The sequence below is a fragment of the Paenibacillus sp. VTT E-133291 genome (assembly GCF_002264395.1).
GTDB classification, from domain to species: Bacteria; Bacillota; Bacilli; order Paenibacillales; family Paenibacillaceae; genus Paenibacillus_AQ; species Paenibacillus_AQ nitricinens.
In genome coordinates, this window is the sequence record NZ_NFVA01000005.1 from 1 (window position 1) to 57671 (window position 57671).

The window sequence follows — 57671 nt, forward strand, 5'->3', positions numbered from 1 at the left end:
TTTGCGTCCCTACCTTTCGATAGGTTTGCCTTTTCAATTTAAGAGAAATAATCTCTCTTACCGTAAGTATCGACGACAATTAATGATATATTTAGTGTTTTTATGACTTTTTTTGATAATTGAGTCAATTTACCTGTTTAAAGAAATTTCAGATTGGTTAAATAGATAGGTTAGACCTATGAAATGAATTGTTGTAGTTCTATATCATTCCAGTCTAAAGTAATACGAATATTATCTTCTTCTACTAACTCAGAACCCGTCTGTACCTCTATAAACTCAACATCCGTCAAAGCAAGGATCGCGTGCTTCGTTCCTTCCGGGATACGTACCACGTCCCCAGCCTTCACATTATGTTTCTTCTCATTCAGCACAATACTTGCTTCGCCGCTGACGATTGTCCAAATTTCACTACGCTTGCGATGTAATTGATAGCTGATATTATTCCCCTCGGATATAAAAATCCGTTTGGTCAGCACTTCATTACCCTCGTCGTATTTCACATAATCAATAACTTTGTAATGACCCCAGCGGCGTTCCTCATACATCGGTCTCTGTTCAAAGGTCTTCAGCACTTCTTTAATCCGTGGGCTCTCCGCTTTATGGGTAACCAGAATACCATCCGGGCTAGCCGCGATGATCAGATCCTTCGCACCAATTACCGTAATCGGAATATCCAGCTCATTAATCAAGCAAGTCCCCTCAGAATCCGCCGTCACAAAACCTTTTCCTACATGCTTGCTGCTCATTTCCTCTGTCAGCGTATTCCAAGTTCCAAGATCCTTCCAGAATCCATCATAAGGCTGCACCACAATATGTTCTTCTTTCTCCACCACTTCATAATCAAAGCTGATGGAAGACAATAGCTTATACTGCTTCTGCAATTCTTCATATCCTAAAGGCAACCCTTTACGCTGCAAAATATCTAACAAGTAGCCTAAACGGAAGGCAAACACTCCGCAATTCCACAATGCATTTTGTTCGATGAGCTGTTCTGCTTGTATGCGGTCTGGTTTCTCTTGAAAGTGACTCACCTTCATAAAACCATTCCCCCCCGCCTCTTCAGTGGTAGGAATGATATATCCGTATTTCTCTGAGGCATGTTCAGGAACAACACCCATTAGTGCCAGATTTGCTCCGCTTTCCAGCATGGTCCCCTCAAGCATAGCTATGGTATCGAAAAAGGATGCTTCTACATAAGGATCAACAGGCAAAATGGCTATCGTCTCCGCTGGAGAAACACCTGCAACCGAATAAAGATAGGTAGCTGTTAAGGCGATGGCCGGAAAAGTATCCCTACGCTCCGGTTCAACGATAATCGGCACATGACTTCCCAGTTGGCTTTGTATCATTTCTACTTGGCCGCGGCCGGTGGCCAGATAAGATGATTCTGCCATCCCTGCTTCCTCCAGCTGTCTCCAGACACGTTGTACCATGGATTCCGGTTCACCTTGAGGGCTTTCAAGTACCTTTAGAAATTGCTTTGAACGTGAGTCGTTGGACAACGGCCATAACCGTTTACCTGAGCCGCCTGATAGAAGTACCATTTTCATAGAATGAACCCTCCTTGAATTATGGAAATCGAGCATAATTGAATTGTTATCAAAACGTCAGCTTCCGCTTAGCCTTATTTCGAGCGGATGCATTAAAAAAATTTATTAGGTATGAACCACTCCAAGGGATTTTGGACTTCCGATCGCTGTTATCCTCAGATTTCCTGATTTGAACCGCCGCCAGCGGTAGAAATCCGAGGATAGCATATGCTTTCGAAGCTAGCTTTCCTACGGAAATCTTTCGGGCGAACACTCCGTTTCTACAGTTCCAAATTCCCTTTCCGTTCTTAACCTAACCCACTACTTTTTAATACTGATCCGTGCGCACCGGGCTGTACCAGCCGGAAGCGAGCACGTTTTTCTAAAGATTTGCTTCTGCTCCGGGGGAGGCAGCAACAGCAACTGCAAGAAGAACTGCAACTAAAAGAGCAAGACTAGTTGCCACCACGGAGACAATGACAATGACAATGACAACTACAAGTACCACTGCGAAATACAATCAGAGTACTCTAACTTTATAAATTGCTTAGAAACTTAAGATAAGGGAACGAAGTGGCGAAGGAGAATTTTGGAACTGGAGGAGCGATAGCGTCCGCCTTTGTCTGCGGATTTCTACCGCTATTAGCGGTTAAAATCAGGAAATCTGCAGACAACAGCGGCCGGAAGTCCAAACATTCTATGGAGTCACGCCTCATCCCTAAATAGAAAAATCACAAGTTCAATCTATATAACTTAGATTAAACCGCTCCAGCCACACTAGCAGAATAACCGCTCAATCCACCCATCTGCGGGCGGCCGACAGAATGATAAACGAGGCCGGTACCCTCGATTTGCTCCTTGGAATACACATTCCGCCCATCGATCAGCACCCCATTACGCATGCTTTTCGCCAGCTGATGCAGATCAATGTCCTTGAGCAGGCTCCAATCGGTCAAAAGACATACGGCATCGCTGCCCTCGGCCGCTTCCTCTGGCAGATGGCACCAGCGAAGCTGTGGATGATCATATTGCTGCCTGAAATTAGGAGCTGCGATTGGATCATATAGTTTGACTGTTGCCCCTTCAGCCACCAGTGCCTCAACAATCTCTCTGGCTGGAGCTTCGCGGACATCATCAGTATTAGGCTTAAAGGCAAGCCCCCATATCCCAATCGTCGAACCGTGCAGGCTGCCAAGTGATTCATGCAGCTTGGAGATGATCATAAATCGTTGTCCCTTGTTCACTTCGACTACAGATTTCAATAATTTGAATTCGTAATCGACGTTGCCCGCGATTTGAATGAGCGCATTAGTGTCTTTCGGGAAACAGGAGCCTCCATAACCGATACCAGCCTGCAGGAAGGATGACCCGATTCTTTGGTCCATACCCATTCCTTCAGCTACCTCGGTTACATCAGCTCCCACTTTTTCACAAATATTGGCGATCTCATTAATAAAGGAGATCTTTGTGGCCAAAAATGCATTCGAAGCATATTTGATCATTTCAGCACTGCGTATATCTGTTACAAATACATTTTCTGTGAAACCCTTATGAAGCTCGCGCATGGTTTGTTCCAGCTCTGGATTATCAAGGCCAATAACAATTCTATCGGGATGGAGGGTATCGCGAATCGCTGACCCTTCACGTAAAAACTCAGGTGCTGACACGATATCAAAAGAATGATGGGTATACTTAGAGAGCATTTGGGAGATTTTTTCATTTGTCCCTACGGGTACTGTAGATTTAGTCATTATAATTTTGTACCCCTCCATCGCTTTAGCGATTTCAGCAGCTGCACCCTCAATGTAGGTTAAGTCTGCTTCACCATTAGGCAGCGATGGCGTACCTACAGCAAGAATGATGATATCTGACCGCCGCACCGAGTCCTGAAGATCCGCAGAAAAAGATAACCGTTCCTCTCGAAGATTCAGTTCAATCATTTCCTCAATTCCCGGCTCATAAATGGGCGATTCCATCTGTTTCAGCTTCTTTATCTTTTCCTCGTCCTTATCCACACAGATGACATGATGTCCGCTCAGTGCAAAGCATACGCCAGATACAAGACCCACATACCCAGTCCCGATTACTGTCAGCTTCATACAATCATCCTCCTTTTAGAAAATTGACGTAGGCCTGCTCAACATACTGCTTGAACTTAACCATGAACGCCTGCTCATCGAATTTACGTGCATGCTCCATAATTTGATCAATATCCCAAGCGTAGGACTCTACCTCATAAATAGCCTTAAGCAGATCCTCCACTTCTTGATGCTGAAAGAACACACCATTTACATAAGGAATAATAGTATCTAGTGCCCCGCCTGCTTGATAAGCGATTACTGGTCTTCCGGCCGCGTTCGCTTCCAGCGGTGTAATTCCAAAGTCCTCTTCTCCTGGAAAAATAAATGCCCGACACTGTGCCATCATTCCAGTCACTTGCTCATCTTCTAGCCGGCCCAGAAACGATACATTATCCTTAGCCATGCCTTCGAGACGCTTGCGATCCGGTCCATCTCCCACGATATAAAGCTTAAGACCGTTGCGGTTAAAAGCCTCCACTGCCAGATCAATCCGCTTGTAGGAAACAAGCCGAGATACTATTAAATAATAGTCACCAATGGTAGAAGAGCTTGTAAACCGGGCAGTATTAATCGGTGGAAATATGACATCGGCATCCCGGTGATAATAATTCTGAATCCTCGTCTTCACAACTGAAGAATTGGCTACGAACTGATTCACATTTTTGGAAGTCCGCTGGTCCCACGTTTTGAGCTGCTGCATGTATACCTTAAGCATTTTTTTGAATAGCCCGGAATTCGACTGACGTTCCATGTAGGTGTCATAATCCCATGCGAAGCGCATAGGCGTATGGCAGTAACAAAGATGAAACGTGTGTTTAGGAACTTGAATACTTTTCATAAAAGCACTGCTGGAACTCAGGACGATATCGAAACCGCGAAAGTCCAAATCACGGATGGCCATTGGATAAAGTGGCAGCACCCCTTTAAAATTGGTCTTTACCCCCGGAATCTTTTGCAGCCAGGAGGCACGGATATCCGCATCTTTGAGATTGTCAGTAAGGCGGCTTCCGTTAAAAACCGTTGTGTAGATTGGAGCCTCGGGATACATGTGATGAAAGACTTCCACCACTCTTTCCGCGCCGCCCATTTGGATTAAGTAATCGTGCGCTATCGCAATTTTCATGTGAATCATCCTCAAAGTTTTATGGAGCATCATCTTCAGAATTACCGCGTCATCTCATCTGTCAGGTGCCCGCCAACAAACCTTTATAGTAGTCAACGATGTCCTTGACCGTATTCTCGATAACAAAATGCTCTTTCACTCGTTTCATCCCATTGTCCGCCATCCGCCGTCTTTCCTCTGGGTGATCTAGCATCCATTTAATGGAGTCTGCTAGTATCACCGCGTCACCAGGCTCTATCAGTAGTCCCGTCTCACCTTGAACTACAATTTCTACCGGCCCGCCTTCATTGGAGGCGATCACCGGTAATCCCGCTGCCATTCCTTCAACGATAACTTGGCCAAAAGGCTCAGGAGTTACCGAAGTGTGAATCAGTAAATCAGCAGTATTCATAAGGCCTTGAATATCATCTACATGCCCTAGCATGCTTACATTCGTAAGCTCGTCGTTTTTTATCTTTTGAAGCAATTCCTGCTTATAAGCCTCTTCTCCAAACAGCGCGTCTCCGGCTAGCCAGAACTTTACACGAGGTTCGTTCTTAAAGCTTTTTGCGGCTTCCAGCACAATATGCTGACCTTTCCAATGCGCTAATCGGCCAACTAGCAATACGTTAAAAGCTTTCTGGTCCCGTATGCCGATCCCATTACCAATCGCTTTAGCGAAAGCAGAGTATACGACCAGCGTTTTTTTCGAACGTGGCAGCTCCAAAGCATTCAGCGTAGAATGTGAATTCGCAATGACTCCATTGGGGAGCAGACGCGACAGCAAACGAATTCCTTTGGCAACGATCGGCTTTAAATAAGGGGCACCAATATGATCCCGGATGTGCCATATCAATGGAACGCCCGCTATTTTTGCAGCGATGGCCCCGTATAATGCAGATTTCAGAGAATTGGTGTGCACGCAATCTACCTTCTCCGCTTTTAAGAGCGGCGCAAGCTTTCGACCATAAGCCAATAGCTTAAAGGCTGCAGCAGGTGCTCCCAAGTTGACGGCATTTCTACCACGACTTCTGATGCTCTCATCCAGCGGAATAATACGGACATCCATCCCCTTTTCACGCAGCCGTTCAGCCAGTGCACCATCCTCAGCCAGGATTACAAGTGGATCAATCTGTTCTCCAATATGAGTAAGGATGTTAAACAGGGCAACTTCTCCACCACTCCATTTAGCAGTGTGATCTATATAGGCCACTCTAAGCATTACGTGGTCACCTCCTCTCCTAAAGCTTGCAGGAACACAGATTCTATTTGATCCGTAACTTGCTCCCAGGTATATCTCTTCAGTACATGCTCTCTACATTCATCCCGGCTCGGAAGCAGCTTTCGATTGCTAAGCATATGGATCATGCCTTCGGCCATGTGATCACTACTTGAGCTCTTAAATAGCAATTCCGGCCGGAAGCCTTGCAAAATTTCCCTATTGCCGCCAATCGGCGTAGCCATCACTGGCAATCCTGAAGATAAGGCTTCAACAGTAATTAAACCAAAGCCCTCCAATGCCTGTGAGGGAACCACGAACAGGTCCGCTGCCTGATAATAAGAGGCTAGTTCATGATCGGGAATGTAGCCTAGCAGTCTTACCTTGTTGCTTAAGCCATAGTCGGCGATCTTTTCTTCCAATTCCCCTCGCAGCGGCCCTTTACCACCAATCAGCAGAATCGCATTCGGGAAACGCTCCGCAACTTGCTTCCAGGCTTCGAGCAGCTGGAGTAGTCCCATCCGATTGACCAACCGCCGGACAGTCAATACGGTTGTTGCTCCCTCAGGTAAATTCAAGGTTCGACGAATCGCCAAGCGATTCGTAGCGGGAATAAAACGTTCCACATTAGCTGCTCCTGGAATCACTATAATTTTGTGTAGTGGCACTCCGTGAAGCTTATGGAGAATATCGCGGAACGTCTCACTAAGCACGATGAATTTATCCGCTAGTTTATAGGCTCTATGTTCAATGGATTTGGCGATGGTTGTTTTGACCCGGTGCTTAATGCCTTGGCCTTCGATTTTCATTTCTTCATTCCATGGGCCATGAAAAGTCATCACTACAGGAATCCCGCGTTTCTTTGCTTCCAGGGCTGGACCAATACCATAAGGAGCAAAGTGAGTGTATAAAATATCTATACGGCCACTGCCCTCCCCCATCAGATCGGCCGCCTTACGCTGGAAGGCATCCTTACGTTTCCAGATCCCATCTTTTGGATCTCCTGCATTGTGAATAATCAATTCCTCAGGGGTAGCAGGCGTTTCTTGACTACAAATCAGCGCATGCACCCGATTACGTGAGGAGAGCTGCTCGCAAACGGATTTGAAATACGTGTTAAGCCCACCCGGCTGTAGCGACGGCCAGCTAAGGCCTGTCGTCATAATGTTCAATCCGTCACTGTACGGCATAGCTTCTCTCTCCTTTATTCTCTTTCTCGGTCTGACTCGTCTTCGCATTGTGCAGAGTCAGCTTTCCCGATCTAATTAATTCGTAATGCTTGAAGCCGACCATGAATTCATACATGACCCAGAATACGGATACACCGAAACCTGACATTCCCTTCTTGAACAACCCGTGTAAGAAATACTTTTGCAGGAAACGGGCTGGTGGCCTTAACAGCAGATGACTGACCCGAAATCGTTTGCCCTTGGCATACGCACTTTCAGCTTCCAAGTCAGTGTACTTATTGAAACGTGCCACATGATCGTTAATACTGCGGTAACCATAATGCCAGAGGGTTCCTGTCAAACGTATGGTTCGCTCTTCAGAGACCTCGGGCATCTCGTGCACCAAGCTATTTCGAATTCCATACGCTTTGCGGTTGTAAAGTCGCACTAGATATTCGCCACGATCCAGCCATCGGCCCATAAAATCACCGATCCTGTAGATAGAATAGGCAACCGATTGATCCATAAGCCCCGGTTTCAGTTCAAGAATACTTGCGGCCAATTCGTCGCTGACCACTTCGTCAGTATCAATAAGGAAGACCCAATCATGAACCGCGCGTTCTACTCCGAACTCCCTCTGTTTCGCATATCCGGGCCAAGGGTTGACGTACACACGACAATTCAAGCTTTCAGAAAGCTGTACTGTCCCGTCTTTGCTGCCTCCGTCAATCACAACCACCTCGTCGGCGAATAACCTGCAGGATTGTATGGCCTTAGATATTCGAACTTCGTCATCCTGAGCGATGATGACAGCCGATATTGGATAATTGCCTTGGCCGCCTACCACGCTTTTTACTGAATCCATGAAGGTTTCCTCCTTTATCTTTCGCATTATCCATTCATATCCATAGGTTTCTTGCGAATGTAAGAATTCATCGTCGTCTTCATCCACTGAATGTCCTCCCGGGTAATGAGCAGCCGGGGAAGTTTAACTTTTAAGGTGTACTTTATATTGAGAACAATGAAGAAGAATCGCAGGATTGCTGATGACAACATCGCTATCCCTGCTCCGAGCAAGCCAAATTTAGGGATGAGCAGGAACAACATCGGGATAACCAAGAGTAAGCCGAAACCTTGAAGCATCGAAACAACTTTTGGCTTGCCTAGCGCCATAAAGGCCTGCGCCAGAATGATCGTCCCTCCGCTAATGGTCACTTCAAGAAGCAATAAGCGAAACACAGTTAATGCCGCGTTGAAATCTTTGCCGTACATCAGCGGAATCACTAAAGGGGCTAAGAGCATCAGGACTACTCCGCCAAGCATGGTGAAGGTCGTGCTAATTCGAAAGGCTTTGAATGTTAGCTCTACCGCCTGTTCTTTTGACAACTCAGAAGCCTTGGGAAAGAGTACGATGGTAATCGAGCTTGAGAAAAAATTAACCATCCGTGACAGACTCACTGCCACTACATACAGCCCCAAATCAGCAGGTCTTAACAGGCCGGCAATCACAATCTGATCGATATAGTAAGAGAAATTACCAAGCAAATCATTGCCGTAAGAACCTAGCCCATAAGTGAACAATCTTTTTAAATTCTGAAAGGCTCCTTTCATCTTCACCTTATAGGTGCGCAGCAAGGAAATCATCATTCCAATAAACACCGGGGCTCCTGGAAGGAGATAGGCTACTGCAGTTGTAAAAGGATTCATCTGATCCAGTGCGATCAATATTCCGATTATCGTCAGTGTAAGCAACGGGACTAGATAACGAATCCAATTAAACCTCTTGTATTCTCCTCTGAATTGAAAGGCTGCATTGTTAATTTGAGAGATTACTATAATTGGACACAGAATCATTGACCACTGGGCAAAGCTCACAACCTCCGGACTGAAGGATTTCAGCCAATAGGGCAAGACCACGATACCTATAATCATGGCTATGACCCCGAAAATAATACCGAGCAGCAAGGCCATTCGATAAAGCACTCCGGCATCCTCCGGATTTTTCTTAGCGTTATAGATCAGAGCTGACGGAATACCAAAGCTCATGCTGAACGCCAGAAACTGTGACCAGTTAATCATTGCCGTCTGTTCCCCACGTCCTGCCGGTCCAAGATAACGGGCAGTCAGTACACCCGTTAACATGTTAATCAGTAAGATCATTACACTGACAAACATAGTTTTTACGGCTGCCGAGCTGTTGTCCTTACTTTTGGCGAACAGTCTAAAGGATGACCAGATTGTTCTAGTGGGGAGAGATTTTGCATTCAACTGCTGCATACGGTGTTCCCTTCCTTCTACTTTGAGTAATCTCCCTTGCGCTGAGGCCAAGACCGATCAGCATCCAGATTAAGTATCCCTTGAGTCCGGGAAACCCATTATCTGAAACCAGACTGACAATCGCACCAGTCCAAGTAGCTAACGCAAGTCGGGCGTATGGCTGCAATTTGTCCTTGCTGATTACTCTAGCAAATATCTGTTTGACAACTGCGCCTAAAGCTCCGAAGAAGAAAACAGCACCCAGAACACCAAAGGTAAGCAGTAAAGCGATAACTCCGTTATCCATAATTCCGTATTCTCCAAGCTCGCCGCCGTTGCCAAGCTTAGTCCCTTGGCCGACACTGCCAATTCCCTGACCTACTGGATTGGCGGCGACCATCGGCAGCATGTTTTGCCATAAGCTTAGCCGTTCATTATAAGAGTGATCTTCCTGAACAGAAGAAAGCGTCTCTACCCGAGCAACCAGTCCTTCGGCGCCAGGCAATTTCGGCACAACCCAGAACAACGCCGCAGCCACAAAAACTAATTGGATCAAGGTTTTCCACTTTCCCTTAGAGGGAGAGGTTCCAATGTACATGAGCAGCATCACCAGTAGAATCAGCCATGCCGCTCGTACTAAAGTAGTCAGCAGGCAGATTACAACTAGCAGAACGCCGATCCAACGCAATGTTCCCCGCCATTTTTTCTCCAGTATCATCGGAACTAAAGCAAACGCTAAGAATGTTGCAGCTGGTCCGGGCGAATTCAGCGTAGAGAACACTCGGATTTCCAATGGATATGGATTTCCGATGGACATCATATCCGCATGTTTCATCCAGAACACATCCCAAGGTGGCACTGTCAAATACTGAACAATCCCATAAATGGCAACCAGGACCGCAATATTGGCAAAAGCGGTAAGCAGCCGGTCGATATCCTTCGGCTTGAACTTTGTAACGGCAAAGTACGGCAATAGCAGCAGGGGCACAATATAATTCGCTAAGTCATAAACTGAGCCCATGCCGTTCTTGGCCAAGCCAATTAAAGCTCCATAACCTAGCGCAACTGCGAACAGCAGCATGATCCGCGTAGAGGCTTTTTGAATATTGTGAATCTCCCTCAGCAGCGGAATAATTAAGGTTACGCCGGTTAACAAGGGGGCTAAACTTAGCAGTGATACAGAGTGATAGACTCCTTCTGACCAGTCAGCAATGCGGCGCAGCTCTGGAGCGACAGCCCAGATTAACAAGGTATAAGCAACCAGCATTTTCGGTCTAAGTATGGCTAGCAAGAAAGCTGGAAATAGGATAGCTGAGAGAATGGCTCCCTGCAGACTGTTCGATGAACTCAGCATCGCACTGGAGAAGCCGATGATCAGCGGAAGAGAGACACCTATAGCCGCAGCTCCCCCTAGTACTCCAGCTGTCTTGATAAACCTAAGTGATGGGGGCGTAAATACACTCATTCCAAGCCTCCTTCCTTCACCTTATCCCGCTTACGCAGTTCCTTAAGTAATAAAAGTAGAAATTGTGCATCGTCCACAAGATACCTTTTCCAGAGCCGGCCCGGCTCCTGGCTAAGCCGCCAGAACCATTCGAACCCTGTTTTTTGCATGAAGCTAGGCGCTCGTTTCACTGAGCCTGACAGAAAATCAAAGGTCGCTCCCACTCCGATCGATATCGGAGCTTGATAAGAGGTATAGTGGCGGTAAATCCACTTTTCTTGCTTAGGAGCTCCTACACCAACAAACACGATATCTGGCTGGCACTCTGTCAGCATTTCTATAATGCGTTCATTCTCTTCCTCATTGTGCTCGAATCCATAGGATGGAGAATAACAGCCAACTACATTTATTCCGGGATGCGCTGTTTTCAAATTCATCGCTGCCCGTTCCGCCACGCCTTCAGCTGAGCCTAAGAAGAACAGCCGGTACTTCCTTTGCTCAAAGGCGTTGCCCAATCGATTAAATAGATCCGCACCGGATACCTTCTGCTTAAGCGGCTTGCCTAGCATTTTGGATGCCCAGATCAGTGGCATTCCATCAGCAACAACTGCGCCTGCCTTCGAATATACCGTTTGAAATTCTTTATCCTTACGAAGCTTGATCACATGATCTACATTGCAAGTGAGGATATATGACTGATTCCTCTCCTGAATGGTTTTATCAATGTAATCAAGCAAATCCATAAAATCATAGTTATCAAAATTGACATCGAACATATTCACTTGATTCATCGTATCACTTCTTTTTGTGGGGAATCGGTTGGCTGTGAAGATCGATACAGGCAGTTCAGGTACCAACAGAACGGAATAATAAATTGGACCGTCGACAGCGTGTTATCGGAGAATGAGTAGATTAAAAACGCTGCAATAAATAACAGATAATAAGGTTTGATCGGCGGAGCCAATGCTCTGTACACCAGAATAAATACAGCCAATAAAGAGAACATCAACAGAATAGAGCCAATATATCCCCCATCGAAGTAAAAGCGGATATACTCGTTATGCGGAACTACAAAACCCTTATACAATGATCCATCATTTGCTACCGTCACTGCTCCAAGCCCTCTACCAGACCAAGGAGAGTCCGCAGCCTTGTTTAAGAAATACTCCCATGCCTCTGACCTTCCTGATAAATCAACAGCCGTATCTGTCTGTCTCTCAAAGGAACGTTTCTCAAAATTATCGAGCTGCCAGAAGACGGCGACCATAATCAGGAAAAATGCACCCATTAACGGAATTAGCAGATAGGTTCTGCCCTTCAAATATTGGCGAAGAATATCATAGAAGTAATAGAGTACGGTAAGTCCAAGTGCCAATATAGGTCCTCTTGTTCCTGTTCCAATCAAGATAAAGAAATTTAGAACTAACATGATATAGAAAAAGCGTGCATGCTGCGGATTCCGCTTCACCTCTATAAATGGAATCGCGACTCCCATAAAGGCCAGCATCGCTAGATGCGAAGGAATATTAGCTCCCTGAATCCGTACAGCGCCTGTATACTCGATGTTGAGAAAATTATGAACATGCGCAAGCTGCAGCAACAAACCAACCACTACACTAACAAAGGGAAGCATACAGATAATCTTGATTTGCAGCTCGGCTACATCCTTTTTCCAGTTGATAAGTAAAAATACGAATGGAATTGATAGACCGATAAAAGCTTTAACTGCAATGGATGAGGTCATTTCCGGCAGCCAGATCGAAGATCCAAAGGTAATCACCAGCAGTGCTACCATTGCCCACAGGGGGTGACTCAGACGAAACCGCAAACCATTGACCAGAATACAAGGAACAAGCAGCATCACGATTACCAATTTATAAAGTGACAATATCTCCATTCCGAACATGCTGCCATCATATAAAAAGTTAATCGATATTGCCGTCGTGATGAGAACGAAATAACTGATCAGTTCAGGCCGTGAAATCGAGATTCCCAGCAATATAATCAGAAGCACGGCAGCTATCGCAATCATCGGCTGGTAGATGACCGCCGTTCCAAAGAACAGGGCCGACATGAGATAGAGCATCCCGTATGGCAAAACATTTAATTTGGAGCCCCACTCAAAATTAGTCATGTTAATCCCTCACCCCGCTGCGGAATGCCTCTCCCGATTAAGAATCATATGAAGCGTTCCACGAATACTCTCCAGCCTGCATTTGTTCAAAAGCCTTCTTCCTTTGCTTCTTGAGAGAATAGAATCAGCCAGGATATACACGAGCTTAGCAGCTGTCTTTCCCACTAGAATTAGCTTGCCTTTTAACCCTTCGCTTTTCATAGCGTTAGAGATACCTTGGCTATAATAGCGCCTCATAATCCAGTCTTCCGTCAACCGAGCTGCCGGAACGAAATGGTCAACCGCCATTTCCGGATGATAGAGGATGGAATGTCCCTCTTTTTGAATCTGTCCGAATAACCAGGTCTCTTCACCTGAGAGTAGAGAATCACCCTTTCTTCCCAGATCTAGGGGAAAAAGACTGATGTCGAATACGAGCTTCCGCATCGCCATATTGGCCCCACAAGGATGAAGCTGCTTGGGATATTCCTTAATCCGGTTACCTAAATCAACAATGGTGTACGGAAGCTCAAAGGGTTTAATCAACCAGTCCGGACGTTTACTTTCGAATATAGGCGCGATTTTGCCTCCCATAGCCATGACCTCCGGTTTACTCTCGAAAGTACTGACAATCGTTGTAATCCATCGCTGGCAAGGTATCGCATCATCATCGAGAAAGGCAATCAGCGGTGATTTGGAGGCCAGAATCCCTGTATTTCTAGCCGCTGAAAGCCCCTGCATAGGCTCCATCATGTAGCGGATATCCACATCAGCTCCATGCTTTCCTATAAACTTTTTGACGCACGCTTCTGTATCATCCTTGGAACAGTTATCCACAACAATGATCTCCGCCTGTTCTAAGTGATCCAGCTTTAAAAGTGACTGAAGCGTCTTGATCAATAAAGGTGCTCTGTTGTAGGTACAGATGATAATGGAAAGCTTAGGAACGTCTCCGTATTCACGCATCGGCATTCACCTAATTTCCACATTATTAATAAGCATCTTTTGAACCGAGTAACATCAGTCCGGTTTTAGCAATGATTTTTAGATCCAGCATGGTGCTCCGAATATGGATGTAGGTTAAATCCAGCTGTACCATTTCGTCGAAACCGACACTGTTTCGGGCATTCACTTGCCAATATCCGGTACAACCTGGTGTAACCGTCAAACGCTGTTTGTCATATTCCGTATACTGAGCCACCTCTTCTGGCAGCGGAGGACGAGGACCGACCAGACTCATTTGACCTATTAGCACATTCCACAGCTGAGGCAGCTCATCGATGCTCGTCTTGCGCAGGAATCTCCCTATCTGTGTGATCCGCGGATCGTTCTTAATCTTGAACATGGCACCGCTCACTTCGTTATAAGCCATCAGGTTTTCTTTTAACTCTTCAGCGTTACTAACCATGGATCTGAACTTATACATCGGGAACTGCTTTTCATTCTTCCCAACCCGGTTTTGCCGAAAGAACACCTTTCCTTTCGGATCCTCCAGCTTGATCAGAATCGCCACGACAACAAATAATGGCATTAACACGAGAAGACCAAGAGCGGAAAAAAAGATATCGATCATCCGTTTCATTATCAAATAGGACTCCGCTTCTTTCCTTCTCTCATCGGTATGCAGCATGTAAAGTTTCGGCAGGACCGCCTCGTAGTCTTCCGGCAGTTTTTGCATGCTCATCCTCCTCATCTAAAATTTTGCGAACTCAACTTAACTACTCAAGCTGGTTTGTCCCATTTTATTCAGCCATTCCGACATTGCATCCATCACCGGATAGCGTAAATCTTCGCTCTGCAGTGCAAATTCAAGTGTTGTTAAAATATATCCAAGCCGCTCACCGACATCATATCTTGTTCCGTCAAAATTATAGGCATATACCCGTTCGCTCTGATTCAGCTTCTGAATGGCATCTGTCAATTGGATCTCTCCGCCAGCACCTTCTTCCATCAGATCGAGATACTTAAAGATCTTCGGAGTAAACACATAACGTCCCATGATTGCCAGATTGGATGGTGCCGTACCTAGTGGCGGCTTCTCTACAAAATTGTTAACCCGATACAATTTACCGTCCTGCAAATCCGGTTCAATAATACCGTAACGATTCGTGAATTCATCAGGAATCTCTTGAACTCCAATCACCGAGTTTTGTGTTTCTTCATATTGATCGATCAGCTGCTTAAGACAAGGTACGGCTCCTGTGACGATATCATCGCCTAACATGACACCGAATGGCTCATCACCGATAAACCGTCTTGCACACCATACGGCATGCCCCAGACCCTTTGGTTCTTTCTGGCGAATATAGTGGATTTCTACCTTGGCTGAACGCTGAACCTCTTTTAGCAGATCCAGCTTTCCATCTTCCAGAAGTCTAGACTCCAGCTCAAACGCATTGTCAAAATGATCCTCAATGGCTCTTTTACCTTTACCAGTAACAATGATGATATCTTCAATACCGGAAGCAATAGCTTCCTCAACAATGTATTGAATGGTTGGTTTATTGATAATCGGAAGCATTTCTTTAGGCATGGCTTTCGTTGCAGGAAGAAAGCGAGTACCTAGTCCTGCCGCGGGTATGATTACTTTTTTCACTTTTTTCATCGCACTTTACCTCCTAAAAGTTTTGTAAGCATTAGCTACAATGATTTCACTTCGATCAAAACTCACATCGAAAGCATAAACTTAAGTTTTGTAAGCATTAGCTACAATGATTTCACTTCGAGCAAAACTCACTTCGAAAGCATAAACGTTTACTTCGCCTGGTTCATGGCAATTCCGATTAGATTAGAGCCGGTCTGTTCAAGCAGTGTCTTCGCTTTACGAATCGATTCCCGTTTGGACTTTCCGTATCTGGCCACCAGGATCACGCCGTCCGTTTGAGGTGCCAATATACGAGCATCACTGAAATCGACTGCCGAAGGAGAATCCAGCAGGATCAGATCGTAGTTTTCTTTTAGTTCCTCAAGCAAAGCGGTCATTTTAAGGTTACCTAGCAAATCCGGCGGACTAACATGCGTTTTACCCGCCGGGATAACCGAGAGATTGGCCAGATTTCCGAGGACAGCGATGTTATCCGCTTCCTCTGGCCCACTTAAATAAGCCGCAAGCCCGTCACTGCCCTCTATTTCAAACACTGTATGAAGACCGGGATGTCGCAGATTGCAGTCCACCACTGCTACCTTCTTGCCATCCTGGACGAAAGAAACCGCGAGATTCGACAAGATTGTCGTCTTGCCTGCTCCAGCTTCTGCTGACGTAAAGAGCAGCACTTTTCCTCCGCTACCCTGCGTTATTCCAAGCTGGCGTATATATGTGCGTAGCGAACGAAACGATTCCGAGATATGCGAGGATGGATTAGCATCAGTAATCAGACTCTTATTTAGCCGTAACATAAGCACCCTCCTTCACCCTTGTGTTCCCGCCTGCCGCCTTACCCAAATCGCGTTTACGAATGGTTGCGATTGAAGCAATTACCGGAAGACCAAGGTCATATTCCGCTTCCTTTTCAGACCTTAATGTGCCGTTAAGTGTTTCCATAAGCAAAATAATTCCTAGGGCAGCCATAAGCGATACAACAAAGCTGATGATGAGATTCATCGCAAACCCGCCGTTCGAGGGCCCTGGAACATCAGTTGGATCGGCCGGTGTCAGCAAGGTAACATTGTCAACCCTCATCAGCGATGGCAATTCACGAATGAATGTCTGCGAAACCGCATTTACGATCCCGGCAGCTTTGTTGTAGTCTTCATCCTGAACATTTAGGTTGATTACCTGGCTCTTCTCTGAAGTTTTAATCTCAAGCTTCTGACTTAGTTCATCAGCCGTCAGACCAAACTCCGGGTGATTTTCTATTACGTTTTTCATGATGGTCGGTGATTTCATAATTTCCTTGTAACTCTCAATTAAATTCAGGCTAAAGCTCAAATCATTAAGATTGTTGCTCTCGGGAGCCTTGGCAATGTTGTTGACAAGCAGCTGTCCGGAAGCGGAATAGACGGGTTCAACGAAGTTTTTACTAACGTAGTAAGTCGTAGCACAGGAGATCAAAACGAACACCATGATGAGCCAAAACCTTTTTTTAATCAGGTTAATGTAATCCAGAATCGTCTTTTCCACAGTAACCCTCCTTCCGCTAAAATTACATTCTGAAAGCATTCATGAAAGTTTCAGTTGTTGCTTTAATTCTATCAATCCACACCATTCGCCACATGGCTCATACCATTACTTTCCTCTTCACTTTGGAGTAAGATGTTGTACTCCTTAAGAGGGGGGTGAGGTATACTTTAGTGCCATATTTAGGGCTAATTTAAGTTTTGACGCAAAAAAAAACACGGACATCCTGTCCGTGTTTATGTACGATGCTGCTTATAAAGCATTTCAGCTTTCACTCATATGACATTTCATATTTGGTCAATCCAACAGCATTTGCGTAAAGCGCTGCCTGTGTACGATCTGCCACCTGTAATTTCGCTAAAATCTGACTGACATGCTTTTTCACTGTAAATTCACTAATAAAAAGACGTGAGGCAATTTCTCTGTTGCAAGCGCCCTGTCCCAGCTCGATTAAGACTTCCTTCTCTTTAGGGGTCAATTCATCTGTTGGACTGCTTCCACTCATTCGCATCTTATCTTCCATCAGACCAGGATCATAATACTTTCTTCCTTTATAGACCAACTGGATAGCAAATAGTAACTCTTCTGGCAATGCCTCTTTTAGTACATATCCGTCTACCAGTACTTCCTCAGCTTTCAGAAAATCCTCTCTGCTTGCAGAGGATGTCAGCAGAATAAACTTACTAACGATACCTCGAGCACGTGCCGTCTTGATGACATCAAGTCCTGATTCATCCGCTAATTTAAGATCAATGAGTACAAGGTCAGGCTGCGTCTCCTCAATCACAAGAAGCGCTTCTTGGCCGTTCGTCGCCTCTCCAGCAAACTTCACATTTGGTTGCATCGAAATAACGGATGCCAGCCCTCTTCTAACTAGAGGATGATCATCTACAATGACGATTTTCATAGAAACGACCTCCCGCCCTAAAGTTTATGCATTCTTTAATTCAGCTACACCCACAGGAATGGAAATCAAGATTCTCGTTCCCATATTTTCATTACTGGACAGCTGGAAGTCGCCACCTAGCGACTGCGTCAAATATTGCATATTCTTCATGCCAAGCCCACTTGCACTATCTTCGGATTCAATCCATAACAAATCAGTATCAAAACCAACACCATTGTCATAAATCAATAATCGGATCCAAGTCGGTTTCAGAGACAGTTCTACATCCACTCGACTGGCAGCGCCATGCCTGATGGCATTTCCAGTAGCTTCAGAGATAATTCGAAAAAGCGCCTTGTGATAAGGATAAGGGAGACTGAAATCATCTCCCGTTATTTTTAATTCAATATCAACATCATTTAATCTGGATAAGCTCTTCAAATGTGATCTTACCATGCCGAGCCATGTAGGCCCGCCACTCTTTTTGGAGCTAAGACTGTAGATCGTGATCCGCAGTTCTTTAGCAACCTTTGTAGCAGAGTCATGAATAAGCTCAATTTGTTCTTCTAGCTCATGATCTGACATTCTCTTCCACGATTCCTTCAGCGAATGCGTCGCATACACAATACCAAAAAGGCTCTGGGATACACTGTCGTGCATTTCATCCGCAATCCGGTTCTGTTCGTTCGTGATGATCAGCCTGTTCTCAATCACACCAAGCTCATGCCTTTCAAGAATATTCGCACTTAGCTCAGATAAGAATATCAATTGTTGAATATACCATCTGCGGCCTTCCAGCCCCTCTGTAGACTCCAGCTTGAGTCCAATCATCCCTACAAAACGGGTGCTCATCCGTACAGGCATCAGCAGGAAATCTCCTAATCCCGGAAGATTTCTAAAAATAGGCTCTCGCTGCAATCTCCATTCATGCTCATGTTTTCCCAGTTCTGAGAATAGGAACTGTTCCTCCTCCTGCTGCCAGCCGGTCTGCCTGCTCTGCGGAGCTGGTTCTCCGCTTTTCTTAGCGAACCAAAACAAAGCCTTATCTAGCTTCGTTAGCTTAACAACATAATCGGTGATCACTTGACCGATATTCATGAAATCATGTTGGCTTGAGGTTTCCACGATATGGTACAGCGATTTGATATGCTCCATCGTCTCTTTCGTGCGGGCATTCGATTCTTCACGTTGCCGCTTCATCCGATTAACGATCTGCATTATTATAACCGTAAGTACCAGTGTTAGAAACAGATTGCCATTTACAAATACAATTTCCAGAAAAGTTTTGTTCGCAGAATTGATAAAAAAATAACAGAGCACCGCAAAAATACTGATGTAACTTAACAGCAGCGACCATCCAAAATAAATGGACAATGAACCTGCAGCAATCAATACAGGGTTTAGCACATAGAGCCTAAAAGAACTCTCGTACCCACCGGTAAACAAGGTCAATGCAATAATTCCCACCATCTCTATACTAACAGCCAGGACGAGAGTCTTTGGCCTGCTTCGTAATCTCCGATAACCAAATGAGAACGTTTGTGCCAACAGAAAGAGTATGGCAATAACAAGGAATTTATAAATTACGGAAGGTCCCGTTTTATCTAGAAGATACATGAGCGATGTGAGGGACAAAGAGAAGTACCTGTAATACTCAATCAGTTTGTCTTCTGCAGTTGGCTTGATTTTCATCCCACCACCCTATTCTCCAGTTTTTTTGGAAAATGCGAGATTATGCTGTGCTCGATAAAAGCATCATACATGAGAAAAATCACAATAACAAGTTGACATTTCCCATGTTTGCGCTTCCATTTGAAAAATAGTTACAAAAAATTTATTATTTTTTCAGGAGATTTTATACCTAAAATTTGTCATTTTATCCACTATAGTTATTAAGAACTAACGTATTTATGTAATATTAATCCATAACTTTAAATAAATTTTATAAAACGACAATACTTATACAATTATAACAATTCTCATTGGGACTCTAGTAGTATAATGTCGATTTATATGTTACTTCGACAAAGCTGCGGCGCAATTCCCATATATTTTTTAAATAAACGTGAAAAATAGAAAGGATCATTATAATGAAGCATGCCCGATATTTCTTTCACTTGTAATGAGGTATTGAGAAGCAGCTTTTTGGCCTCAGCCATTTTAAGACGGTGAATATATTCATGAAGCGGATACCCGCTACTACGCCGAACAAGACGACGAAGGGTAGACATGGAGATATGATGTTTTGCCACAATTTGATCTAGGTCCATTTCACCATAAATGCATAAATTCAGGTCCTCCCGAATCTGACGCATATAATCTGCCTGGGCATTCCAACTTTTTTCTTCTATTATAAAAGAACACTCCAATAGCATCCTTTCAACGAGTAGTGCGGCCCGATCCGCATCTGCAGGTGCTCCACTCTCCATCCGCTCTAGCACTTCTTCAAATAAGGCCGAAAGTCCCATGATCGAATTCGCTTGGAACACATTCCCGCCAGCGATTAGCCCCGACTCCAGCCATTCCGATACACGTGTCCCATTAAAATTAATATAATACTCATCCCAGCTCCCTCCATGCGGTGGACCGAAATTATAACTGTATCCTGGACGAAAAAAGAATAAGCTGCCTTCACGCACCTGCTGTTCTTTCCCCGAAGTCTCCCTATAGGTGCCACCACCTGATACTATGTAAACAATAGCCCAGTGTTCAAAAACTACGCCTGAACGGAATAACGTTCTTCCAGGCAAATGACCGGCTTGTCCGACTCTAATATTTTTAAGCTTCAGCTTAGAGGACTCAACCTTCGGATCAATAATTCGTATTGGATAGGGACTGATCATATAATCCATGTGCTTGGACATTATAGACATTCCTCCCTCTGTTTAGTAGTGATAAGGTTATTGTGAACTTGATCATATTCTACATGAATAAGAGGTGTCCACGCTATGCTTAATCATTCTACACTACTGCTTCTGCCTAATCCGCGTGAAATCACATTGTCGCAAGGCTCATACCGTTTCCCAATCAGCGGAAGCATTGTGCTTCCTAGTACGGGAGAGCAAAGTTCAATGCCTGCTGCACAAAAGCTGCAAGCTGTGATTAAACAAGCCTTAAATCTTCATTTGACCTTATCTATTGGCACACGTCCAACGGTTGTATCCGCTTGTATCTTTAGCTATGTGCCATCATTATCTGAGCAGGCATACGAAATAGTTATTGATCAGAGCGGTATCGTTGTCTCCTATAGCTCACCTGTCGGTGCCTTCTACGCAGTAGCCACACTGAAACAAATCATTGAACAAAGCGGCAGATCTATTCCTCATCTGCAAATTCGCGATGAACCTGATTTTGGAGCCAGAGGGATAACCGTTGATATCAGCCGCAATAAAATTCCGAAGCAAGAAACCTTGTACCGAATCATTGACCTTATGGCCGATCTGAAGATGAACCAGCTTCAGCTATATATAGAAGGTACGCCGTTCGCGTATGAATCTTTCCCTCAAGTGTGGGAGCTTGAGACTCCAATCACAGGAGAGGAAATCTTGCTTCTAGATGCCTACTGTAAAGCGCGTTATATTGAGCTTGTTCCAAACCAGAACAGCTTTGGACATATGGAAGGCTGGCTTTCCCGTCCTGAATTCAATGCTTTAGCCGAAATTCCAGAGGGATTTATGCTTCCCAAGGAATTGTACATGGGGGATGTATATCCAGAAGGACTATTTATGCATCCCGGTACGTTTGATACCGAAGATCCTGCTGTGCTCCCTCTGCTAGAAAAAATGTTCGACGATCTGCTTCCATACTTCTCCTCTAATCAATTTAATGTAGGCTGTGATGAGACGTATGAGCTTGGTCTTGGCAAAAGCAAAGCGCTGGCTGAATCACAAGGCAAGGGTCAGATCTATTTATCTTTTCTTCAGAAGATTTATGAGCTTGTTACGAAACGCGGCAAGACGATGCAATTCTGGGGCGATATTATTATCCAACATCCCGAACTAATCCCTCACCTGCCTAAAGATATTATTGCTATGGAATGGGGTTACAGTGCGGAACATCCTTTTGAACCGGATACCCTCAAATTCCGTGAAGCGGGCATTCCTTTCTATGTCTGCCCAGGTACCAGCTCATGGAACTCCATTACAGGGCGTAGCGACAATATGTTTGCCAATCTGCGTAGTGCAGCTATTCATGGCAAAAATAATGGTTCTATCGGCTATCTCATTACCGATTGGGGTGATCATGGGCACTGGCAGCATCTCCCAATCAGCTACACTGGATATGTTTATGGTGCTGCGCTTTCCTGGAATGTAGATAACAATTTAGATGTAGACACTGCAAAATATTTGAATACATTCATCTTCGCGGATCGTTCCGAGGGTATTGGTCAACTACTCCTTGATCTGGGCAATTACTATCAGCTTGAATCCGAGATTATTCGTTCAAATGATACGGAAATGTCCCTGCTCCTTCGTACTAATCTCGACAATTTGTTAATTGTAGAGAAACTTACCGAAGATCATTTCAACAATCTCGAAGAATACATGCTCTCTATCGAGACACGTCTCTCGGGGCTTGATCTTCAATGTGATGATGCTGATCTTGTTCTTAAGGAACTGAGTAACGGAATCCATTTTGTGAAGCACGCTGTGCAGCTTGGAAGAATTAAACTGCAGCTGGCATCCGCGCCAGATACGATTGACCCTAATCTGATTACAGAACAAATCAATGATTTGAATGTTCTTCTTCATCAGTATCGTCTATTGTGGACCGAGCGCAACCGCCCCGGCGGCCTAGATCAAAGTATTTGGAGACTTATACGTCTAAGAGGACAATATGAAGCATTGAAATCGGAGTAATTTCCTCATCAAAGCTGCAATTGGCGAGTCGAACGTTGAACTTAACGTTTCCGACTCGCTAAGCGCAGCTCTTCATATTGATTTTCAAGCATTTCCCGCTCCCGTTCTTCATGCTTTTCTCTGCCAATTCCCTCTTTCATGCTTTCCTCATCCTCATAGATTTGCCACAGATCAGAGAACAAATAATCTTTGATTTCTACTGTTTTTCCATTCAATATCCCACTTGTCCAAATCAGTCCCGCAGAGGTACGCATCACAATGCGGCCGTCTGGTGTTTCAGCCTTTTGCCCCATTCGAATCTTCATAAGCATTTGTCCCAAGGTATAACACTCCATTCGTCCTCAAACCTCCTAAATTTTAGTTGTAATGGAATAAAGAGAAGGATATAATCAGGGCGAAAGAACCAGTTTTTTGCAATTTTATTGTAGGAGGGATGCAATGGATTGGCTAAATGATTATGAAGAAGAACTCCGCTTAGTCTTTCAAGAAAGTAGAAAGATCATCTCCGAATTTCCTGAGCCTCTAAATTCACAAGGCATGTCCTATCTTGAACATTTTAACGTATTCAATGCGGAAAGCCACAAAAATTACATATGTTATCTATTGCCCTTTTGGCTTCAGAAAAGCTGTGGACTCTCAGCAGAAATCACCCGTCAAATGTCGATGGGCAATGTCTTCTTCATGCTATATTTTTTCATACAGGATGACCTGATAGACAGCAAAGAATCCTCTACATACGAAAGACTACCTTTAGCGAACCTACTCTATGTTGAATTTTTGAATATCTACAGACTTTTGTTTCCGAATGACTCCTCTTTCTGGACCTCGTTCAATCGTTATATCGCCCAATGGGCAGACAGTGTTAGTAATGAAACCGCCAGTGATTATTTTCTTAACGATCGGATCAAGATCCCTTATAAAGCCAGTCCACTCAAACTATCCAGCACCGCTGCCCTTCTGCTATCTGGTAAGGATTCTCTTGTACCACAGTCTGAGGAAATGATCGACTCTGTTCTACTTACACTACAAATGCTTGACGACTATGAAGACTGGAACGAAGATTTATCAGAAGGCAGCTATAATTGTCTCCTCTCACTCACACGAAGCTATCTATCCGCTGATAAAGCAACCACACTCACATCAAAAGAGGTCGAATTCTTCCTGTTTACAGCAAACGGACTACGTACCTATGCTGAGCTAGCGCAGGATACGCATCGCAAAGTAATGGCTTCCAGCTTGGATGTACCTCATCTCCTAGCATTCCACTCCATGTTGGTGACGAACTTACAACAGATCTCCGATTCCATCGAAGCAGAAAAGCAGCTTTTACAAGGTGGAGGCTTGTTTTATTATTTGTCAAAAAATATACAATAATTCTATTATTTTGTAATAAAAAGAATAGTATTAGCACAATTGCTATGTTATATTATTAAAGGTAAATATATACATTTTGGGAAGGGTGATTATTATGTCAGAAGCAGTTCTTAGAAATCAAGTCATTCAAAAGGCATGGGAAGATCCAAGTTTTAAGCAAAGACTACTCGCAGATCCAAAAGCAGCTCTCCAAGAAGCGCTAGGCGTAATCATTCCCGACAGCGTTACCTTGAAAGCCGTTGAAGAAGGTTCAAATGAATTCTATCTTGTAATCCCACCAAGTCCATCATCAGATGTATTGAAAGCAACCGCAGCACCACGCGGTTCTTGGTAAGACAGCAGGATTAACCTCATAGGGAGTAGGAATCATCCGGAGCTTCTGCCAGTGGCAGTATGGTAATGGATTCGGTTCCTACTCCTTTTTTGCTTGTGAATCTCACTTCACCTTGCATAGCTTCAATGATGCGGAAGGTGACCATCAATCCTAAACCTGTTCCTTTATTTTTTTTGGTGAAATATGGTTCTCCTAGTCGGTGCAGAACATCAGGGTCCATTCCTTCCCCGTTATCTTTGATGTGAATAATCACTTTATCATCTTCACCATACACCGACATATAAATGAACCCTTCCTCACTGAATGATTCAATGCTGTTCTTGATAATGTTAATGAACGCCTGCTTAAATTTCGAGGAATTTCCTTTTACCCATAATTGACCGGATACATCCAGAATCATTTTCCCTCCATTGATGTGACACAGGGGCTGCATAATACTCTCAATATGCTTGAATTCATCATATAAATTCAGACTAGAGATCGTCTCAAATTCTGGTTTAGCAAAGGTTAAGAAATCAGTAATAATATTGGATGCACGATCTAGTTCACTTAGGGCCATTGACATATAAATTTGCTCTTCGTTAACAGATTTCTCGCTAAGCAGCTGCAGAAAGCCCCGAGTGACTTGTAGTGGGTTTCTTACTTCATGAGCTACAGATGCAGCAAGCTCGCTAATGATCTCCATTTTTTCCGAACGCTCCAATTCATTGTTGAAACGCTCTAGTTCTCTAGAGTAATTAACAACCTGTTGATGGTTAAAGGCTAATCTTCGTTCCAGAATTACGATCAAGGAAATAATGAAAGCAACCAGCCCCCACTTCCACAAGAACAAATCATAATTCCCTTTTTGGATGTAATACCATAATAGCTCTGCAACTACAGTAAACGCAGCGGTTCCAAATCCAATGGCAAACACAATAGCATCTTTATTTCCTTTAAGAGAGAATATAACCACACATGCGATCAGCAGGATGAATTGGAGGATAAGGATAAACCCTATAATGGTGGTAGAAATAAAATAATAGAACTTAATATAGTGATTATTGGATAGGAGATTGATTAAAAGACATAACAAACCAAAAGAAGAGTAAAGCACTTGAAATTGACGAAATTTTCGAATGATACTGAATTTACCACTACCGAATAATTTCTCAAATAAAAAGGTAAGCGCTGGGAGAAGTGAAAAAAGGGCTAAGTCTAAGCATACGTTACTAATTGGCCCCAATTTATTGTAAAAGGTATAGATGAAGGGGGAGTAGGTTATAGAAAGGATTCCAGTAGCCGCTATAACTACTGCTAGTGAAGCAACACTGGAGAAATAATCTTTGTTTATGTATAGAGCACTTATAAATAGAACAATAGCCACCAGAAAAAAAGCGCAGCCCAAAATCACATCACTTAGTCCATTCTCAATATATTCATTAATTAATTGACTATGTTCACCGATCATTACACTTTCTTTAATTCCAATTCTGTCTTGCATGGTTTCTGTCCAGATATATAGTGTTTTCCCGTTATCTTCTTTACTTAAAGGCAACAGCAAAGAATAGTTATCCTTGATATATTTACGATTTTCCTCGAAGATCAAACGATCCTCCACATACACTCTCACATGAAGAGCATATAAAGTATCGATATACACCGAAGGAGACACATAACTTAAAACGGGTAAGGAAATGCGGCTCCAAGAAGAGGATACTCCTGAAGGTAACTCTGGGAGTCCCTTCTTAGAATCTATGTTCATCCAGCCTTGCTGGCCTTCACTCCACGGAATCTCTTTTCCTGCATTTCCTGTTTCATCCCCCCATTTCATTTGCCACTTTGTAATTTCTTGGGGTGGATTTGGGTTCGCCGCCGATACAATAATAGAGCCACAACCTATCAGGAGGAGTGAAAGGGTGATTGTAATGTGGAGTATTCTAACCATCAAGCGCATATAGGCACCTCAGAAGGAAGTTTCAGAAACAATATTCTGTGTGTTACTACTTCGCTCACTATGCTACCCTTTCCTTCTAAAAAACGGAATAATCATTAAATTCTCCTAATTTTTTCTAGCCTTTGGCAATTTAATAATAATCTCCGTCCCTTCCCCCTTCTCACTCCGAAACTCAGTTGACCCTTCCATCGCCTCAATTATTCGGAAGGTTACCATAAGTCCAAGCCCTGTTCCTTTTGTTTTATTAGAGTAATAAGGCTCACCCAGTCGGGCCAGTTCACTACCACTCATCCCTTCTCCATTATCACGTACACTAATCATTATATGGCCTTCGGATTTCCAGGCCGTAATTCTAATAAGTCCATTATCCTGCAAGGCTTCGATGCTATTTTTTATAATATTAATAAACGCTTGTTTAAATTTGGCAGATGATCCAATCACGCAGAGTTCTGACTGCAGGTTGAGTTCAATGACTCCCCCTTGCAAATTTGCAAGCGGAGCGAGAATACCCGACACATGCCGTAACTCCTCGGATACATCAAGCCTCTCAATGGTCTCTAGCCCTGGCTTAGCAAAGGTAAGGAAGTCTGAGATAATCACCGTAGCTCTATCCAGTTCTGCGATAGCCATCTGCATATATTCCCTCTCCTTATAATCTGAACGTTCTCCTAGGATCTGAAGGAAACCACGGGTTACCTGTAAAGGATTCCGTACCTCATGCGCTACAGAAGCCGCCAATTCACTTATAATCTCCATTTTCTCGGAACGCTGCAAATCATTATTAAACGTTTCAAGCTTACGAGAATATTCAACAAGTTGCTCGTGATTTCTCGTAAACCTTCTCCCCAGAATGACGATTAAGGATAATACGAAAACCATCATCCCCCACTTCCACCAATATAATTGATAGGATTCTCTGGATATGTAGTATACGATCAATTCGACAAGAGATATAAATGCAAAGATGGTAAACCCTGTAGTAAAAACAATAGCATCTCCATTGCCGCGATAAGTATGAATTAACGCTAAGCTTACCAATAATATAAATTGCACAATCATAATGATGCCTAGAATATCAGCAGTCATGAATCTATAAAAGTCTTCCAGCTGATACGACAGAAGGATATTAATAACCATTAGTGAAAGACAGAATATAGAATATACCAATTGAAATTTACGGAATCGGGTAACGATTTGTTTTTTCCCTGAACCGAATATTTTCTCGAAATAAAAGGTTACGGATGGCAACAAAGTGTACAACGCTAAATCAAAGAAAACAAGCACGATTTTCCCATAATCCCCGAGGATGATCGGCAAAAACGAAGAATACGTAACCACTATGACTCCAATAGATAAGAGAATTAATACCAACAAAAATCCGTCCGTAAAAAATCCTTTTCTCAAGAATAATGAACAAATAAACAGGACAATAGCTATAAAGATAAATGTCGTCCCAATGATAATATCCATTAAGCCCTGCTTTACATAAATGGACAACAGCTCACTGTAGCGATCTACTCTTATTTCGCCTTCTATTCCTAAATCCTTGCTTCCTCCGTGTGTCCATATGTATAGTTCCTTCCCTCCATCTTCTATGGATAAAGGAATTAGAATTTTGCTGCCGTTGAAATTGTATTTATTCTCAGAATCATATACTAACGCGTTATTCACATAAGCTTTGACGCTATTTCCATATACCTTATTAATGAATAACGCGGATTTCTCGCTCATTTGCGGCAAAGAAAACCGGAGCCACGCTGAGGATGTACCTTTTGGCGTCTCTGGTTTGTTATCATGAGGCGTTACGCGAATCCATTCATCATCTGCAGCTGCTACAGCTTCTTCGACAGTCTCTGCTTCTGTATTTCCAAATCTAATCTCCCAGCTTGGCAGCGCAGAGTCTGATGATCCAGCACTCACTATCGCCGCACCGTAAGACACTATTGCTGTTAGCAATAGAAATAATAGCAAAGAAGCCGCTATCTTTGGTTTTGGCAACTTCATCGTAGCACCTCAGTAATTCATTAGTTGTTTAAATGATCATATATGATTCTTAATTTCGACAACCTTCGCACTATTCCTGCCTATTCTTGTTAATTCCCTCGAAAAAAGACGTTATTTATCAGCGTTATTTCCCTGATTATTTATAAACCGATTCGAACATAGGCAATCGGGTAAAGATACATATGAGAAGTCCAAATCTTAACCTACCGAGGGAGTGAACGGCTATGGAAGATACACCTAATAAAACTGAGGCCGACTTTGCATACGAGCGTTATATACAAGCTGATATTGATGTAGAGGATGTTGTCAATGAAGATGCCGACCCCGTATTGGTTGGCGATAAATATTTGGCGGCGGATATTGGTTTAAACCAACCTGAGGAAACACTCGAAAGAAATGACTTACTGGAATCCGATGCATTCCTGGCTGCTGAAACGGCAGGACTAACAAGCAGCGATACTGATGATGACGAGGAGCTGCTAGAGATGGAAGAGGAGGATCCGCCACTGGAAGATATTCCTGATGCAGATGAGGTGTATCCGGGATCCATCATCGACCCTGCTTCACCACCAGTAGATGGAATGCCTGGAACGGACATCTTAAACGGATCACAGGGAGATTAGACTATATAAAGCCGCCGGAATAGGATCCGGCGGCTTTATTTGTCTTTCAATATGAGCACTGGTTTCAGTAAGGGTTATTCTTGTTGCTGCCGGTTATTCTGCTGAACGCGCTGCTGCAATTTGGGAATCCAGCTTACGGGTCTTAACCAATACCGCTGCTACAAGCAGCATCACCCCATTGATCACAAACACCCAGCGGATCTGGATAAATGCCCCAAGTAAGCCACCTATAATAGGCCCGGCCATTGTCGCGAGTTGAGATGCCGCTTGGTTGAGACCAAAGGCACGTCCACGAAACCCGGGTTCAATCACTTGTACAATCATTGCGTTTACAGATGGAAGCACACCTGCATAGAACAAGCCGTAGGCAAAACGAAGAACGGCGAATTCCACATACCCTGTAACAAAGAACTGCAGAATATTACCGATACCTCCACCGATTAATCCAATGAACAAGATCATCCCGAAACCCTTCCGGCTTCCAATTCTACCCCACAGCGGAGCCATTAGCACAGTAGCAATACCCACAGCGGAGAATACAATTCCTGAGCTTAGCGAGGCGCTGCTTTTGGCGATTCCCATGTCTAGCAGATGTATCGGAATAAGCGGCTCCAGAATCATAACAGAAAAGGTACTTATTCCCGCCAGCGATAGCAAAGTCATAAATGCGCGATTGCTACGCGCTTCCTTAATATCATCACTTACATGAGACCTCGGAGCAGATCGGTCAAAATTCTCTTCTTTAGCAAAAAAAGTAGCGATAAGTGCCGAAACGAGTACAATACCTGCTGAGAATAAAAAAGCAACCCGATTGCTTGTGTAAAAACTCACTACACCGCCGATCAATGGACCAATGATACTGCCCGTTGCTCCGGCTGTAGACATAATACTCAGCGCATAACCGGTCTTATCCTCAGGTGTGTTCGTAGCCACCATGGCTATCGCAGCGGGAACAAATCCAGCAAGCAATCCTTGCAGTACGCGTACGATCAGAAAGACGTAAGGATCATGCACGAAGTAATTAATCAGATATAAGGCTGCCAAACTGAAGCCCGAGCGAATAAGCATCGGCTTCCGACCATATTTGTCGGCTAAGGAACCCCAGTAGGGAGAAATTAAAGCGCTGGCCAGAAAGGTTATGCCAAAACTAACCCCAGACCAAATTTCCAAATGATTCGTAACCCCAAGTTCGTCACTCAAAAAAATAGAGAGGAACGGAATAGAGATCGAATACGCTGTACTACAAAAAAAGACACCCACCCAAAGCACGATTAAGTTCCGTTTCCATGAAAAGCGCATGATCTACACATCCTTTCTTGATGTTCTCGCGGAAACATTCCTATTATTGTAAACCTCTTTTGTGAATGTGCCAATCCCACATGTCACAACTGACCTTTGCATGTAAAGGGACAAAGAGGTTATTATGAGAAGTACCTACGAGATTATTCAAGAAAAAGGAGAGATTGATTAGTGAAGTCTACACGAGCAAGATCTGCTATCCTAATGGTCATGTTATGCCTGGTGATGGTTATTGCAGCAGGTTGCGGTAATAAGCCTACCAATAATAATGCCAGCAGTAATAATGGAAGCAGCAGTGGAGCAGCAGGTAATAACGCTAGCAGCGAGACAAATCCTGGAGCTAATGAAGGGCTCCCTTCAGCTACAGCAAGCCACCCCGTTGTGACCATTGAGATGGATAATGGAGGCATCATCAAAGCCGAGCTTTATCCTGAAGTTGCCCCTAACACGGTTAACAACTTCATCTCACTGATTCAAAAAGGATTTTATGACGGCACCATATTCCATAGAGTGATCCCTAATTTCATGATCCAGGGCGGTGACCCTGATGGAACCGGTATGGGTGGTCCAGGGTATAGTATCGCCGGAGAATTCTCTGGAAACGGGTTTACTAATAACCTGTTGCATACGGAAGGTGTTCTGTCCATGGCAAGATCGCAGGCTCCAGATTCTGCCGGCTCCCAGTTCTTTATTATGGATGCAGCTTATCCTAGTCTAGATGGAAGCTATGCCGCTTTTGGCAAAGTTACCGAAGGCATGGACGTGGTTAAATCCATTGTGGGCTTGAAAACAGACAGTTCAGATCGTCCAGAAGAACCGCCAGTGATGAAGAAAGTAACCGTCGACACACTAGGCGTCACTTACCCGGAACCACAAAAAGTACAATAACAAGCAAAAACGCCTTCGGCGTCCTTAATGGACGGTAAGCGTTTATTGAGAGAAATATAAGGATAATATATAGCGTGAAACTTATAAATTCTTATATATTAAAAAACTCGGCAAGCTCCCATCCGGAAAATGATTCGGAGAGACTGCCGAGTTTTTTTAAAAATATAAGCTTACCGTCCTTTAGCGACGCTGATGCGCTTTTGCATGTGAAAGACTAATTTAAGTACCTATGCACCTTATCCCCGGAGTGATCTTCTGCTAAGCGCATGTTGACCATTTCGCAGGAAAGTACTACGAGTATTTCTTAATAAGGAAATCCGTTCCTCTGCAAGCTGATTTGCCGCAACAGAAGTAGGAATTCCATTTAGACGTGAGATTTCCAGCACGCGGGTGATGTTATCGTAAATTTTTGAAACCTGCTTAAACGCACGTTCCTTATTATAACCATTCAGTTCATCGGCAATATTAATAACGCCACCGGCATTAATCACATAATCAGGAGCATACACAATGCCCATTTCGTGCAGCGTATCGCCATGATAGGCCTCTTTTAACTGATTGTTGGCTGCGCCTGCGATCACCTTCGCCTTAATTACCCGGAGGGACTCATCATTGATCGTTGCTCCGAGTGCGCATGGAGCATAGATATCACAATCTGTACTGATAATATCTGCAGGATCGACTGCTTTGGCGCCGTAAGCTTCTACTGCGCGCCCAACAGCTTCTTTATGAATATCGGTTACGATAAGCTGAGCGCCTTCTTCATGAAGATGCTTACACAGCGAAAAAGCCACATTCCCAACACCTTGAACGGCTACAGTCTTCCCTTCGAGCGAATCACTGCCAAACGCTGCTTTGGCCGCTGCCTTCATCCCTTGGTATACGCCGTAAGCCGTCGCTGGTGACGGATTGCCCGATGAACCATAAGTAGGAGATGTACCTGTAACATAATCTGTCTCCTGATAAATAATGTTCATATCTTCTTCTGTAGTGCCAACATCCTCGGCTGTTATGTACCGTCCATTCAAGCCCTGTATGTATCTTCCGAAAGCACGGAACATCGCTTCGTTCTTATCCTTCTTGGGATCACCTATAATCACTGTTTTCCCGCCGCCTAAATTTAGACCCGATACTGCATTTTTGTACGTCATCCCTTTCGCTAAACGAAGCGCGTCAACAATCGCTTCCTCTTCTGTAGCATAGGTCCACATCCGTGTCCCACCCAGTGCGGGCCCTAATGTCGTGTCATGAATGGCGATGATTGCCTTTAATCCTGATGCTTTATCCTGACAAAATAACAGTTCCTCGTAATCGTCCCGCTCGAGTGCTGCAAACAATTCCATTCTTAATATCCCCTGTCTCTTTGTTATATTCCACATGTTGGTTGTTACTCTTACCTCTCAAAGTATTGTAGCAGAATGCGTCGTAAAACAAAAAGAACCACGTCACCCTTAAAACTTTCAATGGATGACGTGGCTCTTATATGAATGCTACTGCACCGAATCGAGTGCAATTGTCAAAATGCGTTACAGCTTAGCAATTGTTTCTGTAAGAACAGGAACGATTTGCGATTTACGGGATACTACACCTCTGAGAAGTGCTTTATTGTCATCAAGCTTAACATTGTACGCCGTTTCTACTGCACCTGCAACACGACCCAGAGCCAGACCCACAGAATCGTTATTGAGGATATCTGTAACTACAAACAGGAACAGATCCAATTCTTTTTCAGCAATAATGGAAGTAAGTGCAGTTTCCAGTTCAGCTTGTTTGGAGAGAACATCATTAACATCCACCGCGTTCACTTGAGCGATTTCAACTTTGTATTCACCCATTTTGAATTCCTTTGCATCCAAGGAAATCAGTTGAGCGATACTCTTGTCGCTAAGGTCAGCTCCAGCTTTCAGCATGTCGAGACCGTAGCTTTCTGCATCTACACCAGCGATTTCAGCAAGTTCACGTGCTGCAGCTACATCTTCCGCAGTGCAAGTTGGTGATTTAAACAGCAAGGAATCAGAAATGATCGCAGACAGCATCAATCCGGCGATTTCTTTAGGGATTACAACTCCGTTTTCTTTATACAACTTGTTAAGAATAGTAGCAGTACAGCCTACTGGCTCAGCACGATAGTATAACGGATGTGCAGTTTCAAAGTTTGCGATCCGGTGATGGTCGATAACTTCAACCACGCGCACTTGATCAATGTCATTTGCACTTTGTTGGCGTTCGTTATGGTCAACAAGAATAACCTGATTTGCTTCACCAGCTACGTTCTCTACCAGTCGAGGAGCAGCGACTCCGAAATGGTCAAGCGCAAATTGCGTTTCACCACTAACCTCACCCAGACGAATTGCCTCAGCATCCCAGCCCAATTCCTTTTTGAGTGCAGCATAAGCAATTGCAGAACAAATCGTATCCGTATCCGGATTTTTGTGTCCAAAAACCAAAGTTTTTTCCATTTCCAATCTCCTTACTATGTTTTAGTGAGATTAATATACCATACATTGATAGCGGCTTCCAGATTGTGTGGTTTGAAAAATGCTTTATCGGCATTCAATTAGCCTCTTCTAGGGTTGCTCACGCCCTAGTCTTTGGAAGTGGTACCGGCTTGTCCTCCCCATGCAGTGGCTCATTATCTGAGAAAAGATCAGGATTTTCTGTCAGCATCTGGCTTAGAATATTCGTTGTTTCTACCGTCCCGCATATCCTAACCAGCGCATCGCCAAAATGCCCCTTACGCATAGCACCGCCTTCTTCAAGCTCGCGTTCCACTTTCCAAAAATGCTCAGACCAAGAGAGGCCACAGTGTCTGCGAGAAGGCACCATGATTTCATCGCCACCTGGCGTCACCGTATATAGCTCCTCATAGGTATCCGTCATTCTGCCTGGAATATCGACCCACTCTTCAATGCCATGGATAAACGTATTCCGCCGAAGATCGACTCCCAGCAGGACAATTTCCGCCTTTCGATCAAGTAGCTTGCCCCATGCTGAACCACGGGCGCACGGCGTATCCCAGCGTTCATCTCCCGTGGTGAAATCCTCAGCATCTGCACCTAAAGCCGCTACAGAATGTGTCGGATGCCAAGAGCGAGTAACATTTGGACGTTTACGGAACAACTCCGGTAATATCCCTACACAAGAAGGGGAATCTTGAACAGAGAACCTTGGATTGTCTGCATTAATATAAGCCCATGTATGGGTTGGCAATACGAGCAGTCCGTCCTTCATATATTCACTGAGTACATCCAATACTGTGTTCGCGCCTCCATCTACTTCCCCAATGCTTTTTAATGAGGAATGGACCAGAATAGTCCCATGTGGATCAAGCTTTAGCTCCTGCAATTGTTTCATCAAGCTAGTTGTTGTGTGCAATGTACGCTCTCCTTATGTATGAACTGGATTTTATGATGCATAAACATCTACTTGCAAAAACCGCTTTTTACTATTAAAATTATAGCTACTTAATAATACTCACTTAATATTTTAAAGATCACAATATAACTTACTCACATTTAGCATTTACACGGAGGTAATTACACATGACATTAACATTAAAAGGACTACACCACGTATCCGCAATTACAGGTAACGCACAGGAAAACTTTAGGTTCTATACCGAAGTACTTGGACTGCGTCTCATTAAAAAGACAGTAAACCAGGATGATATTTCAGTGTATCATTTATTCTATGGTGATGAGAAGGGTAACCCCGGAACCGAATTAACTTTCTTCGAGCTCCCGATGGCGGGCCGCAACCGTGCAGGCAACAACAGCATTTCCGCGCTCTCCCTTCGGGTGCCAAACGATGCCGCACTTCTCTACTGGGAGCAGCGCTTCACCGAGCTTGACGTAGAGCATGGGACGATTCAAACAATCGGCGGCCGCCAGACTTTAGCCTTCCGTGATCATGAAGGGCAACGTTTCATACTAGTATCCGACGAGAATGATAAGGGTGTTGCCGCTGGCATCCCTTGGGCAAAAAGCCCGGTACCTGCTGAGTATGGGATTATTGGTCTAGGTCCCGCACATCTTACAGTAGAAAGTGCAGAGCATACTGCGGCTGTACTGGAGCAATTGCTTGGCTTCCGCCGCAAAAGCACTCATCCTTCCACAGTAGCAGGACAGCCAGATGTGATTGTATTCGAGACTGGAGAAGGCGGGTCAGGTGCAGAGGTTCACCTAGAGGAACGTAATGATCTAGAGCAGGAACATTTAGGTCGAGGCGGGGTACACCATGTCGCATTCCGCGTGGACAACGAGGAGGAATTGAAGCAATGGGTCCAGCATATACGCACTGCTCAGCTTCCTAACTCCGGATTCGTGGATCGTTTTTACTTCCGCTCCCTTTATTTCCGCGAGCCTAACGGCATTCTTTTTGAGCTAGCTACAGACGGACCAGGCTTTGCAACAGATGAGCCGATGGAAAGTTTGGGTGAATCTCTTGCTCTGCCACCATTTCTGGAATCGAAACGCCAGCAAATCGAAGCTTATCTGAAGCCGCTGGATACTCAGCAATAAGATCCTTCAGCTCACTTAATAAAAGGTGTGAGTCGCTATGCGCTCACACCTTATTTTTTATTATTGAAGATCAGCTGTCTTGCCTACAATGTCTAAGAGCTCCGACAGAACTCGAATTTCGTATTTCGGTTGAACACCCGACGAATTCTCTTTACCGAGCGGGTTAAACCAGCAAGTATCGATCCCATAATTGATTCCGCCTTGAATATCAGAGGTTAAGGAGTCCCCTACAATCAGTACTTTTTCCCTATCCGAAATCCCCAATTTGGCAAAAGCATAATCAAAAATCCCTGTCTCCGGCTTCTGACAACCAGCCTCCTCTGAAATAATAATCTGCTCAAAGGTTTCACTAAGCGGTGATCCTTGGATTCTGGAAGTTTGCACTTCTTTAATTCCGTTCGTAATGATTGCTAATCGGCAGCCGGCAAGCTCCTCGCACAGCTCGATCGCTCCCTGGATCAGAAAGGTTCCCTCGCCTAAGAAACGCAGATAGGCTTCACTAAACGCCTCAGGATCTAGCTCCAGCGCATTCGCAGTGAATAACCGATTAAACCGTTCCACGCGTAATGCCGCAGAACTAATCTTCCCCTGCTCCAAATCCCGCCACAGCGCATGATTAATCTCCTGATAACTGGCAGCATAATCCTCAGCACCTGTGGGCATCCCAACATGTAGAAATGCGTTAGATAACGCGTGACTTTCTGCCATTCCGTAATCAAACAGTGTATCGTCAGCATCGAATAAAATAACGTCGTATTTCATCATATCCCCCAAAACTCTTTTCTCAAAAAGGTACTACAGTGATACAATCAAGTCAACTTATCAGTCAGACGACAAAAATTTACTTTTTTAAGGTAGTTTTAAGCGAACTGTGTTATTTTAAAAAGAAAACGGTGGTGAGCGTCATATTATACGTTTTATCGTTTCTAATGTCTTTTTCTATCGTATACTTTCTAATTCCGCCGCTCGGCAGACTAGCTTTCCGACTTGATTTTGTGGACAAGCCTCGTCAAGACGTTGAGCGTAAAATCCATAGAGAACCTATACCGCTTACGGCCAGTTATGCCATATTCATCGGGTTCTTCATCACTTACCTGGTCTTTGCCCGGGAATTTTCCATGGAGACCGTCGCACTGTTTGCAGGGGGTGTGCTGCTACTAACTATTGGTACCATAGATGACTGGTACAAAACAAAGGGTAAGGATTTCCCGGCACTGCCCAAAATGATTGTGCAGGTTAGTGCGGCTGTTCTTGTTTATTTTTCCGGCAACGCATTTACCGGATTCTATAACCCCTTCTCAGGGGATTATATCGTTCTACCCGTTGTATTACAGTTTCTATTGACGATTATCTGGATCTTCGGCGTAACCACTGTCATTAATTTCTCGGATGGTATGGATGGTTTGGCTGGCGCCTTAACTGCTATTTCGGCCATAACACTATTTATTGTCGCATTAACTAAGGGGCAGTCCTCTTCAGCGATTATGGCGATTGCGCTCGTCGGCGTTACCATTGCTTATCTACGTTATAATAAACCGCCTGCCAAAATCTTTATGGGCGACGCCGGGGCTACCTTTCTTGGTTTCATCCTTGCGGTAATCGCACTCGACGGTGCGTTTAAGCAAGCCACGGCCCTGTCGCTGTTCATCCCGATTCTGGCGCTGGGCGTTCCGATCTTCGACAATATTTTTGTCGTCGTCAAACGCTTTATCCAAGGCAAGTCCATTTATCAGGCCGACGCAACCCAGGCTCATTACCGCCTGCTCCGTGCAGGTCTGAGCCAAAAGCAAGTCGTTGCCGTGTTATGCTTGATCAGCGTTTGTCTATCCTTATCCTCTATCATCCTGTTGTTGATCGAGACTTAGCCTATACAACCCTTTGAAGACATAAAACGAGCAAGATTCCAACTGGAATCTTGCTCGTTTTATGTTCAAAGCTTTTCGGGCGTGGCGGATTACAGGGACTTGATGGGAGATAGCCAAGAGTGAGTCAGAGCTGTAGCAAGCTGTGTTATAAGGTACATAAGGGCTTCTAATTCTACTACGCTATATGGCAATCATTGTCGAGTCCGATAGCTCATCCATGAAGTTGCTCCTTCGTGTTACTAGCTGCATTTCTCAGCTTCTCCACAACTACCCCTACACATGCGCCACTACTCAGCATTCCACCCTCTGTTCCCTCCAACTCAGTCTCCCGAGTCAGCCATCGCTCTCTTGTGTAAACTCAGCTAACCTACGGTAGATCCCTACGATCTCCTCCATTGGCATTCGAACCAATCCACTGGAAGAGGGGGCGACAAATTCACGCACACCATCTACCGTTGGAGACACGTTTCCTTGAAATCCCCATTCTGCTTTTTTTCTCCGACTAAACTCTGTATATACACCTTTTCCAACGAAGCAAGCGACTTGTGGGCGATAAAGCGCCAGCTTGGAGCGAAGCAACTCGCGGCCCTCATTATATTCCTCACGAGTGATATCGTCGATCCCGCGTGTTGGCCTGGCAACAATATTCGTAAAACCATAACCCAGCTTAAGCAGCTCTCCGTCCTCAGACGCGTCGTACAACCGAGGAGTAAGTCCTGAATTGTGTAAGATTCTCCAGAAATTATTTCGCGGATTCGCGTAATGATGCCCAACCTCGCCAGAACGGATACTCGGGTTAAATCCAATAAAAACAATTTGTAATCCGTGATCTAAATGATCTGGAATTTCGTCCATGTGACTCTGCCTCCTACCAAAAGACGTTCTTATTCAACTATGAGTGTACACATTAAGACAGGAAGATGGAATAGGTTCTGCCAGCCATAACTCTTACCCGCATAATAAAAGGTTACACCCATTTGACCAGCTCTAATCGTATCAACAGTTAGCAGCGTCAATTTCCCCCGGCGGCTTCCGGCCATACTGGCGAAATGTGACCCTTGGAGTCATCCAGCTTACCAGTTCCATTGCCCCGTTTCACACGCATACAAAATGCGGACTTATTCTTCAGATTCAATGGTCCGAAGCTGCTGAATGATCGATTGATATATTTCTGATTTATGAATCCCTCTCTTTAACCTTCTAAGTATTGCAAAAAAGGCCATGGACTCCATCGTCCATGGCCAGGCTTCACCTAAATAACATATCTCCAAAAGCATACTCCAACTATCCAGTTTATGTAAACCGGTAGTCTTTATCTGCAATCTTCTACCTTATTCTGAGCTTATTTCAGCAAAGCCTTCAATTCAGGCGTCATATCCGATGCTTTTAACATTACGAAATCGCTATAACCCTCTTTGTACATCAACTTCACAATGTAGTTGCCATTTTCAACTCCATAATTGAATTGATTATCCACAATATCCGTTAATAGTGCCTTATCCTTCGTAACAATTGTACGATTCTTTTCACGTGCAAGTATTAGCCTTTGTTCAGGACTAGTAGGATTCTTAGGTGTTTGCTTATCCATATAGTCATCTTTTATTATTTCTGCCGATTGTATATCTTCAGCGGTTGTTCGTACTTTATCCGTATAACCCTTTTCGACCATCCATTTATCTAACTCATGGAAAGAAGACTTCCACGGATAATAATAACCGTAATTTACAGATGGCCGATCACTTACCTCTTTTACCTTTATCTGTGTTTGGATATTAGCCACATCAGGTCTTCCGTCCTTATCTACCTGTACCTCATAGGACATATTCAAAATTTCATGCTTGATAATCTCCTTTAACTCTGAAATTTCCCCGGGATCAGAGATGGCTACTTTTTTATTCCTGTTGGTAATCCACATATAATCCAGGTCTTTGTCTAACAGAGTTAAATTATAGTTTTCATACTTGAAAGCTTCAGTATCCTTAACCGCCTTGATCTCTGATTCAAACCCCTTATTAGGGATCCAGTATTCCCTCACTAGCTTGTGACCATTCTCCAATTGATAAGCCAGAGTAAAGTATTCATAAACGTATTGTTGTGAGGTATGTTCTGGACGTACTGCAACTACCGCTTGATGAAACTTACGGACAGCTTCTATATAATCTTTATCATGCGAAAATGGATCCTGTCCCATATAAGGTGTAGTTGAATAATCATCTATTGGGGTATACCACCGGTAGTTAGATCCCATATATACACCGCTAATCTTATCACCGGAAGGCACTCTGGCTTCATACCCCGTAACACTTGATACCGGAATATACAGAAGTAACCCCAGCATTACTGCATAAACCGAAAAATCTGCTAACACTTTACGCGTCATAATCTGCCATGTTTTTCGAATAATCATTTCTGCGGCAATATAACCAATAATGGCTCCAATGGCATATCCGCCAATCACCCAGCCTATTTGCTGTTGCTTCATTTGTGCAAAATAAGTTCCGGAGATAAGCATGGCACATAACATAACTCCTGCTTTAAAAAGTGGATTGAAATATCCAAAAGCAATAGCCTGGCCGGCTTTTTCAGTATTACGTTTACGGTATAGCAGGTAGGATAATCCAATAAATAAAAGTGACAATACTCCATAGATCCATAATTCGGTATTGGTGTATGGTTTGCCGGTAAAATAATACATAATATGAACAAACGGAGACCACATCTGTGATTTAGAATCTAGGAATCTTACATTTGCATTTGCATATCCATAAAGATACATGGCTAAATGGCTATTGCCTAATGAAATCAGTACAGCAGGAAGAATAAGCAAAATATAAACGATAATTCCCTGAAGAATAGATTGGCCCGTGCATATTCCCACAAAAACACTAAAACAGAAGAGGAACAAAGTCAAAATACTAACGGTGATACACCATTGCCAAATATCTGCGCCTTGAAAAATATAAAAATTGCCACTCCATGGCTTAACAACTGCAACCACTCCAGCAGTTAACCAAACAGGCAACAGCAGTAATATAAGTCCACTTGTCAAATGAGCTGTAAATAAATGCCCTCTGCGTAAAGGCAAGCTATGAAAGAGATCTGAGGGTGATTTTGCTTGAAGGTACCGGAACAAAAAGAGTCCAGCTGCAACAGGGATCGTAATAATAAACAAGGCTTGCACACTACCAGCGATGCGAAATAGATGTTCAATTTCCTGCGGTTTCTCATTCGGATTATTGCTCATGAACAGCTGCAGTGGAAGTGCGAACAATAAGCCAAGTGCATAGATAATCCCTATCCAGCCATGCTGGCGGAAGTTCTGGCGAATAATACTGCTATTAAAGTAGTACCGGCTGCGCGTCATATCCGACATCCCCCATTTCATAAATAAAGATCTCTTCTAACGTCAACGGAAGCAAATCGAATACGTATGGCTCATATACCTGAAAGGCCGCTTTGATTCGCTCACGATCCCCTTTTACTATGTACAGGTTCACGCTCCCCCGGCGTTCTTGATGTAAAATTTGCAGCTTCGCTGATATCGGAATTTCATGCCGCTCATCTCGGAAGGCCACTTGAATCTTATGAGTGTCCGCCTTAAGATCATCCAGATCCTTCTCAATCAACATCTTACCACCATGCATAATCCCTACATGATCGCATAGGTCCTCGATCTCACGAAGATTATGTGAAGAAATGATTACCGTCAGCTCGCGTTCAGCAACCTCCTGAAATAGCAGGTTTTTGATCTGGCGTCGCATTACCGGATCTAACCCGTCAATCGGCTCATCCATAATAAGCACATCTGGCATACAGCTTAAACATAACCAGAATGACGCTTGCCGCTGCATCCCTTTGGAGAACCGACTAAGCTTACGCTTCTTATCAAGCTGAAAGACGGTCCCCAAATCTTCAAAACGCTTCTGATTCCAGCTCGGATAGATCGAGCGATAGAAGGCTGCCATTTGCAGCATGTTGGATTGCGGGAAAAAGTAAGGAGAATCCGGCATAAAAATAACCCGTTGCTTAGTTGTCGGGTGTTCGAATACCGCTTCACCATCCACCTTCACGGTCCCCTTATCCGGAAAGTAAATGCCTGCCAAGGTCTTCAGCAGCGTAGTTTTACCCGCTCCATTAGACCCGAGCAGCCCATAAATTGTCCCTTTATGTACCGTTAAAGAGATATCATCAACGGCCTTCTCCCCTTGAAATAACTTGCTGACTCCTCGAATCTCAATCATTACTCTTCCCCCCTTCTCTCTGCTTTTCCACTTGTCGGTACAATGAACTAATCTCAGCGGCGGTGAACCCAAGATATACCGCTTCCGCCATCAGTCTAAGCAACTCATCACGTACTTCAGCTTTTTTAATCTCATTCTGTTCTTTTTTCATTGGGGCTACAAAACTCCCTTTCCCCTGCAGTGAATAAATATACCCCTCACGTTCCAATTCACGGTAAGCCTTCTGAATCGTATTGGGATTCACGGTTAGCTGCTGGGATAATGTCCTTACCGAAGGCAGTTGTTCATCAGTCTGCAAAATACCATGTAAAATCATCTCCTTGACCTTATCGGTCAGCTGCTCATAAATCGGCTTGCGACTGCGAACGTCCAATTCGAACATAACCATCCTCCTTTCACTGTCTTGCATTAAATCCATCATGACGTGTATTAACTGTACTACTATTATTAATACAGTTCAATCTTTATGTCAACGCAAAAAAAACCCACACAGTGGTTTATAACTGTGTGGGTTTTTCTCATAAATAGACACTTTATTAGCTTGAGCTATTCACACTCTCGACTCTTGATTCAAAAAAATTCGAGTGCGTTCCTGCTGTGGATGATCAAAAATCTGCTCAGGTGTTCCAGACTCCGTGATCTCACCGTTGTCCATGAAAATCACACGGTCGGCCACATCACGGGCAAAATTCATCTCATGAGTGACAACAATCATCGTCATATTCTCCTCAGCAAGTTGACGTATGACGCGTAGTACCTCGCCCGTGAGTTCAGGATCAAGCGCGGAAGTGGGTTCATCGAACAATAGAATATCAGGATTGAGCATTAATGCTCTCGCAATAGCAACCCGTTGCTTCTGTCCACCTGACAGCTTTGCAGGATACACATCCGCTTTTTCAGCAAGTCCTACCTTAGAAAGTAAGTTCTCGCTTCTAGCCGTAATCTCCTTCACGCTTTCTCGCTTCAACATCCTTGGAGCTAGCTCTAGATTGCCTCGCACCGTTAAATGTGGAAATAGGTTAAAGTGTTGAAACACCATTCCCATGGCCGCCGTGATCTCACGAATACTTGCTCCACTAGCGTATTTTCCATTCTCCACGAGCGGCTTGCCTTGGATGAAGATGCTTCCACCCGTAATTTCCTCTAGATGTACTAGACTACGCAGCATCGTACTCTTACCCGAACCTGAAGGCCCTATAACAGCGACGGCTTCACCCGCCTGGATATTGAAACTAACCTTCTTCAACACATCCAATTTGCCGAAGGATTTCTGTAAATCACTTACTTCTATCATGTTACTCATATTCAGACAGTCCCTCTACTCGAATTTAAAACGTTTCTCCAGTCCTTTGAAGAATAAAGTGAGCACCAGCGTCATCAGTAAGTAAATCACTCCCGCCACTACAAAGGGGGTTACAGTAAAGTCTCGATTCACTGCTGTTTTTGCATAGTTCAGTAGCTCAGGCACAGCAACGGCATACAGCAGAGCCGTATCTTTGACCAAGGAAATCGATTCATTTGCCACGGCTGGCAAAGCTACCCTAAACATTTGAGCTAGAATTACCTTGCGCAGCGTTTGCCATTTACTCAGTCCGAGTACTTTAGCTGCTTCATGCTGCCCTTTATCAATGGAGAGCATGCCCCCACGGAAGATCTCCGCGAAATAGGCCCCATAGTTAAGAATAAATCCAAGACTCGCCGCAACGAAGCGGTCCATGACCAGATATTGCCCAATCACCGGAATCTGTGGTAAACCAAAGCAAAAAAATAACAATTGCAGTAAAAGTGGTGTTCCCCGCATGACATAGATATAGGTATGTGCAATCCAAGCCACGGGCTTGATCGCACTCTTCGCCATCAAAGTGACTAGGAACCCGAGCGGAATCGACACCAAAATAACAATAAGAAACAATAAAATAGTTGTACGCGCGCCTTCTAACATCGGCCCGGAAATTTGTATTATATAATCCATTTTCATTTCTCCAATAAACTCTGTATATTGACCTGCTATTTCAATACCTTATTCTCACCAAACCACTTCGTGGAGATCTTCTCAGCCGTTCCGTCATTGTTCATTTCATCCAAAGCCTTTTGAAGTTCTTCCAGTAGTGCCTCATTGCCTTTCTTAATTCCAATACCGTACTGCTCAGGAGCAAGCGATTCATCTAGTAGCTTAAAGGTATCAGGCTCTTTTGACATATAATATCTGGCTACCACTTCATCAATGACTACACCGTCCAGGCGCTTAGTCTTCAAATCTGTGAGCGCTAGCACATTATCCGGAAATTCCGACAGATTAGCAATTTGGTCTTTAATCGGATTAGCATTTAAAGCATCGGCAGCAGAGGATAGACTTTGAAGTCCTACCTCTTTACCAGCCAAATCCTCAAGCTTTGAAATAGTGGAATCCGCTAATACGACTACTACCTGACTATTCTCAAGATAAGGCTTTGTGAATAACACCTTTTCCTTACGTTCATCTGTGATGGTATAACCATTCCAAATCATATCAATGCGCCCACTATTCAGTTCTGACTCCTTAGCTGACCAGTCAATAGGCTGAAAAGTGATTTCTTTGCCCATTTTCTCAGCTGCAGCTCCGGCATAGTCGATATCAAACCCAACAATTTCATTGTTCTCATCTCTAAAGCCCATTGGAGCGAACTTATCATCAATCCCGATTACCAGCTTTCCGTCCTTGCTCCCAGAAGACGAACAGCCTGATAAAGCTGCAATAACCATGATCATAAATAAAACTAAAAATGCATTCTTCTTCATCTCTTTTATCCCCCATCGTTGACACAGCGCCGTGTGCTTTAGTTCGCTAATACGTTATCAGAGTATCATGATAACATGACAAATTAACTACGTCGATAGATTAGGTAAGCCTCATGTGTCAAATCTACAAAGATTTCAGACAACAAAAAAAGACGACAGATCAAATCTGTCGCCATAACAATGAAAATGATTTAATTTTACTATCAGAGTTAGCGCTTATCGTTCCAAAAATTGTTAGGCTCCATATCCGAAGTAATACTACGGAACGCATAGCCTTCTTTCTTCAGTGCCTCTAGGATGCGTGGAAGAACTTTAAGTGTAGCCTTTTGATCATGCATTAGAATCACCGGGCTGCTCTTCTTCAGATTATGAACCTCTCTCATAACTGTATTATAGATAGAATTACTATCATTCTTATATCGCCAATCCTCAGAGTCAACGTTCCAATCCCACAGATGGTACCCTTGCGTTAATATCTTATCTCTATAAGCTTTTGTTAAATAAGGTTTACTGCCATAAGGTGTACGAATCAGTGTTGTACTTTGACCCGTAATCTTCTTCAGAATTGCATTATCGTCATTCATCTCTTTTAACGCAGAGGCTGGAGAAGCATAAAATTTATCTTTCACATGTGTCATGCCGTGTAAAGCAGGTGCATGTCCCTCTTTCACTAAGCGTTTCACTTGAGACGCATGTGCGTTCATGTTATTTCCCAACATAAAGAAAGTTGCTTTCGCATCATACTTCGCCAAAATATCAAGTAGTTGAGAGGTAGTAGCAGATGGACCATCATCAAAGCTAAGATATACGACTTTCCCCTTTGTGCCTGTCGTCCCTGTAGGTACATTTTGTTGTAAATCCTTTTTATATTGGTTCACGAATGCAGCATCGTCTAATTTAGCCCCGGAATTATACACTCTTAATAGAGATTGAGCTGGCTTAAACGAAATTGAAAATCCAAGATGAGAGGTCATCTTCACAGGAACCATCGTTCTACCATTTTCAACAAATGTTATCAGCGGAATAGTCTTTCCATTAGGGAGAAGAGCTGTTGCATGATCATTCAGCAGTTCGATGGAACCGTTGTTCCCTTGAACATGAATTCCAACACCCTGAAGGGTAAGATTCAGATTCAGTTCTAGGGACAAATCACGCAGTGAAACATAATATGTATCCTTTATCGACACTGCATCAATTTTAGTTAATTTATCGTTCACCCCTAATTTCAGGGATCCTGTCGCACCCGCTGCATTCACTGTATCTATCTCTCGTACCAAACCCGTACATACGAATAGTACTATAAATAAAAGCCACACTTTCTTTTTAAACATCTTAAAAAATCTCCCATCTCGTATATTTACCTATAACATTATCATAGATTAATAGATAGAAATTTGAGAGATTGTAACTTAATACAGAATAATTTGTTACCCTTTTCGACGTTCGCAGATATTTCGACAAAATTCATCAAATTCTGATTTCGACCAAATCCTGTCACACCAACAAAAAATGGTTAAATTCCAATCCTTTTGCACAAAATAGATGTGTCCAAATTAGCAACTTTAGTAAATTATTGAACAAATTTTGAACAGAAATAAATAACCATTAAACAGCGTAGCTACAGTGATCTTTATCATATCATTAGGAACTTGTAACAAATTGATCACACATATTTAACTTGATCGCCATTATTAAGGTCTATTATGGCTAAGATGGAAAAATAAGTCTTTTGCTTTCTTTCTCATTAGTTCTTACTATATATGAAGGTAATGATGAGGGTTAATTAATAGAAGTATTGAAGGAAGGAGCTTAAGCATGAACAAAAAGGGACCGTTATACGCTTTATTTCTCAGCCTAATTTTACTCTTGCCAGGATGCAGTTCAATCGCTGTTCTGAATCCGAAGGGGCCGGCTGCGAGAACTCTGTCTGACACGATCATCCTCTCCATTGTTGTGATGCTCGGTGTTCTAGCAGTTGTCTACATCTTATATGTCTTTGTACTTTTGAAGTACCGCGCTAAGAAAAGTAACGAAGATTATATTCCTCCTCACGAGGAAGGAAACAAATGGTTGGAGGCTATCTGGATTACAATCCCGATTATTATCGTGGCATTCCTCTCCGTGGTCACTGTCAAAACGACAGTAGATGTAGAAAACGTTGCAGCGGATTATAAAGATCAGAAACCGCTTGTAATCTACGCTTCCTCCTCCAACTGGAAATGGCATTTCAGCTATCCTGAGGAAGGTATTGAAACCGTGAACTACGTGAACATTCCAGTTCACCGCGCTGTCGAGTTCAGATTGTACTCTTTCGGTACGATCTCAAGTCTCTGGATCCCTCAATTGGGAGGACAGAAATATGCGATGAGTGACATGCTTACCACTTTGCATCTTTCAGCGGATACTGTAGGTTCTTATACCGGAAGAAATGCGAACTTTAATGGTAAGGGTTTTGCCCACATGGAGTTTGAAGCCCTTGCGATGACTGATAAGGACTATCAAGAATGGGTAAAAGACGTTAAAGAAACAGCAGGTCCATTAACCGAAGATGAATTCAAAAATCTTTTGAAAATGGAATATGTCGGACGCAAAACATTCACCAACACTCACTTATCCTTTAGCCCTCCTCCGGGAGATCATGGCGACCATATGAGTAATAATGGTAAAGAAATGGATATGGATAATGGAACTATGGAACATCAGGATAATAAAGAAATTCATCCGTCTCCTGCACCATCTAGCGAGACAGAATTTAACAGCGAACCTAATCCAGAACTGGATGAACAGAGCACTACACATGAAGGACATTAGTCCATGTTAATTGAGCAACTTGAAAGGAGCGATTCCTAATGGATTGGGATAAATTTAAGGTCCACGGCGAACCCCTGATTTACGGGGCTATGGCAAGTATTGTTTTAGCTACAATCGGGATTATCGTCGGACTAACCTATTTTAAAAAATGGGGATATTTATGGCGCGAATGGTTAACTACCGTTGACCACAAACGTATCGGGGTTATGTATATCCTTGCTGCGCTACTAATGCTTTTCCGCGGCGGCGTTGACGCTATTATGATGAAGCTGCAAACGGCAGCCCCAGACATGAAATTTCTTGACGCACAGCATTACAACGAGGTATTTACAACACACGGCTTGATCATGATCCTCTTTATGGCCATGCCGTTTATTATCGGTTTGATGAACGTTATCGTACCGCTACAAATCGGTGCCAGAGACGTTGCCTTCCCGCGTCTTAATGCCGTCAGCTTCTGGCTCTTCTTCTTCGGAGCAATGCTGCTTAACATTTCGTTTGTTATCGGGGGATCACCAGATGCTGGCTGGTCTGCATACTTCCCACTAGCAAGTATAGAGTTCAGCCCAACGGTGGGTAACAACTACTATTCGCTCGCGCTTCAAATATCTGGTATCGGTACACTCCTCACAGGCGTTAACTTTATTGTAACGATTCTGAAGATGCGTGCTCCAGGTATGAAATTGATGAAAATGCCAATGTTTACATGGTCCGTGCTAATCACGAACGTAATTATCGTATTCGCTTTCCCAGTGCTTACGGTTGCGCTCGCTTTGATGATGTTTGACCGGTTATTCGGCTCTCAATTCTTCACGATGGCCAACGGCGGTATGGATATGTTATGGGCCAACCTTTTCTGGGTATGGGGACATCCAGAAGTATATATCGTTGTACTACCTGCCTTCGGTATTTATAGTGAAATTATCGCCACCTTCTCCAAAAAGAACCTGTATGGATATACATCCATGGTCTTTAGTATGTTGATCATCTCCCTATTGTCCTTCTTAGTATGGGCTCACCATTTCTATACAATGGGTCAAGGCGCTATGGTTAACAGTTTCTTCTCGATTACTACTATGGCCATTGCCGTTCCAACAGGTGTGAAAATATTCAACTGGCTATTCACCTTACGAAAAGGGCGAATATCATTTACGACGCCGATGCTATATTCGCTCGCCTTTATCCCGATCTTTACGATTGGTGGGGTAACAGGTGTCATGCTGGCCATGGCCAGTGCCGATTATCAGTACCATAATACAATGTTCCTGGTGGCGCATTTCCACTACGTTCTCATTCCAGGTGCTGTATTCGCCGTTATCGCAGGTTTCCACTACTGGTTCCCTAAAGTATTCGGCTTCCGTTTGAACGAACGCCTTGGTAAACATGCTTTCTGGTGGATTATTATTTCCTTTAACGTATCGTTCTTCCCACTATTCCTTCTCGGACTTAAGGGAATGACACGTCGACAATACACTTATTCTGCGGATACCGGATTTGGTCCGCTCAGTATGGTCTCGTTCATAGGGGCGATAGGTCTTACAGTCGGATTTGTAATTCTGGTGTATAACATCTACTGGAGTACACGTTATGAACCAAGAGATACAAATGGAGATCCATGGGATGCACGTACTCTGGAGTGGGCAACGAAAAGTCCGATTCCGGCTTACAACTTCGCAGTGGTTCCAACCGTAAAAACACGCGATGCCTACTGGTTCTCTAAACAAGACAACGTACCTTTATACGAAGACAAGATTACTAAGATTCATATGCCTAGTAATTCAGGCAAACCATTTATTCTGGGTGTTATCTTCTTCATTGCAGGATTCTCTCTGGTATTCAGTCTCTGGATTCCGGCCATCCTCTCTGGAGTAGGTATCCTCATCGTTCTAGCTGCTATGTCCTTCGATCGGGATCACGGATTCTACATCCCTGCAGAAGAAGTTATTGCTACTGAAAAGAAATTGCGGGGTGAGACAATATGAAAATAGATGCGTCTAAGCCGCTTGAATACTCAACAGAAGAGAATAGTAATAAAATCTTTGGCTTCTGGGTCTTTCTAGGAGCAGAGATTGCACTGTTCGCTACGTTGTTCACTGTTTACTTTGTAATGGTAGACCGTTTTGCCAGCGGCCCTAGCGGGCCGGACCTTTTTGAAATTGGTCCAGTGATGATCGAAACATTACTGCTGTTGACAAGCTCATTTACGATCGGTCTTGCAGTTCATGCTATGCGGCATGGTTACCAAAAAGCTATGATGGTCTTTTTCGGACTAACCCTGTTAATGGGTCTCGGCTTCCTTGGTATTGAAATCACGGAGTTTGTCACTTATGTTCACGAAGGGGCTACACTTCAAACCAGCGGATTCCTATCCAGTCTCTTTGTACTGCTGGGAACACACGGAGCTCACGTATCGTTCGGGTTCCTGTGGGGTGCGGCTATCTTAATCCAGTTGAAGCGTCAAGGTATTACTCCGGCTACGGCCAATAAATCCTTTATCTTCTCGCTGTACTGGCATTTCTTGGACGTTGTCTGGATCTTTATTTTCAGCTTCGTCTATCTGAAAGGACTGATGTAGCATGATGAAGCAACTGTTTCCAATTCGCCATGTGATGGGTTTCTTAGCCTCTCTTGTCCTTTCTGTGGCTGCACTTGCTGTAATCTACCTTGATCTATCTAATAGTGCGAACATGGCTATCCTGCTTATTACAGCGCTCATTCAGGCTTCCCTGCAGCTCTTCCTGTTCATGCATATTGGGGAATCAGCTGATACCAAGAAAGAACTCTACATCAATATCGCCTATGCCTTATTCGTTGGCTTAGTTACGATCTTTGGTACGCTCTTCATCTTCGTATGGGGCTGGTATGCTTAACTCCATTCAATAACACACAAAAGGACGTCTCCAAAGCCTAAATGGCTCTGGGACGTCCTTTTTTTTCATTTCGCGTTATAATCTAAATTGCGCTAAAGTCTTCTGCAGATCTTCCGCCAGCACCGCTAAATACTGAGCTGATGCGGACATTTCCTCCATAGCAGACAGTTGCTGCTGACTAGCTGCGCTGGTGTCCTGAACACCCACTGCCCCTTTATTGGATATAGCATTGACCTGCACCATTGCTGCCGCCACACCTTGTGACTCTAAGGAGACATGCGCAACCGCCTCTCTAATCTCTTCCGTCTGCAGCGTAGCTTCTTTAATAGAACTTTGAATCTCATGAAACGCTTGAGATACGAGCTGACTTTGAGCAACGCCGATAGAGACTAGCTCAGAGCCGAAAGCCATTGATTCTACTGCTCTTTCAGTTTGCTTTTGAATATGCGTAATAATATCTGTTACTTTCAGTGAACTGTTTCTCGTCGCTTCTGCAAGACCCCGAATTTCTCCAGCAACTACAGCAAAGCCGCGTCCATGTTCTCCAGCTCTCGCTGCTTCGATAGAAGCATTAAGCGCCAGCAGGTTCGTCTGTGTTGCAATTCCGTTAATCGTAGTAATAATTGTATTTATATCCTGAGACAGATGCCCGAGGTTACTAATAATCTCTTGGCTCTGAGTTACGCCGGAGTCGATTTCCTTCATCTGTTCAATGATGTTATCTACAGCGATTACCCCACGATCTGTTGAACCAGAAGCGACTCCCATAAGGTCGGACATTTCAAAACTGCTACTTTCTACGGCCGAAATATTATTGGTCATAGCTTGTATAGACTGAGAGGTACGATCAATGCTTTCCGTCTGTTCATCAAACCCCGCTGCAATCTCTCCTGAAGATTCGGCGATCATTTGCGAAGCCAGCGAGGTCTGCTCCGCACTAGCGCTCATCTCTTGCGATGAGGCTGATAACAATTCTGCACTCTCCGCAATGCCTTGCATCATCTTCCGTAAGCTCTCCAGCATATTGTTAAATGAGCTATTAATTTGGCCGATTTCATCCTTAGCGGTATACGTTGCCGTGACGGTTAAATCTCCATTTTCCGCCCGCTTCATTAAACTTTGCAGTTCCTTAAGAGGTTTCGTAATCAGTCGAATGATTGCAACGCTAAGCACGATACAAATGATCCAAGAGAACGTTATCAACACTATACTTTTAGTCTTCATGCTCTTAGCGGTAGCCGTAGACTCTGAATTATGATCTCCAGCTCCCTTTAGCAGCGAATCGCTTATTCCTTTAAGCATATTGATCATTTTCTCACGAGAATTACTAAACTCACCTGTGAATACTTGAAAGGCCTCTTGACTACCTTTGCTATCCGCAATCTGAATAATACTGTCTCTTTGTGCACGATAGTCTGTTAAGGAGGACTCATATTCCTTTATTTTACTCACTACCGTACTATCTTTGTACTGGACGGTCTTCAACTTGTTCAAAAGATTATTATTTTCCTGCACTTTCTCCGTAATGCTCTCTTTCAGTTGTTTGTTCTTATTTACATCAACGCTAATCAAGCGCTCCAAGAGAAAAGCTTCAATTGCCCGATTGTTTGTACGCATTTGTCCCACGTAAGAAACAGGCAACAAGTTTTCATTATACGTCTCTGTTGTTTTTTTGGCCATTTTGTCCAAAGTGATAAAGCCAGTTACCCCCACAATGTTCAACATAACTACAGAAAATACCAATAGAATCCCAATTTTAAATTTCACTTTCATATTCTTCATCTGCATTCCGCCTTCTCATGATCTTACTAACTATCTATTTTTATCGGTAAGAAAGGCGAATAGTGTGATGATTTTTAAATAAAATCATGAATAAAATGTCGAAAAAAAGTTTCTCTTGTCAAATAATGCAACGAATGAAAAGAAAAACGGACACTCGATCCGCTAATACTCCGAATCGTAGTGTCCGTCTAACGAATAATCAATCGTACTTATTCACCCAATGAATAGTACCAATATAATATATCACCGTTCTCTAAAATGTAGCTGTCCGCACTGATACTTGGATCAGCATCTCTATTCGTCTTATACTTCCATCCACTGCTAGGTCCGCCATCAAATTCGGACAAACCATTTATAGATTTCACGTATTTACTTCCAGCGTTTCCGGATGATACTACCTTATCGCCCAATTGACTAATCAATAAGCTATAAGCTGTTTCACCTTCTTTAAGCGATACTGTTGTACTGTTCAGAATCGTACCCTTCTTGTTATCCCCAACGACTGAAATGGTAGCCGTAGCTTTAACAGGAGCAATAACATCTGAAGGAATGTTTAGGGACTGAGTATAACGCGCCACACTAGGCACACTATCCTTAACATATCCGGTAACAATGATCGTATAGGTATTCGCTGGTAGACCTTGGTCAAATACAGCTACCCCCTTAGCATTTGTGATCGCCTTCTGATCACCGATCAAGACCTGCACACCAGCGGCTGGAGAAGTCACTGGATCAGAAGTAAAGGTATCCTTATTCCACACCCATTGTTTCTGAGAAACTGTTACTGTGAAAGCTTCACCCGGCTTCGGCTGTACAGAGGATACAACCGCAGTATCAACAACCTGTGTGGTTTCTCCGGCATAATATACAAGAACACGGTCCGATTCCTGTAATTCAAAAGCATCCATACCCACACTTGGATAGATCCATTCGCCGTTACGCCATACTACGAAGCTCCACCAGCCATCATAAAGGCCTTGAGTAACTCCATGAATGCCCGATACAAAATTACCATACGACGATTTCGTGATATCTACTTTAAAATCATTGGATAACCCCAATTGCTGCAAAGCTTCAAGCGCATTGGAAGTCTTTAAAGTCCCCTCACCGATCAATCCTTGCGGACCCTCCACGGAAAGTGAAGCCGTTACATTCTTAGGAATTACCTTTAGATCTTGCGTATATTTAGCTATCGATGGTGCTTTTCCTTCACGATAGCCTGTTACTGTCAGCTTGTAATCACCTGCCGGAACATTCCCTGAGAATAACGCCTCGCCTTTAGCATTCGTTGTTACGATGCGATTTCCAATTTGGACCTGAACGGCAGAAGCTTTGGCAGTTACCGGGGAGGACGTATTCGTTACAGCGTCCCATTTCCATGTCTTACTAGTCACTAATACAGTAAAAGAATCGCCCTCTTTAGGGCTTGGTTTAGACACCGTTACCGAATCTACAAGTTTAGTATCATCTCCAGCATAATAAACCAGCACCTGATCTGAATCTTTAAGCGCAAAATCACTCATTCCAACATCAGGGTTGATCCATTGAGAGTTACGGGATACGGCATACATCCATCCGTCATAGCCGCCGTAGCTTCCAGCGGAGATGTTTCCAATTCCAGTGACATATGCACCAGAAGGATTCGTGATCGGCAAGTTCGTCTGAAGAGCCAACTTCTCTAGTGCACCAAGCACGTTACTGGCATATCCATATCCCTGTACTAAAGTACTCTTAGGACCCTCTACAGTAACAGGTGCATAGATTAAGGCATTCTGAACGGATGACTTAGAAAAATCGTATAATTTACTGTTACTGCCTTTATAGAGTAGATTGTAAGCTACAAGCGCCTGAAGGCCCTGCTCTGTAGCTAGAATATTACTGCTTCCGTCACGGCTATGCGCGAAGCTTCCGTCAGCTAGACGGTAGCTCAGCAGGTTACCCATCAGATTCACTTTATTCTTGGTATATTCTAATCCACTTGGATCTACACCGAAGGATGTGAGACCTAAAATAGCTTGTGCAGCGCTCTCAGCACTATCTCCGTAACCTCCATGACTATCCTGAGCATTAGATAGCCAAGATACGGCTTGTAGCCCTGCTCTGTAAGCTTCTGGATTACGCTTATGCGCCGCTAGAGCGGTTAAAGCTATCGCTGTCATATCTGGCTCACTCGCGCCTGTCGTTAAGGCAAAGCCACCATCTTGATTTTGCTTGGAGAGAATTTCAGCAATGAGCTTATCCGCAGTCCATTTCGCGTTATATGGAATATTATATTTACCAGAGTCCAGTGCGAGCAAAGCATATACTGGATTATTAAGTGTCTGTCCACTGATTTTGTCATGATTATAGATCTTCTCTATTAAGTTATAGCCAGGTGTTGTTCCGCTTCCAGCAAAGTTGGTAGGATCAGCACCAATTGCTCTTACTGCGAGTACAATTCTCGCATAATCCGTTACGTTCGCGAAATTGCCCTCTGCATCCTTCACCTTTTTCTCAAGGGATAGGCTATAACTCGCAGGCAGTTTGTATCCCGCTTGAGCCAGTCCAATCGCTTGCCAATCCGACTGCACGCCACCCTTTAAAATAAACTCTGCAGCTGTATAGGTCGCATCCGCAACGTTAATTCGCTCCGCCTGAGCAGCTGCATCGTTAGATTCATCTAGTCCGGTGCTAACACCTGCCTCTGCAAAGATGGTTCCTGCCGGAGCAAGGGATGTTCCTAAAATTGAAATGACCATGAATATGGCCAGTCCAAGTACGAAAAACTTGGAGGTGACTACTTTCTTCATTGTTCAACCTCTTTCTATAAAGGAATGGATACTACATAAAATAAGAGCGCACAACATAAAGACCGCCCCTATAAAGGGCGGTATAACCTTATTTTCATAATCATATCTATTAATACATAGCATGTCTATAGAAAAGCTTTGTTTGAGTAACAAAAAAAGAACAGCAGAACCAAACCTTTCGGCATCGTTCTGCTGATCAGAAATTCCTTTATTCAGCTGTTCCTTCCGGACTTGCTGTTGGCGAAGGTTCAGCACTTGGGTTAACACCCAGTGCATCCTTTGGAGCGGGATCTACAATCAATGTAAATCTTCCCGCCTTGATCATACTTTTCTCTACGATGGTCGCTCCCGGTTCTAAGGTAACCTCCACCTGATAGGATGGCTGTACCCCTTCTGTGACAGCTGTCGCGGATGACCCAACTGTGTTATTATCCGCATCGGCTCCCGGGGTAGGAGACGGCGAGGCATCGGCTCCTGCGTTAGTAGCGTCCGCATCTTCAGCCGGTTCAACAGCAGTGCCTGTGGCATCCGCTGACGGAACTGGACACGTTCCATTGCTAGCAGCGACCTTAAAGGTCTTATCCACCACATTGGATGAAGTCATCAGACTAATCTCCGTCGGATTAAATTGCACACAATCATCTGCTTTAGCAAACGTGAACACCAATATGCTGCTTCCCTTATCTCCTTCGACACTCTGCTCCTTCAAGTATACTGAAGCCGGAGGCAGTTCATTGCCTGCACTCTGAACGGCTGTCGGCTCAGGGCTTGTCCCCGGTAGAGCCGTCTTTGGATCTTCCGGACGCAGCATACTGAATACAATAATTGCGACAATCACCAGAATGCCCGTGATGGAACCGGAAATTAGGAGTCGAAATCGACTGCGGCTGATCCAGCGCGCCAGCGGGGAAGCAAGCTGAGCGCGAGCTTCATTGTACACATTTTGAAGAGCAGGCCGTGCTGTAGCGACATAGCTTTTACGGAACTCACGATTCTTGAAGGCTTCGCGGTCACTGCTCTGGAAATACTTCAGAATCGCCCGGCGATAACCCGGATAAAGCTTTTTATTCGATATCGTAAATAAAGAATTTCCTTGAGACCATGCAAAGAATCGATAGATAACATCCTTATCGGTACCGGCTTTATGCTTTACTAATTCCAGGAGTGCGTCATAATCCAGCGGACCACCCTCCCGCTGACTAGTGTAGTAGAAAGCTAGAGGCAGACGTTCAAAAGGCTCTAGCACTCTAGCTTCCTTCAGTAAACGGCGACCGAGCAGCTGTACATCGTCCAATTCCTTTGGAGATAAGCCTGCAAAAATCTCTTCATTCGGCTTCTCTTCACCAAACCAGCGATACGCAGCGCGGAGTGCATTTTCTTTCTGCTTGCTAATTCTATCTAGTGGCGGCTGCCACTCCACAACATTTCCATAACGTAAGAAAACAACCTCAAGTAACTCTTCCTGCGTCATTTCAGTAAGGGATAGGCGGTTCAACAAGAATCTATCAGCAGACGCGGCAAGCTCCAGCATAAGCGAAAGTACTTTAGGAGATACGCCTGTCCCTCTACGTCGATCTTTCTCTGCTTTATCTACAGTGCCATGAATTTCCGCCACCGCAGCAACCGGATCAGTCTCCAGTTGTAGCTTTTCTAGCAAGTAATCCCTTACTGCATCCTGAGCAAAAGGCTGCTCTAACGCAGCTGGTAGAAAACGGCCCCAATGGAGTACAAAATTCAGAATATCCACAGATTTAGATGCAGCAACTAGTCTTGATTCCATATAAGGCTCTAATAGCTGCTTACGGAAATACGATTCTGACATTACCCGTTGGAAAAAAGCAACACTCAGCTCATCATTACTCTCAATGATACCGTAAGCTTCATTAAGAATATCTTTGCGTCCCGCTTCCACGCTATGAAGCATTCCATTAATGAAATAATCAACGATTCTGGCTTTGTAATTATGATCCTTGAGAATAAAATAATCCTTAAAGCACTCCATAATTGCAGGATCCGGGACATTCCTTTGCCGGACTAAATCAAATTCTCTGTCGAACCGCTCCAAGAAAATATCATTCAGTCGGATTCTGGAATGAATCGCACCCTCAGCTTTAAGATAAGAGAGCAAACCACTCAGCACCGCGCTCTTATTCTCTGTATATAAGTGCTCATTCCCCTGCTCAATCTCATAAAATACGGCTAACTCATTATAGAGAGCGAGCGATAGTTTATGCTCAGGACTTTCTCCACGCAGGATCTGATCGGCAAAACTTACGAAATCGTCGAGATCCCCCGGATTCAGAAGTAACAGCTTCCAAACCAGATCAGCATACGGCTGACGGGACTCGCCAAAATCTACATTTCCCATCCGGCCTGTAACCAAATCGAAGGTGAAGTCCTTCTCGATGCTGCGATCACCGGGACGGAGCGAACCTTTTTCCACAAAACTAAGATGAATATATTTACGGCTTTGCGGTTCATTAGCATAAGTAATGATGCCTAATCTGCGGCGGAATTCATATGGCAGCACGCTATATAAAATTTCTGTAAGCTCCACCGCACGTGCAGACAGCTCCGTGATAGGTACATTTAGAGCGATATAGATTTTTTTCTTACCTGCCACAGAGAGCATCACCGCTTGCAGCAATGCCTTAAATATCCCTTCATCAATCCCTAACAAGCGTAATCCCGCTATAGGATCAGGGCGACGATCTGTACGTATAACTGGAATAGCTGACAGCTCCGGCAAGGTGCCGCCCAGCTCTCCTTCATAGCTTTTTGC

General features: G+C 43.9%; 50 protein-coding genes and 1 riboswitch (1 of these 51 running past the window's edge). Of the genes, 11 read left to right on the top strand and 39 right to left on the bottom strand.

Annotated elements, in window-relative coordinates; all coding sequences use genetic code 11:
• Positions 1 to 40, bottom strand: a riboswitch (cyclic di-GMP riboswitch). This riboswitch is flagged as partial in the annotation.
• Positions 41 to 176: 136 nt separating this feature from the next.
• From CA598_RS03530 to CA598_RS03615, 19 genes are all read right to left on the bottom strand, one after another.
• On the bottom strand, positions 177 to 1550 hold the full coding sequence (locus tag CA598_RS03530; protein WP_060625067.1) for a sugar phosphate nucleotidyltransferase: 1374 nt from the start codon (positions 1548 to 1550) through the stop codon (positions 177 to 179).
• Positions 1551 to 1911: 361 nt separating this feature from the next.
• Positions 1912 to 2049 (bottom strand): hypothetical protein, encoded by a 138-nt coding sequence (locus CA598_RS32110; protein ID WP_179283578.1) that lies wholly within the window; start codon positions 2047 to 2049, stop codon positions 1912 to 1914.
• A 238-nt stretch (positions 2050 to 2287) separates the two neighbouring features.
• On the bottom strand, positions 2288 to 3628 hold the full coding sequence (locus CA598_RS03535; protein WP_094871563.1) for a UDP-glucose dehydrogenase family protein: 1341 nt from the start codon (positions 3626 to 3628) through the stop codon (positions 2288 to 2290).
• Positions 3629 to 3632: 4 nt separating this feature from the next.
• Positions 3633 to 4733 (bottom strand): glycosyltransferase, encoded by a 1101-nt coding sequence (locus CA598_RS03540; protein ID WP_036676592.1) that lies wholly within the window; start codon positions 4731 to 4733, stop codon positions 3633 to 3635.
• 61 nt (positions 4734 to 4794) lie between these two features.
• On the bottom strand, positions 4795 to 5934 hold the full coding sequence (locus CA598_RS03545; protein ID WP_094871560.1) for a glycosyltransferase family 4 protein: 1140 nt from the start codon (positions 5932 to 5934) through the stop codon (positions 4795 to 4797).
• Positions 5934 to 7121, bottom strand: a complete 1188-nt coding sequence (locus tag CA598_RS03550; protein ID WP_094871559.1) for a glycosyltransferase family 4 protein — start codon at positions 7119 to 7121, stop codon at positions 5934 to 5936. The genes CA598_RS03545 and CA598_RS03550 overlap by 1 nt, the downstream gene beginning before the upstream one ends.
• A complete protein-coding gene (locus CA598_RS03555; protein WP_094871557.1) occupies positions 7108 to 7965 on the bottom strand; it encodes a glycosyltransferase family 2 protein in 858 nt (285 codons plus the stop codon). Before CA598_RS03555 ends, CA598_RS03550 begins: the two co-directional genes overlap by 14 nt.
• Positions 7966 to 7991: 26 nt before the next feature.
• Positions 7992 to 9377, bottom strand: a complete 1386-nt coding sequence (locus CA598_RS03560; RefSeq protein WP_094871555.1) for an oligosaccharide flippase family protein — start codon at positions 9375 to 9377, stop codon at positions 7992 to 7994.
• Positions 9343 to 10821, bottom strand: coding sequence for an O-antigen ligase family protein (locus tag CA598_RS03565; protein ID WP_094875422.1), 1479 nt, complete (start codon positions 10819 to 10821; stop codon positions 9343 to 9345). The genes CA598_RS03560 and CA598_RS03565 overlap by 35 nt, the downstream gene beginning before the upstream one ends.
• Complete coding sequence (locus tag CA598_RS03570; RefSeq protein ID WP_042124436.1) at positions 10818 to 11591, bottom strand: WecB/TagA/CpsF family glycosyltransferase; 774 nt, start codon at positions 11589 to 11591, stop codon at positions 10818 to 10820. Before CA598_RS03570 ends, CA598_RS03565 begins: the two co-directional genes overlap by 4 nt.
• The gene (locus tag CA598_RS03575; RefSeq protein WP_094875423.1) at positions 11588 to 12934 is read right to left on the bottom strand and encodes an O-antigen ligase family protein; all 1347 of its coding nucleotides are present in this window, start codon (positions 12932 to 12934) and stop codon (positions 11588 to 11590) included. Before CA598_RS03575 ends, CA598_RS03570 begins: the two co-directional genes overlap by 4 nt.
• 9 nt (positions 12935 to 12943) lie before the next feature.
• The gene (locus CA598_RS03580) at positions 12944 to 13879 is read right to left on the bottom strand and encodes a glycosyltransferase (protein ID WP_094871551.1); all 936 of its coding nucleotides are present in this window, start codon (positions 13877 to 13879) and stop codon (positions 12944 to 12946) included.
• Between the two features lie 25 nt (positions 13880 to 13904).
• A complete protein-coding gene (locus tag CA598_RS03585; protein WP_042124430.1) occupies positions 13905 to 14597 on the bottom strand; it encodes a sugar transferase in 693 nt (230 codons plus the stop codon).
• A gap of 30 nt (positions 14598 to 14627) precedes the next feature.
• Positions 14628 to 15518 (bottom strand): UTP--glucose-1-phosphate uridylyltransferase GalU, encoded by an 891-nt coding sequence (gene galU, locus CA598_RS03590; protein ID WP_036676615.1) that lies wholly within the window; start codon positions 15516 to 15518, stop codon positions 14628 to 14630.
• Positions 15519 to 15667: 149 nt separating this feature from the next.
• On the bottom strand, positions 15668 to 16309 hold the full coding sequence (locus CA598_RS03595; RefSeq protein WP_094871549.1) for a CpsD/CapB family tyrosine-protein kinase: 642 nt from the start codon (positions 16307 to 16309) through the stop codon (positions 15668 to 15670).
• Positions 16293 to 17033, bottom strand: coding sequence for a YveK family protein (locus CA598_RS03600; protein WP_094875424.1), 741 nt, complete (start codon positions 17031 to 17033; stop codon positions 16293 to 16295). Before CA598_RS03600 ends, CA598_RS03595 begins: the two co-directional genes overlap by 17 nt.
• A gap of 268 nt (positions 17034 to 17301) precedes the next feature.
• Entirely contained in the window at positions 17302 to 17937 is a 636-nt protein-coding gene (locus CA598_RS03605; RefSeq protein WP_094871545.1) for a response regulator, read from the bottom strand.
• 24 nt (positions 17938 to 17961) lie between these two features.
• Complete coding sequence (locus CA598_RS03610; RefSeq protein ID WP_094875425.1) at positions 17962 to 19608, bottom strand: sensor histidine kinase; 1647 nt, start codon at positions 19606 to 19608, stop codon at positions 17962 to 17964.
• A gap of 317 nt (positions 19609 to 19925) precedes the next feature.
• Positions 19926 to 20780, bottom strand: coding sequence for a helix-turn-helix domain-containing protein (locus CA598_RS03615; RefSeq protein WP_179283579.1), 855 nt, complete (start codon positions 20778 to 20780; stop codon positions 19926 to 19928).
• An 84-nt stretch (positions 20781 to 20864) separates the two neighbouring features.
• Here CA598_RS03615 and CA598_RS03620 point away from each other — a divergent pair, with 84 nt between their 5' ends.
• Positions 20865 to 22775: a glycoside hydrolase family 20 zincin-like fold domain-containing protein gene (locus CA598_RS03620; protein ID WP_094875428.1), complete on the top strand. Its 1911-nt coding sequence runs from the start codon at positions 20865 to 20867 to the stop codon at positions 22773 to 22775.
• Positions 22776 to 22816: 41 nt separating this feature from the next.
• Here CA598_RS03620 and CA598_RS03625 read toward each other — a convergent pair whose 3' ends face one another.
• The gene (locus CA598_RS03625) at positions 22817 to 23110 is read right to left on the bottom strand and encodes a hypothetical protein (RefSeq protein WP_094875430.1); all 294 of its coding nucleotides are present in this window, start codon (positions 23108 to 23110) and stop codon (positions 22817 to 22819) included.
• 103 nt (positions 23111 to 23213) lie between these two features.
• On the opposite strand from CA598_RS03625, the gene CA598_RS03630 reads away from it, so the two are divergent.
• Together CA598_RS03630 and CA598_RS03635 are read left to right on the top strand one after the other, a co-directional pair.
• Positions 23214 to 24149: a hypothetical protein gene (locus tag CA598_RS03630; RefSeq protein ID WP_094871538.1), complete on the top strand. Its 936-nt coding sequence runs from the start codon at positions 23214 to 23216 to the stop codon at positions 24147 to 24149.
• A 94-nt stretch (positions 24150 to 24243) separates the two neighbouring features.
• Complete coding sequence (locus tag CA598_RS03635) at positions 24244 to 24483, top strand: NHLP leader peptide family RiPP precursor (protein ID WP_170880314.1); 240 nt, start codon at positions 24244 to 24246, stop codon at positions 24481 to 24483.
• A 16-nt stretch (positions 24484 to 24499) separates the two neighbouring features.
• On the opposite strand, the gene CA598_RS03640 is transcribed toward CA598_RS03635, so the two are convergent.
• Together CA598_RS03640 and CA598_RS03645 are read right to left on the bottom strand one after the other, a co-directional pair.
• Positions 24500 to 26410: a sensor histidine kinase gene (locus CA598_RS03640; RefSeq protein ID WP_256990349.1), complete on the bottom strand. Its 1911-nt coding sequence runs from the start codon at positions 26408 to 26410 to the stop codon at positions 24500 to 24502.
• 114 nt (positions 26411 to 26524) lie between these two features.
• Complete coding sequence (locus CA598_RS03645) at positions 26525 to 28423, bottom strand: sensor histidine kinase (RefSeq protein ID WP_094875432.1); 1899 nt, start codon at positions 28421 to 28423, stop codon at positions 26525 to 26527.
• 224 nt (positions 28424 to 28647) lie between these two features.
• On the opposite strand from CA598_RS03645, the gene CA598_RS03650 reads away from it, so the two are divergent.
• Positions 28648 to 29046, top strand: a complete 399-nt coding sequence (locus CA598_RS03650; RefSeq protein WP_094875433.1) for a hypothetical protein — start codon at positions 28648 to 28650, stop codon at positions 29044 to 29046.
• A 93-nt stretch (positions 29047 to 29139) separates the two neighbouring features.
• Here the strand turns inward: CA598_RS03650 and CA598_RS03655 are convergent, their stop codons facing one another.
• Entirely contained in the window at positions 29140 to 30345 is a 1206-nt protein-coding gene (locus tag CA598_RS03655) for an MFS transporter (RefSeq protein WP_094875435.1), read from the bottom strand.
• Between the two features lie 204 nt (positions 30346 to 30549).
• On the opposite strand from CA598_RS03655, the gene CA598_RS03660 reads away from it, so the two are divergent.
• Positions 30550 to 31233 carry a peptidylprolyl isomerase gene (locus CA598_RS03660; RefSeq protein WP_094871568.1) on the top strand — a complete coding sequence of 228 codons (684 nt, stop codon included), beginning with the start codon at positions 30550 to 30552 and terminating at the stop codon, positions 31231 to 31233.
• A 236-nt stretch (positions 31234 to 31469) separates the two neighbouring features.
• Here CA598_RS03660 and CA598_RS03665 read toward each other — a convergent pair whose 3' ends face one another.
• The 3 genes from CA598_RS03665 to CA598_RS03675 form a co-directional block, all read right to left on the bottom strand.
• The gene (locus tag CA598_RS03665) at positions 31470 to 32576 is read right to left on the bottom strand and encodes a Glu/Leu/Phe/Val family dehydrogenase (protein ID WP_076283886.1); all 1107 of its coding nucleotides are present in this window, start codon (positions 32574 to 32576) and stop codon (positions 31470 to 31472) included.
• A 183-nt stretch (positions 32577 to 32759) separates the two neighbouring features.
• Entirely contained in the window at positions 32760 to 33692 is a 933-nt protein-coding gene (locus CA598_RS03670) for a manganese-dependent inorganic pyrophosphatase (RefSeq protein WP_094875436.1), read from the bottom strand.
• A gap of 118 nt (positions 33693 to 33810) precedes the next feature.
• Positions 33811 to 34608 (bottom strand): AAC(3) family N-acetyltransferase, encoded by a 798-nt coding sequence (locus tag CA598_RS03675; RefSeq protein ID WP_094875438.1) that lies wholly within the window; start codon positions 34606 to 34608, stop codon positions 33811 to 33813.
• A gap of 167 nt (positions 34609 to 34775) precedes the next feature.
• Here CA598_RS03675 and CA598_RS03680 point away from each other — a divergent pair, with 167 nt between their 5' ends.
• The gene (locus CA598_RS03680; protein WP_094875439.1) at positions 34776 to 35753 is read left to right on the top strand and encodes a ring-cleaving dioxygenase; all 978 of its coding nucleotides are present in this window, start codon (positions 34776 to 34778) and stop codon (positions 35751 to 35753) included.
• 60 nt (positions 35754 to 35813) lie between these two features.
• On the opposite strand, the gene CA598_RS03685 is transcribed toward CA598_RS03680, so the two are convergent.
• Positions 35814 to 36515 carry a YjjG family noncanonical pyrimidine nucleotidase gene (locus tag CA598_RS03685; RefSeq protein WP_094875441.1) on the bottom strand — a complete coding sequence of 234 codons (702 nt, stop codon included), beginning with the start codon at positions 36513 to 36515 and terminating at the stop codon, positions 35814 to 35816.
• Positions 36516 to 36682: 167 nt separating this feature from the next.
• On the opposite strand from CA598_RS03685, the gene CA598_RS03690 reads away from it, so the two are divergent.
• Entirely contained in the window at positions 36683 to 37618 is a 936-nt protein-coding gene (locus CA598_RS03690; RefSeq protein ID WP_094871567.1) for an MraY family glycosyltransferase, read from the top strand.
• A 333-nt stretch (positions 37619 to 37951) separates the two neighbouring features.
• On the opposite strand, the gene CA598_RS03695 is transcribed toward CA598_RS03690, so the two are convergent.
• The 9 genes from CA598_RS03695 to CA598_RS03735 all read right to left on the bottom strand — a co-directional run bounded on the left by CA598_RS03695 (position 37952) and on the right by CA598_RS03735 (position 45968).
• Entirely contained in the window at positions 37952 to 38473 is a 522-nt protein-coding gene (locus tag CA598_RS03695) for a mismatch-specific DNA-glycosylase (protein ID WP_094871527.1), read from the bottom strand.
• Positions 38474 to 38630: 157 nt separating this feature from the next.
• On the bottom strand, positions 38631 to 38753 hold the full coding sequence (locus tag CA598_RS32855) for a hypothetical protein (protein ID WP_256990340.1): 123 nt from the start codon (positions 38751 to 38753) through the stop codon (positions 38631 to 38633).
• A 207-nt stretch (positions 38754 to 38960) separates the two neighbouring features.
• The gene (locus CA598_RS03705; RefSeq protein WP_094875442.1) at positions 38961 to 40982 is read right to left on the bottom strand and encodes a Re/Si-specific NAD(P)(+) transhydrogenase subunit beta; all 2022 of its coding nucleotides are present in this window, start codon (positions 40980 to 40982) and stop codon (positions 38961 to 38963) included.
• On the bottom strand, positions 40957 to 41859 hold the full coding sequence (locus tag CA598_RS03710) for an ABC transporter ATP-binding protein (protein WP_094871524.1): 903 nt from the start codon (positions 41857 to 41859) through the stop codon (positions 40957 to 40959). The genes CA598_RS03705 and CA598_RS03710 overlap by 26 nt, the downstream gene beginning before the upstream one ends.
• On the bottom strand, positions 41852 to 42241 hold the full coding sequence (locus CA598_RS03715; protein ID WP_094875444.1) for a GntR family transcriptional regulator: 390 nt from the start codon (positions 42239 to 42241) through the stop codon (positions 41852 to 41854). Before CA598_RS03715 ends, CA598_RS03710 begins: the two co-directional genes overlap by 8 nt.
• 168 nt (positions 42242 to 42409) lie before the next feature.
• On the bottom strand, positions 42410 to 43162 hold the full coding sequence (locus CA598_RS03720; protein ID WP_373455806.1) for an amino acid ABC transporter ATP-binding protein: 753 nt from the start codon (positions 43160 to 43162) through the stop codon (positions 42410 to 42412).
• A gap of 15 nt (positions 43163 to 43177) precedes the next feature.
• The gene (locus CA598_RS03725) at positions 43178 to 43837 is read right to left on the bottom strand and encodes an amino acid ABC transporter permease (RefSeq protein WP_094871519.1); all 660 of its coding nucleotides are present in this window, start codon (positions 43835 to 43837) and stop codon (positions 43178 to 43180) included.
• A 29-nt stretch (positions 43838 to 43866) separates the two neighbouring features.
• Positions 43867 to 44637: an amino acid ABC transporter substrate-binding protein gene (locus CA598_RS03730; protein WP_094871518.1), complete on the bottom strand. Its 771-nt coding sequence runs from the start codon at positions 44635 to 44637 to the stop codon at positions 43867 to 43869.
• A gap of 209 nt (positions 44638 to 44846) precedes the next feature.
• Positions 44847 to 45968: a polysaccharide deacetylase family protein gene (locus tag CA598_RS03735; protein ID WP_094875446.1), complete on the bottom strand. Its 1122-nt coding sequence runs from the start codon at positions 45966 to 45968 to the stop codon at positions 44847 to 44849.
• Between the two features lie 484 nt (positions 45969 to 46452).
• On the opposite strand from CA598_RS03735, the gene qoxA reads away from it, so the two are divergent.
• The 4 genes from qoxA to qoxD are packed head-to-tail and all read left to right on the top strand — an operon-like array spanning position 46453 to position 50318.
• Positions 46453 to 47448: a cytochrome aa3 quinol oxidase subunit II gene (gene qoxA, locus CA598_RS03740; protein WP_094875447.1), complete on the top strand. Its 996-nt coding sequence runs from the start codon at positions 46453 to 46455 to the stop codon at positions 47446 to 47448.
• A 38-nt stretch (positions 47449 to 47486) separates the two neighbouring features.
• Positions 47487 to 49430, top strand: coding sequence for a cytochrome aa3 quinol oxidase subunit I (qoxB, locus tag CA598_RS03745; RefSeq protein WP_042185110.1), 1944 nt, complete (start codon positions 47487 to 47489; stop codon positions 49428 to 49430).
• Positions 49427 to 50023 (top strand): cytochrome aa3 quinol oxidase subunit III, encoded by a 597-nt coding sequence (gene qoxC / locus CA598_RS03750; RefSeq protein ID WP_094871514.1) that lies wholly within the window; start codon positions 49427 to 49429, stop codon positions 50021 to 50023. Before qoxB ends, qoxC begins: the two co-directional genes overlap by 4 nt.
• A 1-nt stretch (position 50024) precedes the next feature.
• Entirely contained in the window at positions 50025 to 50318 is a 294-nt protein-coding gene (gene qoxD, locus CA598_RS03755) for a cytochrome aa3 quinol oxidase subunit IV (RefSeq protein WP_179281646.1), read from the top strand.
• 75 nt (positions 50319 to 50393) lie between these two features.
• On the opposite strand, the gene CA598_RS03760 is transcribed toward qoxD, so the two are convergent.
• The 3 genes from CA598_RS03760 to CA598_RS03770 form a co-directional block, all read right to left on the bottom strand.
• On the bottom strand, positions 50394 to 52100 hold the full coding sequence (locus CA598_RS03760; RefSeq protein ID WP_179281645.1) for a methyl-accepting chemotaxis protein: 1707 nt from the start codon (positions 52098 to 52100) through the stop codon (positions 50394 to 50396).
• Positions 52101 to 52309: 209 nt separating this feature from the next.
• Entirely contained in the window at positions 52310 to 54889 is a 2580-nt protein-coding gene (locus CA598_RS03765) for a DUF4430 domain-containing protein (RefSeq protein WP_094875449.1), read from the bottom strand.
• A 208-nt stretch (positions 54890 to 55097) separates the two neighbouring features.
• A protein-coding gene (locus tag CA598_RS03770; protein WP_094875450.1) for a GAP1-N2 domain-containing protein crosses the window boundary here: on the bottom strand, positions 55098 to 57671 show its 3' portion. It continues 387 nt past the right edge of the window; the window shows 2574 of its 2961 coding nt (coding positions 388-2961); its start codon lies off the right edge, out of view; it ends in the stop codon at positions 55098 to 55100.

Coding starts and splice junctions, on each gene's coding strand:
- CA598_RS03570 (WP_042124436.1), bottom strand. CDS start 11,591: ATGAATCAAGTGAATATGTTCGATGTCAATTTTGATAACTATGATTTT.
- CA598_RS03595 (WP_094871549.1), bottom strand. CDS start 16,309: ATGTTACGGCTAAATAAGAGTCTGATTACTGATGCTAATCCATCCTCG.
- CA598_RS03605 (WP_094871545.1), bottom strand. CDS start 17,937: ATGAAAATCGTCATTGTAGATGATCATCCTCTAGTTAGAAGAGGGCTG.
- CA598_RS03625 (WP_094875430.1), bottom strand. CDS start 23,110: ATGGAGTGTTATACCTTGGGACAAATGCTTATGAAGATTCGAATGGGG.
- CA598_RS03705 (WP_094875442.1), bottom strand. CDS start 40,982: ATGACGCGCAGCCGGTACTACTTTAATAGCAGTATTATTCGCCAGAAC.
- CA598_RS03620 (WP_094875428.1), top strand. CDS start 20,865: ATGCTTAATCATTCTACACTACTGCTTCTGCCTAATCCGCGTGAAATC.
- CA598_RS03540 (WP_036676592.1), bottom strand. CDS start 4,733: ATGAAAATTGCGATAGCGCACGATTACTTAATCCAAATGGGCGGCGCG.
- CA598_RS03560 (WP_094871555.1), bottom strand. CDS start 9,377: ATGCAGCAGTTGAATGCAAAATCTCTCCCCACTAGAACAATCTGGTCA.
- CA598_RS03640 (WP_256990349.1), bottom strand. CDS start 26,410: ATGGTTAGAATACTCCACATTACAATCACCCTTTCACTCCTCCTGATA.
- CA598_RS03680 (WP_094875439.1), top strand. CDS start 34,776: ATGACATTAACATTAAAAGGACTACACCACGTATCCGCAATTACAGGT.
- CA598_RS03695 (WP_094871527.1), bottom strand. CDS start 38,473: ATGGACGAAATTCCAGATCATTTAGATCACGGATTACAAATTGTTTTT.
- CA598_RS03715 (WP_094875444.1), bottom strand. CDS start 42,241: ATGTTCGAATTGGACGTTCGCAGTCGCAAGCCGATTTATGAGCAGCTG.
- CA598_RS03730 (WP_094871518.1), bottom strand. CDS start 44,637: ATGAAGAAGAATGCATTTTTAGTTTTATTTATGATCATGGTTATTGCA.
- qoxA (WP_094875447.1), top strand. CDS start 46,453: ATGAACAAAAAGGGACCGTTATACGCTTTATTTCTCAGCCTAATTTTA.
- CA598_RS03630 (WP_094871538.1), top strand. CDS start 23,214: ATGGATTGGCTAAATGATTATGAAGAAGAACTCCGCTTAGTCTTTCAA.
- CA598_RS03655 (WP_094875435.1), bottom strand. CDS start 30,345: ATGCGCTTTTCATGGAAACGGAACTTAATCGTGCTTTGGGTGGGTGTC.
- CA598_RS03585 (WP_042124430.1), bottom strand. CDS start 14,597: ATGAGCATGCAAAAACTGCCGGAAGACTACGAGGCGGTCCTGCCGAAA.
- CA598_RS03575 (WP_094875423.1), bottom strand. CDS start 12,934: ATGACTAATTTTGAGTGGGGCTCCAAATTAAATGTTTTGCCATACGGG.
- CA598_RS03610 (WP_094875425.1), bottom strand. CDS start 19,608: ATGAAAATCAAGCCAACTGCAGAAGACAAACTGATTGAGTATTACAGG.
- qoxD (WP_179281646.1), top strand. CDS start 50,025: ATGATGAAGCAACTGTTTCCAATTCGCCATGTGATGGGTTTCTTAGCC.
- CA598_RS03670 (WP_094875436.1), bottom strand. CDS start 33,692: ATGGAAAAAACTTTGGTTTTTGGACACAAAAATCCGGATACGGATACG.
- CA598_RS03550 (WP_094871559.1), bottom strand. CDS start 7,121: ATGCCGTACAGTGACGGATTGAACATTATGACGACAGGCCTTAGCTGG.
- CA598_RS03720 (WP_373455806.1), bottom strand. CDS start 43,162: ATGAGTAACATGATAGAAGTAAGTGATTTACAGAAATCCTTCGGCAAA.
- CA598_RS03565 (WP_094875422.1), bottom strand. CDS start 10,821: ATGAGTGTATTTACGCCCCCATCACTTAGGTTTATCAAGACAGCTGGA.
- qoxC (WP_094871514.1), top strand. CDS start 49,427: ATGAAAATAGATGCGTCTAAGCCGCTTGAATACTCAACAGAAGAGAAT.
- CA598_RS03530 (WP_060625067.1), bottom strand. CDS start 1,550: ATGAAAATGGTACTTCTATCAGGCGGCTCAGGTAAACGGTTATGGCCG.
- CA598_RS03545 (WP_094871560.1), bottom strand. CDS start 5,934: ATGCTTAGAGTGGCCTATATAGATCACACTGCTAAATGGAGTGGTGGA.
- CA598_RS03685 (WP_094875441.1), bottom strand. CDS start 36,515: ATGAAATACGACGTTATTTTATTCGATGCTGACGATACACTGTTTGAT.
- qoxB (WP_042185110.1), top strand. CDS start 47,487: ATGGATTGGGATAAATTTAAGGTCCACGGCGAACCCCTGATTTACGGG.
- CA598_RS03535 (WP_094871563.1), bottom strand. CDS start 3,628: ATGAAGCTGACAGTAATCGGGACTGGGTATGTGGGTCTTGTATCTGGC.
- CA598_RS03710 (WP_094871524.1), bottom strand. CDS start 41,859: ATGATTGAGATTCGAGGAGTCAGCAAGTTATTTCAAGGGGAGAAGGCC.
- CA598_RS03555 (WP_094871557.1), bottom strand. CDS start 7,965: ATGGATTCAGTAAAAAGCGTGGTAGGCGGCCAAGGCAATTATCCAATA.
- CA598_RS03665 (WP_076283886.1), bottom strand. CDS start 32,576: ATGGAATTGTTTGCAGCACTCGAGCGGGACGATTACGAGGAACTGTTA.
- CA598_RS03725 (WP_094871519.1), bottom strand. CDS start 43,837: ATGAAAATGGATTATATAATACAAATTTCCGGGCCGATGTTAGAAGGC.
- CA598_RS03660 (WP_094871568.1), top strand. CDS start 30,550: ATGGTCATGTTATGCCTGGTGATGGTTATTGCAGCAGGTTGCGGTAAT.
- CA598_RS03580 (WP_094871551.1), bottom strand. CDS start 13,879: ATGCGTGAATACGGAGACGTTCCTAAGCTTTCCATTATCATCTGTACC.
- CA598_RS03645 (WP_094875432.1), bottom strand. CDS start 28,423: ATGAAGTTGCCAAAACCAAAGATAGCGGCTTCTTTGCTATTATTTCTA.
- CA598_RS03635 (WP_170880314.1), top strand. CDS start 24,244: ATGTCAGAAGCAGTTCTTAGAAATCAAGTCATTCAAAAGGCATGGGAA.
- CA598_RS03690 (WP_094871567.1), top strand. CDS start 36,683: ATGTCTTTTTCTATCGTATACTTTCTAATTCCGCCGCTCGGCAGACTA.
- CA598_RS03650 (WP_094875433.1), top strand. CDS start 28,648: ATGGAAGATACACCTAATAAAACTGAGGCCGACTTTGCATACGAGCGT.
- CA598_RS03735 (WP_094875446.1), bottom strand. CDS start 45,968: ATGTTTAAAAAGAAAGTGTGGCTTTTATTTATAGTACTATTCGTATGT.
- galU (WP_036676615.1), bottom strand. CDS start 15,518: ATGAAAAAAGTGAAAAAAGTAATCATACCCGCGGCAGGACTAGGTACT.
- CA598_RS03615 (WP_179283579.1), bottom strand. CDS start 20,780: ATGTCCAAGCACATGGATTATATGATCAGTCCCTATCCAATACGAATT.
- CA598_RS03760 (WP_179281645.1), bottom strand. CDS start 52,100: ATGAAGAATATGAAAGTGAAATTTAAAATTGGGATTCTATTGGTATTT.
- CA598_RS03765 (WP_094875449.1), bottom strand. CDS start 54,889: ATGAAGAAAGTAGTCACCTCCAAGTTTTTCGTACTTGGACTGGCCATA.